This is a genomic window from Pseudomonas sp. B21-035 (genome assembly GCF_024748945.1).
Lineage (GTDB): Bacteria > Pseudomonadota > Gammaproteobacteria > Pseudomonadales > Pseudomonadaceae > Aquipseudomonas.
Genome location: NZ_CP087179.1, coordinates 1,029,057 through 1,084,704 on the forward strand (window position 1 = coordinate 1,029,057; position 55,648 = coordinate 1,084,704).

At 62.6% G+C, this 55,648-nt stretch carries 57 protein-coding genes (2 of these 57 only partly in view); 30 read left to right on the forward strand and 27 right to left on the reverse strand.

Going from position 1 to position 55,648, the window contains the following annotated elements; translation table 11 throughout:
- From LOY22_RS04660 to LOY22_RS04695, 8 genes are all read right to left on the reverse strand, one after another.
- On the reverse strand, positions 1–834 hold the 5' portion of the coding sequence (locus LOY22_RS04660; RefSeq protein WP_045196592.1) for an ABC transporter ATP-binding protein. Its footprint begins 135 nt before the window's first position; the window shows 834 of its 969 coding nt (coding positions 1–834); its start codon is at positions 832–834; the stop codon falls past the left edge of the window.
- 10 nt (positions 835–844) lie between these two features.
- Positions 845–1,774: an ABC transporter permease subunit gene (locus tag LOY22_RS04665; RefSeq protein WP_045196274.1), complete on the reverse strand. Its 930-nt coding sequence runs from the start codon at positions 1,772–1,774 to the stop codon at positions 845–847.
- A gap of 10 nt (positions 1,775–1,784) precedes the next feature.
- Entirely contained in the window at positions 1,785–2,795 is a 1,011-nt protein-coding gene (locus tag LOY22_RS04670) for an ABC transporter permease subunit (protein WP_036993941.1), read from the reverse strand.
- A gap of 74 nt (positions 2,796–2,869) precedes the next feature.
- Positions 2,870–4,465, reverse strand: coding sequence for an ABC transporter substrate-binding protein (locus tag LOY22_RS04675; protein WP_045196276.1), 1,596 nt, complete (start codon positions 4,463–4,465; stop codon positions 2,870–2,872).
- Positions 4,466–4,537: 72 nt separating this feature from the next.
- Positions 4,538–5,863, reverse strand: coding sequence for an OprD family porin (locus tag LOY22_RS04680; protein WP_093388136.1), 1,326 nt, complete (start codon positions 5,861–5,863; stop codon positions 4,538–4,540).
- 225 nt (positions 5,864–6,088) lie between these two features.
- A complete protein-coding gene (locus LOY22_RS04685) occupies positions 6,089–7,681 on the reverse strand; it encodes an ABC transporter substrate-binding protein (protein WP_093388229.1) in 1,593 nt (530 codons plus the stop codon).
- Between the two features lie 254 nt (positions 7,682–7,935).
- A complete protein-coding gene (locus tag LOY22_RS04690) occupies positions 7,936–9,561 on the reverse strand; it encodes an ABC transporter substrate-binding protein (protein WP_045196280.1) in 1,626 nt (541 codons plus the stop codon).
- 314 nt (positions 9,562–9,875) lie between these two features.
- Entirely contained in the window at positions 9,876–10,595 is a 720-nt protein-coding gene (locus LOY22_RS04695; protein ID WP_093388139.1) for an SIMPL domain-containing protein, read from the reverse strand.
- Between the two features lie 202 nt (positions 10,596–10,797).
- Here LOY22_RS04695 and LOY22_RS04700 point away from each other — a divergent pair, with 202 nt between their 5' ends.
- Positions 10,798–12,054 carry an ATP-binding protein gene (locus tag LOY22_RS04700; protein ID WP_045196284.1) on the forward strand — a complete coding sequence of 419 codons (1,257 nt, stop codon included), beginning with the start codon at positions 10,798–10,800 and terminating at the stop codon, positions 12,052–12,054.
- On the forward strand, positions 12,054–12,614 hold the full coding sequence (locus LOY22_RS04705) for a response regulator transcription factor (RefSeq protein WP_010223415.1): 561 nt from the start codon (positions 12,054–12,056) through the stop codon (positions 12,612–12,614). The genes LOY22_RS04700 and LOY22_RS04705 overlap by 1 nt, the downstream gene beginning before the upstream one ends.
- A 59-nt stretch (positions 12,615–12,673) precedes the next feature.
- Here the strand turns inward: LOY22_RS04705 and LOY22_RS04710 are convergent, their stop codons facing one another.
- Both LOY22_RS04710 and LOY22_RS04715 read right to left on the reverse strand, forming a co-directional pair.
- On the reverse strand, positions 12,674–12,865 hold the full coding sequence (locus tag LOY22_RS04710; protein WP_213602342.1) for a hypothetical protein: 192 nt from the start codon (positions 12,863–12,865) through the stop codon (positions 12,674–12,676).
- A gap of 14 nt (positions 12,866–12,879) precedes the next feature.
- Positions 12,880–14,520: a phospholipase gene (locus tag LOY22_RS04715; RefSeq protein ID WP_093388145.1), complete on the reverse strand. Its 1,641-nt coding sequence runs from the start codon at positions 14,518–14,520 to the stop codon at positions 12,880–12,882.
- Positions 14,521–14,702: 182 nt separating this feature from the next.
- On the opposite strand from LOY22_RS04715, the gene LOY22_RS04720 reads away from it, so the two are divergent.
- Positions 14,703–15,644 carry an AEC family transporter gene (locus tag LOY22_RS04720; RefSeq protein WP_093388147.1) on the forward strand — a complete coding sequence of 314 codons (942 nt, stop codon included), beginning with the start codon at positions 14,703–14,705 and terminating at the stop codon, positions 15,642–15,644.
- 52 nt (positions 15,645–15,696) lie between these two features.
- The gene (locus tag LOY22_RS04725; protein WP_045196293.1) at positions 15,697–17,070 is read left to right on the forward strand and encodes an amino acid permease; all 1,374 of its coding nucleotides are present in this window, start codon (positions 15,697–15,699) and stop codon (positions 17,068–17,070) included.
- Positions 17,071–17,092: 22 nt separating this feature from the next.
- Here LOY22_RS04725 and LOY22_RS04730 read toward each other — a convergent pair whose 3' ends face one another.
- The 6 genes from LOY22_RS04730 to gatC form a co-directional block, all read right to left on the reverse strand.
- Positions 17,093–17,470: a carboxymuconolactone decarboxylase family protein gene (locus tag LOY22_RS04730; RefSeq protein ID WP_045196295.1), complete on the reverse strand. Its 378-nt coding sequence runs from the start codon at positions 17,468–17,470 to the stop codon at positions 17,093–17,095.
- A 10-nt stretch (positions 17,471–17,480) separates the two neighbouring features.
- Positions 17,481–18,524 (reverse strand): calcium/sodium antiporter, encoded by a 1,044-nt coding sequence (locus LOY22_RS04735; RefSeq protein ID WP_045196297.1) that lies wholly within the window; start codon positions 18,522–18,524, stop codon positions 17,481–17,483.
- 62 nt (positions 18,525–18,586) lie between these two features.
- The gene (locus tag LOY22_RS04740; RefSeq protein WP_093388150.1) at positions 18,587–18,958 is read right to left on the reverse strand and encodes a septal ring lytic transglycosylase RlpA family protein; all 372 of its coding nucleotides are present in this window, start codon (positions 18,956–18,958) and stop codon (positions 18,587–18,589) included.
- A gap of 85 nt (positions 18,959–19,043) precedes the next feature.
- Positions 19,044–20,489, reverse strand: coding sequence for an Asp-tRNA(Asn)/Glu-tRNA(Gln) amidotransferase subunit GatB (gene gatB / locus LOY22_RS04745; RefSeq protein WP_045196301.1), 1,446 nt, complete (start codon positions 20,487–20,489; stop codon positions 19,044–19,046).
- A gap of 11 nt (positions 20,490–20,500) precedes the next feature.
- Positions 20,501–21,952 (reverse strand): Asp-tRNA(Asn)/Glu-tRNA(Gln) amidotransferase subunit GatA, encoded by a 1,452-nt coding sequence (gatA, locus tag LOY22_RS04750; RefSeq protein WP_093388153.1) that lies wholly within the window; start codon positions 21,950–21,952, stop codon positions 20,501–20,503.
- A gap of 16 nt (positions 21,953–21,968) precedes the next feature.
- On the reverse strand, positions 21,969–22,256 hold the full coding sequence (gene gatC, locus LOY22_RS04755) for an Asp-tRNA(Asn)/Glu-tRNA(Gln) amidotransferase subunit GatC (RefSeq protein WP_045196305.1): 288 nt from the start codon (positions 22,254–22,256) through the stop codon (positions 21,969–21,971).
- 202 nt (positions 22,257–22,458) lie between these two features.
- Between gatC and mreB the strand changes: the two genes are divergently transcribed.
- The 8 genes from mreB (at position 22,459) to tldD (ending at position 33,601) form a co-directional block, all read left to right on the forward strand.
- A complete protein-coding gene (gene mreB, locus LOY22_RS04760) occupies positions 22,459–23,496 on the forward strand; it encodes a rod shape-determining protein MreB (protein WP_008371426.1) in 1,038 nt (345 codons plus the stop codon).
- A 167-nt stretch (positions 23,497–23,663) separates the two neighbouring features.
- Positions 23,664–24,731 carry a rod shape-determining protein MreC gene (gene mreC, locus LOY22_RS04765; RefSeq protein WP_093388156.1) on the forward strand — a complete coding sequence of 356 codons (1,068 nt, stop codon included), beginning with the start codon at positions 23,664–23,666 and terminating at the stop codon, positions 24,729–24,731.
- Complete coding sequence (mreD, locus tag LOY22_RS04770; RefSeq protein WP_045196310.1) at positions 24,731–25,219, forward strand: rod shape-determining protein MreD; 489 nt, start codon at positions 24,731–24,733, stop codon at positions 25,217–25,219. The genes mreC and mreD overlap by 1 nt, the downstream gene beginning before the upstream one ends.
- A gap of 35 nt (positions 25,220–25,254) precedes the next feature.
- Complete coding sequence (locus tag LOY22_RS04775) at positions 25,255–25,857, forward strand: nucleoside triphosphate pyrophosphatase (protein ID WP_093388159.1); 603 nt, start codon at positions 25,255–25,257, stop codon at positions 25,855–25,857.
- 80 nt (positions 25,858–25,937) lie between these two features.
- A complete protein-coding gene (gene rng / locus LOY22_RS04780) occupies positions 25,938–27,395 on the forward strand; it encodes a ribonuclease G (RefSeq protein WP_045196314.1) in 1,458 nt (485 codons plus the stop codon).
- An 88-nt stretch (positions 27,396–27,483) separates the two neighbouring features.
- Positions 27,484–31,299 carry a YhdP family protein gene (locus LOY22_RS04785; RefSeq protein WP_258596572.1) on the forward strand — a complete coding sequence of 1,272 codons (3,816 nt, stop codon included), beginning with the start codon at positions 27,484–27,486 and terminating at the stop codon, positions 31,297–31,299.
- An 8-nt stretch (positions 31,300–31,307) separates the two neighbouring features.
- Positions 31,308–32,159 carry a carbon-nitrogen hydrolase family protein gene (locus LOY22_RS04790; RefSeq protein WP_258596574.1) on the forward strand — a complete coding sequence of 284 codons (852 nt, stop codon included), beginning with the start codon at positions 31,308–31,310 and terminating at the stop codon, positions 32,157–32,159.
- 2 nt (positions 32,160–32,161) lie between these two features.
- Positions 32,162–33,601, forward strand: coding sequence for a metalloprotease TldD (gene tldD, locus LOY22_RS04795; RefSeq protein WP_093388168.1), 1,440 nt, complete (start codon positions 32,162–32,164; stop codon positions 33,599–33,601).
- A gap of 42 nt (positions 33,602–33,643) precedes the next feature.
- Here the strand turns inward: tldD and yjgA are convergent, their stop codons facing one another.
- Complete coding sequence (yjgA, locus tag LOY22_RS04800) at positions 33,644–34,165, reverse strand: ribosome biogenesis factor YjgA (protein ID WP_045196322.1); 522 nt, start codon at positions 34,163–34,165, stop codon at positions 33,644–33,646.
- A gap of 108 nt (positions 34,166–34,273) precedes the next feature.
- Between yjgA and pmbA the strand changes: the two genes are divergently transcribed.
- The 6 genes from pmbA to LOY22_RS04830 all read left to right on the forward strand — a co-directional run bounded on the left by pmbA (position 34,274) and on the right by LOY22_RS04830 (position 39,516).
- The gene (gene pmbA, locus LOY22_RS04805) at positions 34,274–35,620 is read left to right on the forward strand and encodes a metalloprotease PmbA (RefSeq protein WP_258596578.1); all 1,347 of its coding nucleotides are present in this window, start codon (positions 34,274–34,276) and stop codon (positions 35,618–35,620) included.
- Positions 35,621–35,738: 118 nt separating this feature from the next.
- Entirely contained in the window at positions 35,739–36,140 is a 402-nt protein-coding gene (locus LOY22_RS04810; RefSeq protein ID WP_082075425.1) for a FagA protein, read from the forward strand.
- Positions 36,133–37,509 (forward strand): lyase family protein, encoded by a 1,377-nt coding sequence (locus LOY22_RS04815; RefSeq protein ID WP_258596585.1) that lies wholly within the window; start codon positions 36,133–36,135, stop codon positions 37,507–37,509. Before LOY22_RS04810 ends, LOY22_RS04815 begins: the two co-directional genes overlap by 8 nt.
- Before the next feature lie 27 nt (positions 37,510–37,536).
- Positions 37,537–37,998 (forward strand): hypothetical protein, encoded by a 462-nt coding sequence (locus tag LOY22_RS04820; RefSeq protein ID WP_093388174.1) that lies wholly within the window; start codon positions 37,537–37,539, stop codon positions 37,996–37,998.
- A gap of 1 nt (position 37,999) precedes the next feature.
- Entirely contained in the window at positions 38,000–38,611 is a 612-nt protein-coding gene (locus LOY22_RS04825) for a superoxide dismutase (protein WP_045196333.1), read from the forward strand.
- Positions 38,612–38,622: 11 nt separating this feature from the next.
- The gene (locus tag LOY22_RS04830; RefSeq protein WP_045196335.1) at positions 38,623–39,516 is read left to right on the forward strand and encodes a ZIP family metal transporter; all 894 of its coding nucleotides are present in this window, start codon (positions 38,623–38,625) and stop codon (positions 39,514–39,516) included.
- 14 nt (positions 39,517–39,530) lie between these two features.
- On the opposite strand, the gene LOY22_RS04835 is transcribed toward LOY22_RS04830, so the two are convergent.
- The 10 genes from LOY22_RS04835 to LOY22_RS04880 form a co-directional block, all read right to left on the reverse strand.
- The gene (locus LOY22_RS04835) at positions 39,531–39,803 is read right to left on the reverse strand and encodes an HPr family phosphocarrier protein (RefSeq protein ID WP_045196337.1); all 273 of its coding nucleotides are present in this window, start codon (positions 39,801–39,803) and stop codon (positions 39,531–39,533) included.
- Between the two features lie 20 nt (positions 39,804–39,823).
- Positions 39,824–40,678 carry an RNase adapter RapZ gene (gene rapZ / locus LOY22_RS04840; RefSeq protein WP_045196339.1) on the reverse strand — a complete coding sequence of 285 codons (855 nt, stop codon included), beginning with the start codon at positions 40,676–40,678 and terminating at the stop codon, positions 39,824–39,826.
- A 2-nt stretch (positions 40,679–40,680) separates the two neighbouring features.
- On the reverse strand, positions 40,681–41,145 hold the full coding sequence (ptsN, locus tag LOY22_RS04845; RefSeq protein ID WP_045196342.1) for a PTS IIA-like nitrogen regulatory protein PtsN: 465 nt from the start codon (positions 41,143–41,145) through the stop codon (positions 40,681–40,683).
- Between the two features lie 12 nt (positions 41,146–41,157).
- The gene (hpf, locus tag LOY22_RS04850; RefSeq protein ID WP_010223385.1) at positions 41,158–41,466 is read right to left on the reverse strand and encodes a ribosome hibernation-promoting factor, HPF/YfiA family; all 309 of its coding nucleotides are present in this window, start codon (positions 41,464–41,466) and stop codon (positions 41,158–41,160) included.
- Between the two features lie 81 nt (positions 41,467–41,547).
- Positions 41,548–43,041: an RNA polymerase factor sigma-54 gene (locus LOY22_RS04855; RefSeq protein WP_045196344.1), complete on the reverse strand. Its 1,494-nt coding sequence runs from the start codon at positions 43,039–43,041 to the stop codon at positions 41,548–41,550.
- A 179-nt stretch (positions 43,042–43,220) separates the two neighbouring features.
- Positions 43,221–43,946, reverse strand: a complete 726-nt coding sequence (gene lptB, locus LOY22_RS04860) for an LPS export ABC transporter ATP-binding protein (protein ID WP_038996944.1) — start codon at positions 43,944–43,946, stop codon at positions 43,221–43,223.
- Entirely contained in the window at positions 43,947–44,471 is a 525-nt protein-coding gene (lptA, locus tag LOY22_RS04865) for a lipopolysaccharide transport periplasmic protein LptA (RefSeq protein ID WP_045196347.1), read from the reverse strand.
- Positions 44,458–45,033, reverse strand: coding sequence for an LPS export ABC transporter periplasmic protein LptC (gene lptC / locus LOY22_RS04870; protein WP_045196349.1), 576 nt, complete (start codon positions 45,031–45,033; stop codon positions 44,458–44,460). The genes lptA and lptC overlap by 14 nt, the downstream gene beginning before the upstream one ends.
- A gap of 8 nt (positions 45,034–45,041) precedes the next feature.
- Complete coding sequence (locus LOY22_RS04875; RefSeq protein ID WP_045196351.1) at positions 45,042–45,566, reverse strand: HAD family hydrolase; 525 nt, start codon at positions 45,564–45,566, stop codon at positions 45,042–45,044.
- Positions 45,567–46,541, reverse strand: coding sequence for a KpsF/GutQ family sugar-phosphate isomerase (locus LOY22_RS04880; protein ID WP_045196353.1), 975 nt, complete (start codon positions 46,539–46,541; stop codon positions 45,567–45,569). It abuts the gene before it with no gap.
- A gap of 244 nt (positions 46,542–46,785) precedes the next feature.
- Here LOY22_RS04880 and LOY22_RS04885 point away from each other — a divergent pair, with 244 nt between their 5' ends.
- The 12 genes from LOY22_RS04885 to LOY22_RS04940 all read left to right on the forward strand — a co-directional run.
- Positions 46,786–47,595: an ATP-binding cassette domain-containing protein gene (locus LOY22_RS04885; protein ID WP_045196354.1), complete on the forward strand. Its 810-nt coding sequence runs from the start codon at positions 46,786–46,788 to the stop codon at positions 47,593–47,595.
- A complete protein-coding gene (gene mlaE / locus LOY22_RS04890; protein ID WP_045196357.1) occupies positions 47,595–48,392 on the forward strand; it encodes a lipid asymmetry maintenance ABC transporter permease subunit MlaE in 798 nt (265 codons plus the stop codon). Before LOY22_RS04885 ends, mlaE begins: the two co-directional genes overlap by 1 nt.
- Positions 48,392–48,859: an outer membrane lipid asymmetry maintenance protein MlaD gene (gene mlaD, locus LOY22_RS04895; RefSeq protein ID WP_010223376.1), complete on the forward strand. Its 468-nt coding sequence runs from the start codon at positions 48,392–48,394 to the stop codon at positions 48,857–48,859. The genes mlaE and mlaD overlap by 1 nt, the downstream gene beginning before the upstream one ends.
- 9 nt (positions 48,860–48,868) lie before the next feature.
- Complete coding sequence (locus LOY22_RS04900; protein ID WP_045196359.1) at positions 48,869–49,519, forward strand: phospholipid-binding protein MlaC; 651 nt, start codon at positions 48,869–48,871, stop codon at positions 49,517–49,519.
- Positions 49,516–49,821 (forward strand): lipid asymmetry maintenance protein MlaB, encoded by a 306-nt coding sequence (locus tag LOY22_RS04905; RefSeq protein WP_045196361.1) that lies wholly within the window; start codon positions 49,516–49,518, stop codon positions 49,819–49,821. Before LOY22_RS04900 ends, LOY22_RS04905 begins: the two co-directional genes overlap by 4 nt.
- 115 nt (positions 49,822–49,936) lie before the next feature.
- On the forward strand, positions 49,937–50,176 hold the full coding sequence (locus LOY22_RS04910) for a BolA family protein (RefSeq protein WP_010223373.1): 240 nt from the start codon (positions 49,937–49,939) through the stop codon (positions 50,174–50,176).
- 23 nt (positions 50,177–50,199) lie between these two features.
- Positions 50,200–51,465 (forward strand): UDP-N-acetylglucosamine 1-carboxyvinyltransferase, encoded by a 1,266-nt coding sequence (gene murA, locus LOY22_RS04915; protein ID WP_010223372.1) that lies wholly within the window; start codon positions 50,200–50,202, stop codon positions 51,463–51,465.
- 107 nt (positions 51,466–51,572) lie between these two features.
- On the forward strand, positions 51,573–52,208 hold the full coding sequence (gene hisG / locus LOY22_RS04920) for an ATP phosphoribosyltransferase (RefSeq protein WP_038996931.1): 636 nt from the start codon (positions 51,573–51,575) through the stop codon (positions 52,206–52,208).
- A gap of 135 nt (positions 52,209–52,343) precedes the next feature.
- Positions 52,344–53,669 (forward strand): histidinol dehydrogenase, encoded by a 1,326-nt coding sequence (gene hisD / locus LOY22_RS04925; protein ID WP_093388183.1) that lies wholly within the window; start codon positions 52,344–52,346, stop codon positions 53,667–53,669.
- Positions 53,670–53,671: 2 nt separating this feature from the next.
- Positions 53,672–54,718 (forward strand): histidinol-phosphate transaminase, encoded by a 1,047-nt coding sequence (gene hisC / locus LOY22_RS04930; RefSeq protein ID WP_093388186.1) that lies wholly within the window; start codon positions 53,672–53,674, stop codon positions 54,716–54,718.
- A gap of 106 nt (positions 54,719–54,824) precedes the next feature.
- On the forward strand, positions 54,825–55,475 hold the full coding sequence (locus tag LOY22_RS04935) for a FadR/GntR family transcriptional regulator (RefSeq protein ID WP_258596619.1): 651 nt from the start codon (positions 54,825–54,827) through the stop codon (positions 55,473–55,475).
- Positions 55,476–55,490: 15 nt separating this feature from the next.
- Positions 55,491–55,648, forward strand: partial view of an MFS transporter gene (locus LOY22_RS04940; protein ID WP_258596621.1) — the start only. 1,126 nt of this gene lie beyond the right edge of the window; the window shows 158 of its 1,284 coding nt (coding positions 1–158); the start codon lies at positions 55,491–55,493; its stop codon lies beyond the right edge, outside the window.

A 55,648-nucleotide genomic window follows, 5' to 3' on the forward strand; every position in this document is an offset into this window, starting at 1 on the left:
GTCATAGCGGCCGGGGACGATGCCCGGCAGGGTCGCCAGGCGCTCGGCGCCTTCGCTGTGCTCGGGAATCGCCGCCAGCAGTGCTTCGCTGTAGGGGTGGGCGGGGACGTCGAACAGTTCCGGCACCTGGCCGACTTCCACCGCTTGGCCGGCGTACATCACGCACACCCGCTTGGCGGTTTCGGCGACCACGGCGAGGTCGTGGGTGATCAGGATCAGCGCCATGTTCTGCTCTTTTTGCAGGTTCAGCAGCAGCTCCATGATCTGCGCCTGGATGGTCACGTCGAGGGCGGTGGTCGGCTCGTCGGCGATCAGCAGCTTGGGTTCGCCGGCAATCGCCATGGCGATCGCCACCCGTTGGCTCATGCCACCGGAAAGCTGGTGCGGGTAGGCGTCCAGGCGGCTTTCGGCGCCGGGGATTTCAACCTTCTTGAGCAGTTCCAGGGCACGCTGGCGGGCCGCCTTGCCGCGCAGGCCAAGGTGCTGGCGCAGCACTTCCTCGATCTGGAAGCCTACGGTGTAGCTGGGGTTGAGGGCGGTCATCGGGTCCTGGAAGACCATGGCCATATCCTTGCCAACCACCTTGCGCCGTTGCCGGCCGCTGAGCTTGAGCATGTTGGTGCCATCGAAGGTCAGGGCATCGGCGGTGATGCGCCCGGGGGCGTCGATCAGGCCCATCAGCGCCATCATGGTCACCGATTTACCGGAGCCCGACTCGCCGACGATGGCCAGGACCTCACCTTCATCGACCGTCAGGTCCAGTCCATCGACCACCGGTACCGCATTGGCGTCGCCAAAGCGCACGTTCAGATTGTTGATTTGCAGAAGTGACATGGCGATCTCCTCAGGCGGCATTCTTGAGTTTCGGGTCCAGCGCGTCGCGCAGTCCGTCACCCATCAGGTTGATTGCCAGCACGCTGAGCAAAATGGTCAGGCCAGGCAGGCTCACTACCCACCAGGCGCGTTCGATGTAGTCGCGGGCCGAGGCCAGCATGGTGCCCCACTCGGGGGTTGGCGGCTGCACGCCAAGGCCGAGAAAGCCCAGGGCGGCGGCGTCGAGGATTGCCGAGGAGAAACTCAGGGTGGCCTGCACGATCAGCGGCGCCATGCAGTTGGGCAGCACGGTGACGAACATCAGCCGGGGCAGGCTGGCACCGGCCAGGCGCGCGGCGGTGACGTAGTCGCGGTTCAGTTCGCCCATCACCGCGGCGCGGGTCAGGCGCACATAGGACGGCAGCGAGACGATGGCGATGGCGATCACGGTGTTGATCAGGCCAGGGCCGAGGATGGCGACAATCGCCACGGCCAGCAGCAGCGAGGGCAGGGCCAGCATCACGTCCATCAGGCGCATGATCGACGGGCCGAGGATGCGCGGAAAGAACCCGGCCAACAGGCCGAGGAAGATCCCCGGAATCAGCGAGATCACCACCGATGACAGGCCGATCAGCAGCGACAGCCGCGAGCCCTGGATCAGCCGCGAAAGCAGGTCGCGGCCGAGCTCGTCGGTGCCGAGGATGAACTGCCAGTTGCCGCCTTCCAGCCACACCGGCGGGGTCAGCAGAAAATCACGGTACTGCTCGCTGGGGCTGTGCGGCGCCACCCAGGGGGCGAACAGTGCGCAGAACACGATCAGGCTCATGAACATCAGCCCGGCGACCGCGCCCTTGTTGCGTGAAAAGGCCTGCCAGAACTCCTTGTACGGCGAGGGGTAAAGCAGGCTCTGGTCGACAGCGGTGGCCGGGGTGGTGACAGATTTTGCAAGTGGGGTAGTCATGACGAGGCCCTCAGCGCTGATGACGGATGCGTGGGTTGGCCAGGCCGTAGAGGATGTCCACGACGAAGTTGACCAGGATCACCAGGCAGGCAATCAACAGGATGCCGTTCTGTACCACGGGGTAATCACGGGCGCCGATGGCTTCGATCAGCCACTTGCCGATGCCCGGCCAGGAAAAAATGGTTTCGGTCAGTACCGCACCGGCGAGCAGGGTGCCGACCTGCAGGCCGAACACCGTCAGTACCGGGATCAGCGCGTTGCGCAGGCCGTGCACGAACACCACCCGGGCCGGCGACAGGCCCTTGGCGCGGGCGGTGCGGATGTAGTCTTCGCGCAGCACTTCGAGCATCGAGGAGCGGGTCATGCGCGCGATCACCGCCAGCGGAATGGTGCCCAGGACAATGGCCGGCAGGATCAGGTGCATCAATGCATCCTTGAAGGCGCCTTCTTCGTCGCTGAGCAGGGTGTCGATGAGCATGAAGCCGGTTTTCGGCTCGATGTCGTAGAGCAGGTCGATGCGCCCGGACACCGGGGTCCAGCCCAGGCTCACGGAGAAGAACATGATCAGGATCAGGCCCCACCAGAAGATCGGCATCGAGTAGCCGGCAAGGGAGATACCCATGACCCCATGATCGAACAATGAGCCACGCTTGAGCGCGGCGATGACCCCGGCCAGCAGGCCGATCACCCCGGCAAAAAACAGCGCCGCCATGGCCAGTTCCAGGGTTGCCGGGAACAGTGCGAGGAACTCGGTCCAGACGCTTTCGCGGGTGCGCAGCGATTCGCCGAGGTCACCCTGGGCGAGCTTGCTGACGTAGTCCAGGTACTGTTCGGGCAGCGGTTTGTTCAGGCCCAGTCGCTCCATGGCCTGGGCGTGCATTTCCGGGTCGACCCGCCGTTCGCCCATCATGACTTCAACCGGATCGCCGGGTATCAGCCGTATGAGCGCAAACGTCAGCAAGGTGATGCCGAAGAAGGTCGGGATCAGCAATCCCAGTCGCCGGGCAATAAAACTAAACATCTTCAGGAGTACCTCATCAGCCGGTCAGGCATGCCCGCCGGCACCCGGGTGGGGCGCCGGCGGTCGTTCTTGTTCTACTTCACCTGGGTAGTGGCGAAGTTGTTATTGGTGAGGGGGTTGATGTGGTACCCCTCAACGTTGTTGCGCATGGCGGTAAACATTTGCGGATGGGCCATGCTGATCCACGGTTGATCTTCATCGTACACCGCCAGGGCCTTTACATAGAGCGCTGCACGCTCATTGTTGTCGGTAACCTCGCGGGCCTTGGTGATCAACTGCTGGAAGGTTTGATTGCACCAGCGCGCATAGTTCTCGCCGCTTTTCACCGCGTCGCAACTAAGCAGCGGGCTGAGGAAGTTGTCCGGGTCGCCGTTGTCGCTGGCCCAGCCGGTCGAGACCATGTCGGCTTCGCCCTTCTTGGCCCGGCGCAGCATCTCGGCCCATTCCATCACGCGGATATCGACGGTCAGGCCGATCCTGGCCAGGTCCGCCTGAAGCATTTCAGCGCTCAGGCGCGGGTTGGGGTTGGTCGGGCCGCCGCCGTTACGGGTGAACAGGGTCAGCACCGTGCCTTCGGGCACGCCGGCTTCCTTGAGCAGGGCGCGGGCCTTGTCGAGGTCACGGGGCGGGTTCTGGTTGTCGGTGTTGTAGCCGATCATGCTCGGCGGGTAAGGGTTGACCGCGACCAGTGCGTTGCCCTTGCCGAACAGCTGGTCGACGTGGGTCTGGCGGTCGAAGGCGATGTTGATGGCTTTGCGCACGCGCACATCGCTCAGGTACTTGTGTTCGGTGTTGAGCGAGATGTAGCCGGTGGTCAGCGCTTCCATCTCGGCCACTTTCAATTTGGGGTCGGCCTTGATGCTGGGGATGTCATCGGGCTTGGGGTACAGCGCCACCTGGCACTCGTTGGCCTTGAGCTTTTGCAGGCGCACGTTGTTGTCGTTGGCAATGGCGAAGATCAGCGCGTCGGCCGGTGGCTTGCCACGGAAGTAGTCCGGGTTGGCCTTGTAGCGCACCTGGGCGTCCTTGTTGTAGCGCTGGAAGATGAACGGGCCGGTGCCGATCGGCTTGTTGTTGAGGTCGCCGGTCTTGTTGGCCTTGAGCAACTGGTCGCCGTATTCGGCGGAGTAGATCGAGGTGAAGGCCATGGCCAGGTCACGCAAAAAAGGCGCTTCGGGCCGGGTCAGGGTGAAGACCACAGTGTGCTCGTCGGTCTTCTCGACGCTTTTGAGCAGGTCCTTGAAACCCATGCTCTCGAAGTAGGGGAAACCGATGCTGGTCTTGTTGTGCCACGGGTGATTAGGGTCCAGCTGTCGTCGGAAACTCCACAGCACGTCGTCGGCATTCATCTCGCGGGTAGGGGTGAAATAGTCGGTGGTGTGGAACTTGACCCCTTCGCGCAAGTGGAAGGTGTAGGTCAGGCCGTCATCGCTGATGTCCCAGCGCTCGGCCAGGGCCGGCTGGATATCGGTGGTGCCCGGGCGGAAGTCGACCAGGCGGTTGAAGATGGCCTCGGCCGAGGCGTCGGCGGTTACGGCGGTGGTGTACTGGACGATATCGAAGCCTTCCGGGCTGGCCTCGGTACACACCACCAGCGGCTTGGCTGAGAGGCCCGCCGCAGTACTCAACAGGACGGCTGCCAGGGCAGCCTGTAGCGGTAGCAGTTTCATGAAACCTCCTGCAATCGATTAACCAGAGTAGCCGTCCCGGCCGATTCGGCGAACCGACCGGGAAACCGCGTTCTAGAGGAAGTTGAAGGGAATGGTGGTGACAATCCGCAGCTCGTCCAGGCTACCGTCGATCTGGGCCTTGCTGGCCCGGTGCGCGGTGTAGGTGGCACGAATGGTGGTGTCCTTGAGCGAGCCGCTCTGCACCGCATAGGTGGTGCCGATGCCCCACTCGTAGTGGTTCTCGCCGTCCAGGCCACGCACGTCGTAGCCGCTGCCGGTGTAGTGGGTGCCGTCGATGCCCCAGCCGCGCGCGTTATAGAGGTTGAACTTGAGGCCCGGCACGCCGTACTGGGCCATGTTCAGCACGTAGGCGATCTGCATCGATTTTTCGTTCGGGCCGTTGAAGTCCGAAAGCAGGGAGTTGGCCAGGAAGATCGCGTTGGTGTCGTGCAGGTAGTCGAAGTACTCGTTACCGTTGACCTGCTGGTAGGAGAAGGTCAGGTTGTGGGCCTGGTGGGTCAGGCCGAACGACAGGCTGTAGGTGTCGTTGTCGATATTGCCAAGCTTGCTTTGGCCTTCATCCTTGGTCTTGTAGTAGTTCAGGCCGGTGGTCAGGCTCAGCACCGCGCTGTCGCCCAGCTCATGGCTGGCGCCGAAGTAGTACTGGTTCCACAGGTCTTCGACGTTGGACACGTAGAAGCTGGTTTTCAGGCTTTTCAGCGGCTGGTAGTTCACACCGGCAATGTTGACGTGATCGGCTGAAAAGGCGCGATCACCGTACTCGGCAACGAATTTGCTGGTGCCCTGTTCGGTCCGGTTCGAGAGCCGGTCGAAGGTGCCGACATCAAACGACAGGTTGTCGAATTCTTCGCTGTGCAGGCTCACACCTTCGAAGCTCGACGGCAAGGCGCGGTTGCCGATGTAGGCCAGTACCGGGGTGTCCATCGATTGGCGGCCGGCGGTCAGGGTGGTGTTGGACACCCGCGCCTTGACGTTGGCCAGGCCCATCTTGCTCCACTGGCCGATGACATCGCCGTCGCTGTGGGTCAGGGTGCGGTTGTTCGGCCCGGCCACCGCCGCGCGGCCACGCTCCAGGGCGATGGCGTTGTAGACGGCGACCTCGGTGCTGAAGCCGAAGGTACCTTCGGTAAAGCCCGAGGTGTAGTTGAGGATGGTGCCCTGCACCCAGTTGTCACGGCTGTGGGTGTCGTGCTGGCTGCCGTCGCTCTTGTAGTACTTGAACAGCGGTGCGCGGGTGGCGCGTTCGCGGCCATACCAGTTGCGGGTCGAGCCGGACAGGCTCTGGCCTTCGATGAAGCCCTTGGCTTCACTCTGGGCGCTGGTGGCTTTGACGCTGACCGGAACATAGTCCTGGCTGGCGGGTTCGGCCTGGGCCATGGCTGACAGACCACTGAGGGACAGTGCCAGTACTGCGGTTTGGGTTCGTCTCAAGGTAAAGCTCCCTTTTCTTTTCTTCTTTTTAGTTACCGCCTGGCCTTGTGAGCTGGGCGTCTTGCCGGTTGGAACAAGGGTTTGCAATCGTTTGCTGCAAGGCAATCGGGCATATTCAGGCTGAGTTCGCCCGCGAAGGCGCTGCGCGCCCCCGAGGGAGAAAGCGGTTTTTTATTCGGTACTGACGCCTGAGAAGTTGTTGCGCCCGAAAGGGCTTACCTTGAAATCCACGACCTTGGCACTGAGCGGCTGGTTGACCGTCGAGTGGGCGATCGGGGTGATGGGCAACTGTTGCCTGAGGCGCTGCTGCGCCTGCTGGTAGAGCAGGGTGCGTTGCTCGCGGTCGGTGATGGTCTTGGCTTTCTTGACCAGCGCGTCGTACTGCGGGTCGCACCACATGGAGTAGTTGTTGCTGCCTATCGCGTCACAGCTGTACAGGGTGCCCAGCCAGTTGTCCGGGTCGCCGTTGTCGCCGGTCCAGCCGATCAGCGAGATGTCGTGTTCACCGTCCTTGGTGCGCTTGAGATATTCGCCCCACTCGTAGCTGACGATTTTCACTTTGAGGCCGACCTTGCCCCAGTCGGCCTGGAGCATTTCGGCCATCAGCTTGGCGTTGGGGTTGTACGGGCGTTGCACGGGCATGGCCCAGAGGGTGATTTCAGTGCCTTCCTTGACCCCGGCGGCCTTGAGCAGTTCGCGGGCCTTTTGCGGGTTGTAGCCGGCATCCTTGATGCTGTCGTCGTAGGACCACTGGGTCGGCGGCATGCTGCCCACCGCCAGTTGCCCGGCCTCCTGGTACACCGCCTTGACGATGGCCGGCTTGTTCACCGCCATGTCCATGGCCTGGCGTACTTCGAGCTGGTCGAAGGGTTTGTGCTGAACGTTGTAGGCGATGTAGCCGAGGTTGAAGCCGGGTTTTTCGATGACCTGCAGCTTGGGGTCGCTCTTGAGTGCATCGAGATCGGCCGGGCGTGGATGCAGGGTGACCTGGCATTCGTTCTTGCGCAGCTTCTGGATGCGCACCGAGGGGTCGGTATTGATCGAGAAGATCAACTGCTCGATCTTCACCTGGCTCGGGTCCCAGTAGTCCTTGTTGCCGCGGTAGCGGATCTGCGAGTCCTTCTGGTAGCGCTGGAACACGAACGGGCCAGTGCCGATCGGCTTCTGGTTGATGTCGCTGGGGCGCCCGGAGGTCATCAGTTGCTCGGCGTATTCGGCCGAGAGTACGGCGGCAAAACTCATTGCCAGGTTCTGCACGAAGGCGGCATCGATGCTGTTGAGGGTAAAGACCACGGTCATCGGTGCGGTCTTTTCGATGCGGGCGATGTTCTTGTCCAGGCTCATGCCGACGAAGTAGGGGAATTCGGTGGGGTAGGCCTTGCGAAACGGGTGGTCGCGGTCGAGCATGCGATTGAAGGTGAACAGCACGTCGTCGGCGTTGAAATCGCGACTGGGGTTGAAATCCTTGTTGCTGTGGAACTTGACCCCTTCGCGTAGGTGGAAGGTGTAGGTCAGGCCGTCGTCGGACACCTCCCAGCTTTTTGCCAGGGCCGGTTTGACGGCGGTCGCGCCACGTTCGAATTCCACCAGGCGGTTGTAGATCGGCTCGGCGGCGTCGTTGTCGGTGGCGCTGGTGTATTGGGCGGTATCAAAACCGCCGGGGCTGCCTTCGGAGCAGAACACCAGGTTCTTGGCCAGGCCCGCAGGGGCCTGGGCGAGCAGGCCGAAGCCCAGCAGCGCTGCATAGATTGGAGTGTGGCGCATGACGATCCCTTCTCTCTTGTTGTTTTTTTCGCGGTCCATGGCGCACAGCCATACGAATCGCGCCGACTCTGCTGCACCCTTGACGGTAGAGCCATCAAAGCGCTGCAGATAGGTGCGATTACGCAGAGGTGTGTAGGAGGTATCCGATAGGGCGTGCGACGGTTCCGTGTCGATGCGCTAGCGGCTGACCTGCCAGGCCATCAGGCTGCGGCCCCGGCTGCCGTGTGGCGTCGCGGGGCCGAGCCAGATGGCTGCTATTTGGTCACGCTGACCCCATAGAAGGAGTTCAAGCCAAACGGGCTGATCTTGAAGTCCTGTACGGTTGAACGCATAGGTTGATACACCGTCGAGTGAGCGATGGGTGTCATCGGAACCTGTTCTTTGAGGATGTGTTGCGCTTGCTTGTACAGCTCGGTGCGCTTGGCCTGGTCGGAGGTGGCCTTGGCTTGCTTGACCAGGTCGTCGTACGGCTTGTAGCACCACTTGGAGAAGTTGTTGCCTTCCAGGGCATCGCAGCCAAACAGGGTGCCCAGCCAGTTGTCCGGGTCACCGTTGTCACCGCTCCAGCCAATCAGCATGGCGCCGTTCTCGCCGCCCTTGGAGCGCTTGATGTACTCGCCCCACTCGTAGCTGACGATCTTGGCCTTGATGCCGATCTTGGCCCAGTCCGATTGCAGCATCTCGGCCATCAGCTTGGCATTGGGGTTGTACGGGCGTTGCACCGGCATGGCCCAGAGGTTGATCTCGGTGCCTTCCTTGATGCCGGCTTCCTTGAGCAGCTGCTTGGCCTTCTCGGGATCGTACTTGGCGTCCTTGATGGTGGTGTCGTAGGACCACTGGGTCGGCGGCATGGCGTTGACCGCCAGCTGGCCGGCGCCCTGGTACACCGAGTCGATGATCTGCTGCTTGTTTACCGCCATGTCCAGCGCTTCGCGAACCTTGAGCTGGGCCATCGGGTTGGGCTCGTTGCTGCCCTTGATCTTGTCCATCACGTTGTAGGCGATGTAGCCGAGGTTGAAGCCGGCCTGGTCAGGCATCTTCAGGTTCGGGTCGTTTTTCAGTGGCTCGATGTCGGCCGGGCGCGGGAACAGGGTGACCTGGCACTCGTTCTTTTTCAGCTTCTGCATGCGCACCGAGGCGTCGGTGGTGATGGCGAAGATCAGGTTGTCGATCTTCACATCCTCAGGCTTCCAGTAGTCCTTGTTGCCCTTGAAGCGGATCTGCGCGTCTTTCTGGTACTTGCTGAACACGAACGGGCCGGTGCCGATCGGCTTCTGGTTGATGTCGGCGGGCTTGCCCTGCTTGAGCAACTGGTCGGCGTATTCGGCGGACTGGATCGAGGCGAAGCTCATGGCCAGGTTCTGGATGAACGCTGCGTCGACGCCGTTGAGGGTGAACTTGACCGTGTGCTCGTCGAGCTTTTCGACCTTGGCGATGTTCTTGTCCATGCCCATGTCGGTGAAGTACGGGAACTCGGTAGGGTAGGCCTTGCGAAACGGCATGTCCTTGTCGAGCATCCGATTGAAGGTGAACAGCACGTCGTCGGCATTGAAGGCGCGCGTCGGCTTGAAGAATTCGGTGGTATGGAACTTGACCCCTTCGCGCAGGTGGAAGGTGTAGGTCAGGCCATCGTCGGAAATGTCCCAGCTGGTCGCCAGGCCCGGGATGACTGCGGTGCCGCCACGCTCGAACTGGCTCAGGCGGTTGAAGACGGTCTCGGCTGAGGCATCGAAGTCGGTTCCGGTGGTGTACTGGCCCGGGTCGAAGCCCGCGGGGCTGCCTTCGGAGCAAAACACCAGGTTAGTCGCCGCAAGGGCGGAGGGTGCGCCGGCTAGCAAGCCTGCGCCGACCAGAAACGGAATGACCGCGTGTTTGAGCATGGTGGCCTCATTGTTGTCATTTTTGATTTGAGGGGGCCTTGTGAGCCGACCTGCGGATACTTATGCAGGCCCCATACCCAATGCAACACTCAAAGGGATGGGTGACGGTAAACAGTGGGACGAACGTACAGGAATGTCGCATCCGTATAATTTTTTACGGAGTTGATCGTTTGCGAGGGGGTGTTTCAGGTTGTTTCGAAGACGTTGTCTCACTATCGAGTCAGTCTTTGCACTAATTTGGGGCGCGAGGTGCTACAGGTAACAGGGTTCGCGACAGCCGAAACTGCCGCGAACCAGCAGAAAAGTAACGCGGCTTACTGCATCTGGACTTCAATGGTGCCATCGGCACTCATGGTCACGTCGGTGGTGCCGGCTTCGATTTCCGGAGCGGGCGCTGCGTCTGCGGCCATGCCGGCGGCTTTCATCATCATCGGTGCGCTACGGGCATAAGGATGCGGGTAACCGCTGCTGTTGAGGTTCAGGTTGACCACTTTGTAGCCTTTGCCGCCCAGGGCTTCGGTGGCCAGTTGGGCACGGGCCTTGAAGGCGTTGACGGCATCCTTGAGCAGGTCGTCTTCGCTGGTTTTGCGCGTGGCCGGGGCGATGGAGAAGTCCATGCCGCCCATTTTCAGGTCCTGCAGCAGGGTGCCGGTGAGTTGCGACAGGGCCGGGAAGTTGGCGCTTTCCAGGCGCAGCTCGGCGCGTTCGCGCCAGCCGGTGATCTTCTGACCCTTGTTGTCGTAGATCGGGTAGCTGTTGCGGCTGCCCTGGCTGATCTTCACATCCTTGACTTCGCGCGCCTGTTTCACCGCCTTGTTCATGGTCTCGGTGATTTCAGTGGCCAGCTTGCCCGGGTCGGTATTCTGCGCTTCGCTGTACAGGGTCACGACCATCAGGTCGCGGGCCACTTCCTTGCTGACTTCGGCGCGCAGCGAAATCTGGTTGTAGCGCGGGGCCTCATCGGCCAGGGCCGGAAGGCTGGCTAGCAAGCTGGTGGCCATCGCCAGGGCGGCGCTGCTGCGGGTGATCGACATGTATGACTCCTTGAAAGTGTGGCGCGGGCACTGAACACAAGCAGTGCACGCTGGCCCATGAGACTGGCAACAGTGTAGTGAGGTTCAAAATGGCCATCATTGTTATGTAAAAAAGTGTGGCGCTTTGCCGCATCACTGCAGACCAGGCCGCAGCTTCGGTATACTCGCGACGATTCGCCTGGAGCACTCATCAGGAGAGCTCATGCTCGCCCCCGTACAAATGCTGTCTGCAACCCGTCAGAACCTCTGGCGCCTGACCTTCATCCGCATCCTGGTGCTTGCCGCCCAGGCCGGCTCGGTCGGTGTCGCCTACTGGACCGAACTGCTGCCGCTACCGTGGCTGTCGCTGGTCATTACCCTCGGCCTGTCGATGCTGCTGTGCGCGTTCACGGCCCTGCGCCTGCGCTTGACCCTGCCGGTCACCGAGCTGGAATATGCCTTCCAGCTGGCCTGTGACCTGCTGATCCACAGTGCCTTGCTGTATTACTCGGGCGGTTCGACCAACCCCTTCGTGTCCTATTACCTGGTGCCGCTGGCCATTGCCGCGGTGACCTTGCCCTGGGTCTATTCGCTGATCCTCTCCGGTATTGCCCTGGCCGCCTACAGCTTGCTGCTGGTGCAGTTCTATCCGCTCGAGACCTTCCCTATGGCCCGGGAGAAGATGCAGGTCTACGGCATGTGGCTGAGTATCGCCCTGGCAGCGGCGGTGATTACCTTCTTCGCCGCGAAGATGGCCGAAGAGCTGCGCCGCCAGGAGCAACTGCGCGCCGAACGCCGAGAGGAGGGCCTGCGCGACCAGCAACTGCTGGCCGTGGCCACCCAGGCCGCTGGCGCTGCCCATGAGCTGGGCACGCCCCTGGCGACCATGAGCGTATTGATCAAGGAAATGCGCCAGGACCACAGCGACCCGCTGCTGCAGGAAGACCTGGCAGTGCTGCAGGACCAGGTCAAGTTGTGTAAAGAGACCCTGCAGAACCTGGTGCGTGCTGCTGAAGCCAACCGGCGCCTGGCGGTCGAGAACCAGGAAGTGACCTTCTGGCTCGACGAAGCGCTCAACCGCTGGCACCTGATGCGCCCCGAGGCCAGTTACCGCTTCCAGCGCCTGGGCCAGGGCAATGTGCCGCGCCTGGCGCCGCCGCCGGACCTCACCCAGGCCTTGCTGAACCTGTTGAACAATGCCGCCGATGCTTGCCCTGACGACCTGGAAGTGCGTCTGGACTGGGACGCCCAGGACATGGTGATCAGCATCCGCGACCACGGCCCGGGCGTGCCGGCAGCGATTGCCGAATCGATCGGCAAACCCTTCTTTACCACCAAGGGCAAAGGCTTCGGCCTGGGCCTGTTCTTGAGCAAGGCCAGCGTGACCCGTGCTGGCGGCTCGGTAAAACTCTATAGTCATGAAGAAGGCGGTACGCTCACCGAGCTGCGCCTGCCGCGTGACGCGCGAGGAGATGTGTGATGAGTGATGAAATCCAGGTTGAAGGCGAAGAGCTGCCGCACCTGCTGCTGGTTGACGACGACGCCACTTTTACCCGGGTAATGGCCCGGGCCATGAGTCGCCGCGGCTTTCGCGTGAGCACTGCAGGTTCTGCCGAAGAGGGCCTGAAAATCGCCCAGGACGACGTGCCGGACTATGCCACGCTGGACCTGAAGATGGATGGCGATTCGGGCCTGGTACTGTTGCCCAAGCTGCTGGAACTGGACCCGGAAATGCGCGTGGTGATCCTCACCGGTTACTCGAGCATCGCCACCGCAGTCGAGGCGATCAAGCGCGGTGCCTGCAACTACCTGTGCAAGCCGGCCGACGCCGACGATGTGCTGGCCGCGCTACTTTCCGAGCACGCCGACCTCGACAGCCTGGTGCCGGAAAACCCGATGTCGGTGGACCGCCTGCAGTGGGAACACATCCAGCGCGTGCTGACTGAACATGAAGGCAATATCTCCGCCACGGCCCGGGCCCTGGGCATGCACCGGCGGACCTTGCAGCGCAAGCTGCAAAAGCGCCCGGTTCGGCGCTGATTGACTATCGCGGGGCAAGCCCGCTCCTACTGTAGGAGCGGGCTTGCCCCGCGATCAATTTATTTGCCGCCGAGGATCGTTCGATCCACCCGCACTGCCAGTTGCCCGGCCCCGGGCGCGGCATCGAATACCACCTTGCCGCTTTCAGCCAGCTTGGCCCGACCCACCACCACGCCATCGCGCAGCAGCTCCAGGGGTACATCCTTGAGGGACTGGCCCGACGCCAGCTCAATGTTCAGGGTAATGCTCATGAGTGATTTCCTTATCACGGCTGTTGATCGATATAGGTCGTGGTGCTCGCATCCAGCGAGGCGATCAGTTCCGGCGAACCGCCGCGGAACTGGCGGAACAGATTGCGCGACACCGACTTGCCGGAGGTGTCCAGCGGCACCGTCAGGGTCGGTTGGAAGCGCTCGGTCAGTTCGGCGTAGTCGCTCCACGGGCCAATGTAGGACTCGTTGAAACCGTTGACCACGCTCACCGCATAACGCACGGCATGGCCGGGCAGCCAGTTGGGCTGGCTCGGTACCTGGGTCTGCCAGCCGTCGGCGCGAATGCTCGGGGCGCTGGCAGGGGCATCGAGGTAGCCGGTGGGTTTGTTCGGGCTGTAGTCCTTGAGCAGCAGGTAGGTACTCCAGCCCCACCAGTTGTCGATCTGCGCCGGGTCATTGAGGTTGTTGACGTCGGCGCGGCGCATCAGCTTGCCGTTGCGCAGGGCAAACAGTGGGGCGAAGTTGCCTGGCACCTGTCCTTCCACGGCAGCTTGCAAGTCAGCGGCGATGCGCAGCGCACCATAGGCTGTCGGCGCCGGCAGGTTGCCGGTGTCGAATGCCTGGAAGATCTCATCGGCAGATTTCTGCACCGCCAGGCCCACCTGTTTGCGGTTGGCGACGTCGATGCTGTCGAAGTAGCGCTTGTCGCCATAGCCGCGCCAGGTATCGCCCTGGGCATTGCGCAGCACCAGGCCGTACTTGCTGTCTTCATCGTGCATGAAGCGCGAGATCAGCGAGCCGAGATCGGCCGGGGTGACGTTGTCCTTGATCGCCTTGCGCGGTACCCGCACGTGGCCGGCGGAGAACAGGTCAGTGAGGAAGTGGTCGGCGAAGGCGTTCATCGCGTAGGCCAGTTCCAGCTGCCCGTCATCGCCGCTGGCGCGAGCTTTCACGGCCTGGCGCAAGGCGGCGGTATGGCCGGCGACATACGCCAGCAGCGCCCATTCACCGAAGTGGTCCCAGTTGCTGGCGGCCAGCTTGAGATAGCGACCCAGGGGGAACATCGGCGAGACGAAACTGCCGCCGCCGGTGATCTTGTTCCACTCTTCCGAGAGGGTGTCGCCCAACTGGTCGTAGGCTTCATGAGGCTGGCGACCGTCTTTGATCGCCTGGTTGGCGGCGGCGATTTCCCGCTGCATGACCGCGAGGATCTTGCCGGCTTCTTCCCGGGAGGCGGGAAGCACGGCCAGTGAATCAAAGGCGGCGGCAAAACGTTCAACGCGTTCTTCGGCTGTGGCGCCATCGGCAATCGGCCGCTCGGGAATGCCATAGAAATCGCCGCCCAGGGCGACGATCTGGCCGTAGCTTAGGCTCAGGCCATTGGCCAGGTGCAGGGCGACTTTCCAGGCCGGGATCGGCGCGCTGTCGTGGCTGAAGCGCAGCAGGGTGTTGTCGCCGATGGCGGTGTGTTCGCCGCCTTCGAAGCGCAGTACCGGCTTGCCACTGGCAGGCGGTTTGGCCGCCAGGCCAAGGCGGTGGTATTTGATCGTGTGATGGCCGTCGAGCACCAGCACCAGGCGGGCGTCAGGGCCGGGAATGTTGATGCCGCTGACGCTGAACAGGGCGTCGAGGTCGGCGACCACGGTGGTGGCGAGCGCCTTTTGGGCGTGCAGTCCAGTTTGCATACCTGACATATTCAACTCCTTTGAGATGTCATGGATTTACCTAAATAACTGTATGTATGTACAGTTGTTTCGATCATATCCAAACCATTTCCTACGTCAACAACTCTTTTTTCTTACACAGGAATACGATTCATCAATCGGTGGCTGACGTATCATTAGCCCCCTAACGACAGCCATCGGGACCACCCTGCATGCTCGCCCTCTTTATCCAGACGCTGAACATCACGGCGCCGGTGTTCGCCATGCTGTTCATGGGCGTGCTGCTCAAACGCATCAAGGCCATCAACGACGGCTTCATCCACACCGCCTCGTCGCTGGTGTTCAACGTGTGCATGCCGGCTCTGCTGTTTTTGGGGATTTATCACGCCGACCTGACGGCGGCGGTCAAGCCCGGGCTGCTGGTGTTCTTCGTGGTCGCCACCCTGGGCAGTTTTGCCCTGGCCTGGGGCTTCGCCCTGTGGCGCTGCCCGCGTGAAGACCGCGGCATCTACACCCAGGGCGGCTTTCGCGGCAACAACGGGGTTATCGGCCTGGCACTGGCGGCAAGCATGTATGGCGATTACGGCATTTCGCTGGGGGCGATCCTCGCCGGCCTGGTGATACTGCTGTACAACTCGCTGTCGTCGGTGGTGCTGGCGGTGTACAGCCCGAGCATGAAGTCCGACCCCTGGAGCATCTGCAAGAGTATCCTGCGCAACCCGCTGATCATCAGCGTGCTGCTCGCCACGCCCATGGCCTACGGGCAAGTGCCGCTGCCCAACTGGTTGCTGACCTCCGGTGATTACCTGGCGCAGATGACCCTGCCGCTGGCATTGATCTGCATTGGCGGTACCCTGTCGCTGGCGTCACTGCGCGAAAGCGGTGGCCTGGCGGTCAGCGCCAGCCTGGTGAAGATGATCTGGTTGCCGGTGATCGGCACCCTGGCGGCCTGGCTTTGCGGCTTTCGCGGCGCGGAGCTGGGTATCCTGTTCCTGTACATCGGCAGCCCGACCGCCGCGGCCAGTTATGTGATGGCCCGCGCGGCCAACGGTAACCATGAACTGGCCGCCTCGATCATCGTAATTACTACGCTGATGGCCGCCATAACCACGAATATCGGCATTTTCCTCTTGCAGTGGGGCGGCTGGATCTAGATTCTGTGCCGACAATAAAGCCAACACTGCCTTCCACCTTCAAGGACATTTCATGCAAGAACAGAACCCCCCAGAGCGATTACAGCGCGGGTTGAAGAATCGCCATATCCAGTTGATTGCCCTGGGTGGCGCCATCGGTACCGGCCTGTTCCTGGGTATTGCCCAGACCATCCAGATGGCCGGTCCGGCCGTGCTGCTGGGGTATGCGATTGCCGGCCTGATGGCGTTCTTTATCATGCGCCAGCTGGGCGAGATGGTGGTCGACGAGCCGGTAGCCGGCAGCTTCAGCCACTTTGCCCACCGCTACTGGAACGAGTTCGCCGGTTTTGTTTCCGGCTGGAACTACTGGGTGGTCTATGTGCTGGTCGGCATGGCCGAGCTGACGGCCGTGGGTATCTACGTGCAGTACTGGTGGCCGGACTTCCCGACCTGGGCGACGGCGGCGATCTTCTTCGTGGTGATCAACCTGATCAACCTCACCCAGGTGAAGGTCTACGGCGAAATGGAGTTCTGGTTCGCCCTGGTCAAGGTCATCGCCATCGTCAGCATGATCGGCTTTGGCGCCTGGCTGCTGGCCAGCGGCAATGGCGGGCCGGACGCCAGCGTCGCCAACCTCTGGCAGTACGGCGGCTTCTTCCCCAACGGCTTCAGCGGTTTGCTGATGGCCATGGCGGTGATCATGTTCTCCTTCGGCGGCCTGGAACTGGTCGGTATCACCGCTGCCGAAGCCGACAACCCGCGCCACAGCATCCCGCGTGCCACCAACCAGGTGGTCTATCGCATCCTGATTTTCTACATCGGCGCCCTGGCGGTGCTGCTGTCGCTGTACCCGTGGCAGAAGGTGGTGCAGGGCGGCAGCCCGTTCGTGATGATCTTCCACAACCTGGACAGCAACCTGGTAGCGACCATCCTCAACGTGGTGGTACTGACCGCCGCGCTGTCGGTGTACAACAGCTGCGTGTACTGCAACAGCCGCATGCTGTTCGGTCTGGCCAGCCAGGGTGACGCGCCGCGTGCGCTGCTCAAGGTCAACCGCCGTGGCGTGCCGCTGACGGCCCTCGGTGTTTCTGCCCTGGCCACCGGCTTGTGCGTGCTGATCAACTACCTGATGCCGGGCGAAGCCTTCGGCCTGCTGATGGCCCTGGCGGTTTCGGCGCTGGTGATCAACTGGGCCAGCATCAGCATTACCCACCTTAAATTCCGCCGCGCCAAGCAGGCGTCGGGCGAGTCGACCTTCTACAAGAGCTGGGGCCACCCGGTGACCAACTACCTGTGCCTGGCGTTCATCGGGCTGATTCTGGTGGTGATGTACCTGACCCCGCCGATCCGCATTTCGGTGATGCTGATCCCGGCCTGGATCGCCACCCTGGGTGTGGCGTTCTGGCTGAAGAAGAAAAGTCAGAAGGCCGTCGTCGTCAGCAACTGACGGCCTTGGCGCAAGTGATCGATCAGCTCTGCGGGTAGCTGTCGATCACTTCCTGGGCGGCGCGAAAGGCATCGACCGCTGCCGGCACGCCGGCGTACACCGCGCAGTGCAGCAGCGCCTCGCGAATTTCCTCGACCGTACAACCGTTGTTCAGGGCGCCACGCACGTGGCCCTTGAGCTCCTGCGGGCATTTGAGTGCGGTGAGGGCGGCGAGGGTGATCAGGCTGCGGGTTTTCAGCGGCAGGCCTTCGCGGCTCCAGACGCTGCCCCACGCATGTTCGTTGACGAAATCCTGCAGCGGCTGGCTGAAGTCGGTGGCATTGCTCAAAGCGCGATCGACGAAGGCATCGCCCATGACCTGGCGGCGAACCTGTTCGCCGGATTTGTTGTTGTCGCCCATGTTGTTTTCCTTAGTGTTGGCGGCGCCAGGCACGCAGGGTGGTGTACAGCAGCAACGCCCCCAGTGCTGGCAATGCGTAGAACAGCATCAGTTTTTCAAGCCGGCTGGCCAGCGGCATGCCGGTGGTGAAGGCCACCACATGCAGACCATAAGCCAGGTACAGGCAGAGGAACACCAGCCCTTCGGCGCGGGTCACCCGGTAACCGGAGTAGAACACCGGCAGCGCCAGCACCGCGACCCCGAGCATCACCGGCAGGTCGAAGGCCAGGGCATTGGGCGAGATCGACAGCGGCTCGGGGGCGACCAACGCGGTCAGGCCGAGCACCGCCAGCAGGTTGAACAGGTTGCTGCCGATCACGTTGCCCACGGCGATCTCCCGCTCGCCACGCAGGGCGGCGATCAGCGAGGTGGCCAGTTCCGGTAGCGAGGTGCAGACCGCGACCACAGTCAGGCCGATGACCCGTTCCGACAGGCCCAGGTCCTGCGCCACCTCTACCGCTGCCTCCAGCAGCAGATGACCGGCCAGGCTGAGCAGGCCAAGCCCGGCCAGCATCAGCAGCACACTACCAAGCCAGAACCGGCCGCCACGCTGCGGGCGCGGTCCGGGGGACGGGTAGGTGCGCGCGTGGTGGCGGGACTGGTGCCAGAGGATCGCCAGGTAGCCGAACAGGCCACACAGCAGCAGGGCTCCTTCCAGGCGCCCGAGCAGTTCGTTGAAGGCCAGCAGGTACACCGCCAGGCTCGCGGCGATCATCAGCGGGATATCCAGGCGAACCAGCTGGCGCGAGACCCGCAGCGGGATGATCAGCGCGGCCAGGCCCAGGGTCACGAGAATGTTGAAGATGTTACTGCCGATCACGCTGCCGACCGCGACATCCGGCGCGCCGGTGTAGGCCGCCTGCAGGCTGACGGTCAGTTGCGGCGCGCTGCTGCCGAATGCCACCAGGCTCAGGCCGATGATCAATGGCCGCACTTGCAGGCTGGCGGCCAGGCGCAGGGCGGCGCGCACCAGCAGTTCGGCGCCGGCGATCAGCAACAGCAGGCCGATGCTCAACTGCAGCAGGCTGAAAGTGGGTAAAGCGGCCAGGTCGAAAATGGTCGGGCTCCGGGGTCAGGTCAATCGCTGAGACTTTGTACCCGTACGCGCGCGGTTCCGCTACGGATCATCCCGAGTTTATCCGCGGCGGCGCGCGACAGGTCGATCAGCCGGCCACGGGTATGCGGGCCGCGGTCGTTGATGCGCACCACGACGCTGCGTTCGTTGTTGAGGTTGGTGACCTTGACCCGCGTGCCGAAGGGCAGGCTGCGGTGGGCGGCGGTCATGCCGTGCTGGTTGAAAGGCTCGCCACTGGCGGTGCGTTTACCGTGGTGACGGGAGCCGTAATAGGAGGCGGTGCCGGTCTTGTCGTAACCGCGGGGGTCGATATCGTGGCTGGCGCAGCCGGCCAGCAGGGTGAAAAGCGCGAGTGCGCTGAGGGGACGCCACATGTATGCAGATGCTCCGTAGGGTGGCCATCGCGGGTCAAGTCGGTGCGGCGCCCCGACTTGACCCGCGATTTAGCAGGCGACGCAATTACCCTTCGAGCTTGCTCTTGAGCAATTGGTTCACTTGCTGCGGGTTGGCCTTGCCTTTGGAGGCTTTCATGGCCTGGCCGACGAAGAAGCCGAACATCTTGCCGCGCTTGGCTTCATCCGCAGCGCGGTATTGCTCGACCTGCTCGGCGTTGGCGGCCAGCACTTCGTCCAGGACCTTCTCGATCGCACCGCTGTCGGTGACCTGCTTGAGGCCCTCGGCTTCGATGATCTGGTCGGCATCGCCGTCGCCGGCGGCCATCTTCTCGAACACCACCTTGGCAATCTTGCCGCTGATGGTGTTGTCGAGGATGCGCTTGAGCATGCCGCCCAGGTGCTCGGCAGTGACCGGCGACTGGTCGATCTCCAGGCCCAGCTTGTTCAGCAGGCTGCCCAGCTCGACCATGACCCAGTTGGCGGCAAGCTTGGCGTCGCCGCACACACCGACCACCTGTTCGAAGTAGTCGGCCTGTTCGCGGCTGGTCGCCAGGACGTTGGCGTCATAGGCCGAAAGGCCGAACTGGCTCTGGAAGCGCTCACGCTTTTGCGGTGGCAGTTCCGGCAGGGTGGCGCGCACCTCTTCAAGGAAGGCGCTTTCGATGACCACCGGCAGCAGGTCCGGGTCGGGGAAGTAACGGTAGTCGTTGGCTTCCTCCTTGCTGCGCATGGAGCGGGTCTCGTCCTTGTTCGGATCGTACAGGCGGGTTTCCTGGATGACCCGGCCGCCGTCTTCGATCAGCTCGATCTGGCGCTGCACTTCGGTGTTGATCGCGCGCTCGATGAAGCGGAACGAGTTGACGTTCTTGATCTCGCAGCGGGTACCGAACTCGGCCTGGCCCTTGGGGCGTACCGAGACGTTGCAGTCGCAACGCAGCGAGCCTTCGGCCATGTTGCCGTCGCAGATGCCCAGGTAGCGCACCAGGGCGTGGATGGCCTTGACGTAGGCCACGGCCTCCTTGGCGTTGCGCATGTCCGGCTCGGAGACGATCTCCAGCAGCGGGGTGCCGGCGCGGTTGAGGTCGATGCCGGTGGAGCCGCTGAAGTCTTCGTGCAGGCTCTTGCCGGCGTCTTCTTCAAGGTGCGCACGGGTGATGCCGACGCGCTTGACCGTGCCGTCTTCGAGGGCGATGTCCAGGTGGCCCTTGCCGACGATCGGCAGTTCCATCTGGCTGATCTGGTAGCCCTTGGGCAGGTCGGGGTAGAAGTAGTTCTTGCGCGCGAACACGTTGTGCTGGCCGATCTCGGCATCGATGGCCAGGCCGAACATGCAGGCCATGCGCACCGCTTCCTGGTTGAGCACCGGCAGTACGCCGGGCATGCCCAGATCGATCAGGCTGGCCTGGGTGTTCGGCTCGGAGCCGAAAGTGGTGGCGCTGCCGGAGAAAATCTTCGACTGGGTGGCGAGCTGGGTGTGAATCTCCAGCCCGATGACAACTTCCCATTGCATGTGGTGATCCCTCAGAAGCCGTTAGGTGCGCGAGTGTGCCAGTCAGTCACTTGCTGGTAGCGGTGCGCGACGTTGAGCAGGCGGCCTTCGTGGAAATACGGTGCCAGCAGCTGCACGCCAACCGGCAGACCATCGACGAAACCGGCCGGCATCGACAGGCCTGGCACGCCGGCGAGGTTGGCGGTGATGGTGTAGAAGTCTTCCAGGTACTCGGCGACCGGGTCGTTGTTCTTGGCGCCGATCTTCCAGGCCGGGTTTGGCGTGGTCGGGCCGAGGATCACGTCGACGTCGTTGAACGCCGCCATGAAGTCGTTCTTGATCAGGCGGCGGATTTTCTGTGCCTGCAGGTAGTAGGCATCGTAGTAACCGGCCGACAGGGCGTAGGCCCCGACCATGATCCGGCGCTGTACTTCAGGGCCGAAGCCTTCGCCGCGGGAGCGCTTGTACAGGTCGGTGAGGTCGACCGGGCTCTCGCAGCGGTAGCCGAAACGTACACCGTCGAAACGCGACAGGTTGGACGAGGCCTCCGCCGGGGCGATCACGTAGTAGGCCGGGATGGCGTGCTGCATGTTCGGCAGGCTGATTTCCTTGACCACCGCGCCGAGCTTTTCCAGCTCCTTGACGCTGGCCTGGACCAGGTCGGCGATGCGCGGGTCGAGGCCGGCACCGAAGTATTCCTTCGGCAGGCCGATGCGCAGGCCCTGGAGCGAGGCGTTGAGGCTGGCGCTGTAGTCCGGCACCGGTTCGTCGATGCTGGTGGAGTCCTTGGCGTCGAAACCGGCCATGCCTTGCAGCAGCAGCGCGCAGTCTTCGGCAGTGCGGGCCAGCGGGCCGGCCTGGTCGAGGCTCGAGGCGTAGGCGATCATGCCCCAGCGCGAAATCCGACCGTAGGTCGGTTTCAGCCCGGTCAGGCTGGTCAGCGCTGCCGGCTGTCGGATCGAACCACCGGTGTCGGTGGCGGTGGCGCCAGGCAGCAGGCGCGCAGCAACCGCGGCCGCCGAGCCACCGGACGAACCGCCCGGCACGTGCTCGAGGTTCCACGGGTTTTTCACCGCACCGTAGTAGCTGCTCTCGTTGGCCGAACCCATGGCGAATTCGTCCATGTTGGTCTTGCCCAGGGTCACGGCGCCAGCTTCGGCCAGCTTGCTGACCACGGTGGCGTCGTACGGCGCCTTGAAGTTGTCGAGCATCTTCGAGCCGCAACTGGTGCGGATGCCCTGGGTGCAGAACAGGTCCTTGTGGCCGATCGGTGCACCGAGCAGGGCGCCGCTCTCGCCGGCGGCGCGGCGGGCGTCGGCGGCCCGGGCCTGGCTGATGGCCAGGTCTTCGGTGACGCTGATGAAGCTGTTGATTTGCGGGTCGAGCTGGTTGATGCGCGCCAACAGGGCGCGGGTCAGCTCTTCGGAAGAAAACTTCTTGTCGGCGAGTCCGCGGGCGATCTCGGCCAGGGTCAGTTGATGCATGGCAGGCTCTATTCCCTTACTCGATGACTTTCGGAACCAGGTACAGGCCGTTTTCCGTCGCCGGGGCGATGGCCTGGTAGCTGTCGCGATGGTTACTTTCTGTTACCACGTCGGCGCGCAGGCGCTGGGTGGCTTCCAGAGGGTGGGCCAGTGGCTCGATGCCAGTGGTGTCGACCGCTTGCATCTGGTCGACCAGTCCCAGAATACTGTTCAGGGCATCGGTAGTGCGTGGCAGATCGGCTTCATTCAGGCCCAGTCGGGCCAAATGAGCGATCTTTTCCACGTCGCAGCGTTCAAGCGCCATGGGGATCTCCTGGGAAAACAGAAACGGATTTGCTCCGCGATGAGGAACATGCTGGCAGTATTACGGTCATAAGGCCGCGATCATGTGCAGGCTTGCTCGGAAAAACCGCCAATTTAACATATTGGTGCCTTGCCCAAAATCCCCGCCGTTGTTAGAGTTTGCCGCACTTTTTTACCCACGCGTTGCCTAGGGTCACTTTCCCATGTTCAAGAAACTGCGTGGCATGTTTTCCAGCGATCTTTCCATCGACCTGGGCACTGCCAACACCCTTATTTACGTGCGTGAGCGCGGTATCGTCCTGAATGAGCCATCGGTTGTGGCCATTCGTACTCACGGCAACCAGAAAAGTGTCGTCGCTGTCGGTACCGAGGCAAAGCGCATGCTGGGCCGTACGCCTGGCAACATTGCTGCCATTCGTCCGATGAAAGACGGCGTGATCGCCGATTTCAGCGTTTGCGAAAAAATGCTGCAGTACTTCATCAACAAGGTTCACGAAAACAGCTTCCTGCAGCCAAGCCCGCGGGTACTGATCTGCGTGCCGTGCAAATCGACCCAGGTCGAGCGCCGGGCCATTCGTGAGTCGGCGCTGGGCGCCGGTGCCCGTGAAGTGTTCCTGATCGAAGAGCCAATGGCCGCCGCCATCGGTGCCGGCCTGCCGGTCGAGGAAGCCCGCGGTTCGATGGTCGTCGATATCGGTGGTGGTACCACTGAAATCGCGCTGATCTCCTTGAACGGTGTGGTCTACGCCGAATCCGTACGAGTCGGTGGCGACCGTTTCGACGAAGCCATCGTCACCTACGTGCGCCGCAACTACGGCAGCCTGATCGGTGAGTCCACCGCCGAGCGCATCAAGCAGGAAATCGGTACCGCCTATCCGGGTGGCGAAGTTCGTGAAGTCGATGTCCGCGGCCGCAACCTGGCCGAGGGCGTGCCACGTGCCTTCACCCTGAACTCCAACGAAGTGCTGGAAGCGTTGCAGGAATCCCTGGCGACCATCGTCCAGGCGGTCAAGAGCGCCCTGGAGCAGTCGCCGCCGGAGCTGGCTTCGGACATCGCCGAGCGTGGCCTGGTGCTGACCGGTGGTGGCGCCCTGCTGCGCGACCTCGACAAGCTGCTGGCACAGGAAACCGGCCTGCCGGTAATCGTCGCCGAAGACCCGCTGACCTGCGTAGCTCGCGGTGGTGGCCGTGCCCTGGAAATGATGGACAAACACACCATGGACCTGCTCTCCAGCGAATAAGCCGGAGCCCGCAGTTCACGCCGCCCGGTTTACAGGTAGTGCCCACAGTGCTACCTGTATGTGCTGGGCTGACGTCCGTGTGGGCGTCGTTTTCCGTCAATCCGCAAGCAGGCCGGTGCGTTGCCGTATGAATGACCTCTTGAATCGTCGTCCACGAGGAGCGGCCCATTAAACCGCTTTTCGCCAAGGGCCCTTCGCTGGGCGTACGCCTGCTCGTGCTGGTTGTGCTGTCGATCACCCTGATGGTGGTCGACGCGCGCTTCACCCTGCTCAAGCCAATGCGTAGCCAGATGGGCCTGGTGCTGATGCCGTCCTACCTGGTTACCGATCTGCCCCAGCGCGTGTGGCAGGGGGTTGCCAGCCAGTTTGGCAGCCGTACCGAACTCGCCGCTGAAAACGAAAAACTCAAGACCGAAGCCTTGCTCCTGCAAGGTCGCCTGCAGAAGCTGGCGGCCCTGACCGAGCAGAACGTGCGCCTGCGCGAGTTGCTCAACTCCTCGGCGCTGGTCAACGAGAAGGTCGAAGTTGCTGAGCTGATCGGCGTCGATCCCAATCCTTTCACTCACCGGATCCTGATCAACAAGGGCGAGCGCGATGGCGTGGTCCTCGGTCAGCCGGTGCTCGACGCGCGTGGCCTGATGGGCCAGGTGGTCGAACTGATGCCCTACACCTCGCGGGTACTGCTGCTGACCGACACCACTCATAGCATTCCGGTGCAGGTCAACCGCAACGGCTTGCGGGCAATTGCCAGCGGTACCGGCAACCCCGAGCGCCTCGAACTGCGCCATGTAGCCGACACCGCCGACATCAAGGAAGGCGACCTGCTGGTCAGCTCCGGCCTCGGCCAGCGCTTCCCGGCCGGTTACCCGGTGGCCACGGTCAAGGAAGTGATCCACGACTCAGGCCAGCCGTTTGCCATTGTCCGGGCGATTCCGACCGCTGCGCTCAACCGCAGCCGTTACTTGCTGCTGGTGTTCACCGATAGCCGCTCGCCCGAGCAACGTGCCAGCGATGCCGCGATTGCCCAGGAAGAGGCTGATCGCCAGGGCCTGCCCGCTTCGGCGGCCGCGCCTGCGCCTGGCAGCGCCCCGGCTGCACCGGCTGCGGCCACCCCGGCGCCGGCTGCCACGACGCCAGCCGCACCGGCAACCAGTGCCCATCCGCCCGCCACGGCAGCCCCCGCAGCCCCTGCTGCGGTTCCCGGCGCGCCAGTCATTACCCGGGAGAGACACTGATGGTAAGCACCCGCAGCCGTAATGGCTGGGTCATCTGGCTGAGCTTTCTGATCGGCATGCTGCTCAGCGTGTCGCCCATGCCGCAGTTCGCCGAAGTGTTCCGGCCGATGTGGCTGGCCCTGTTGCTGGCCTTCTGGACCCTGGCCGTGCCGCACCGGGTCGGGATGACCACTGCATTCGTCCTCGGCCTGGCTGAGGATGTGCTGTATGGCACCTTGCTGGGGCAGAACGCCCTGGTGCTGACCCTGATCACTTTCCTGGTGCTGTCGTTGCAACAGCGCCTGCGGATGTTCCCGATGTGGCAGCAGAGCCTGGTGATCCTGGTGATTTTCGGCCTGGCCCAGTTGATCCAGCTGTGGCTCAGCGCCCTGACCGGCAACCGCTTGCCGACCCTGGCGCTGATCTGGTCGGCGGTCATCAGCGCCTTGCTCTGGCCGTGGATCAGCTATGGCCTGCGTGGTCTGCGCCGACGCCTGAGCATCAACTGAGCACTCACATTCAACGCTGACAGGGAGACGTCAAGATGACCCTGCTGTACCTGGCCTCTGGCTCGCCACGCCGCCGTGAGTTGCTGACCCAGATCGGTGTTCCCTTTACTTCGCTCAGTGCCGCGATCGACGAGACGCCGCTGCCCGCAGAGGCTGCAGCAGCTTACGTCGAGCGTCTGGCGCGGGAGAAAGCGTGCGCTGGCCTTGCGTCACTACCCGAAGGTAGCGAGGGCCCGGTAGCAGTGCTGGGCGCCGATACCGCCGTGGTGCTCGAAGGTCGAATTCTCGGTAAACCGCAAAACCGCGAAGATGCCCTGGCCATGCTGGCAGCCCTGTCCGGGCACGAGCACCAGGTAATGACGGCGGTGGCCGTGGCCGATCATCAGCGTTGCCTGAGCGTCAATGTCACAAGCCGTGTGCGGTTTCGCCCCATCAGTGCCGAGGAAGCCGAGGCCTACTGGGCCAGCGGCGAACCTGCCGACAAGGCCGGAAGCTACGCCATTCAGGGCCTGGGGGCGGTGTTCGTGCAGCGCCTTGAAGGCAGCTATTCGGCCGTGGTCGGCCTGCCCTTGAACGAAACCGCCGAACTGCTCGGTCAATTCGCCATCCCCTGCTGGCAGCGTCTGCCGGCCTGTTGAGCGAGGATTAGCCAGAACTGCCCTAGCCAGTCGCCCGCGAGCGATCCATGATTACTGAAGTCCTTTGACGAGAGCCTGCCATGAGTGAAGAGATTCTGATCAACATCACACCGATGGAATCACGCGTGGCGGTGGTGGAGAACGGTGTACTGCAGGAGGTGCATGTCGAGCGCACCCAGCGCCGTGGCATCGTCGGCAACATCTACAAAGGCAAGGTGGTGCGGGTACTGCCGGGCATGCAGGCGGCCTTCGTCGACATCGGCCTGGACCGTGCGGCGTTCATCCACGCCTCGGAAATCTCCCTGCGCGAAGGCTCGTCGGTCGAGAGCATCAGCGCGCTGGTGCACGAAGGCCAGAGCCTGGTGGTGCAGGTGACCAAGGACCCGATCGGCTCCAAGGGCGCGCGCCTGACCACCCAGCTGTCGATCCCGTCGCGCTACCTGGTGTACATGCCGCGCACCAGTCATGTCGGTATTTCGCTGAAGATCGAAGACGAAGCCGAACGCGAGCGCCTCAAGCAGGTGGTGACTGACTGCATCGCCCAGGAAAATATCCAGGATGCCGGTGGTTTCATCCTGCGTACCGCCGCCGAAGGCGCCGGGGCCGATGAAATCCTCATGGACATCCGCTACCTGCGCAGGCTCTGGGAGCAGATCGGCGCGCAGATCAAGACCGTCGGCGCGCCGACCGAAATCTACGAAGACCTCGGCCTGGCCCTGCGCACTCTGCGCGATCTGGTTAACCCGAAAATCGAGAAGATCCGCATCGATTCGCGGGAAACATTTCAGAAAACCACGCAGTTTGTCGCCGAATTGATGCCGGAAATCGCCGATCGTCTGGAACACTACCCGGGCGAGCGACCGATCTTCGACCTCTACGGCGTCGAAGACGAGATCCAGCGCGCCCTGGACCGCAAGGTGCCGCTCAAATCCGGCGGTTACCTGGTAGTCGACCCGGCCGAGGCGATGACCACCATCGACGTCAATACCGGGGCTTTTGTCGGCCACCGCAATCTTGAAGAGACCATCTTCAAAACCAACCTCGAGGCGGCCACCGCCATTGCCCGGCAACTGCGCCTGCGCAATATCGGCGGGATCATCATCATTGACTTCATCGACATGGAAGATGAAGAGCACCAGCGCCAGGTACTGCGGACCCTGGAAAAACAGCTGGAGCGCGACCACGCCAAGACCAACATCATCGGCATCACCGAGCTGGGCCTGGTGCAGATGACCCGCAAGCGCACCCGCGAAAGCCTCGAGCAGGTACTCTGTGAGCCCTGCTATTGCTGCCAGGGCCGGGGCAAGCTGAAAACCCCCGAGACCGTCTGTTACGAAATTTTCCGCGAGATCCTCCGCGAAGCCCGCGCCTACCAGGCTGAAGGCTACCGGGTGCTGGCCAACCAGAAGGTGGTCGACCGCCTGCTGGATGAAGAATCGGGTAACGTTGCCGAACTTGAAGCCTTCATTGGTCGAACCATTCGCTTCCAGGTCGAGTCCATGTATTCCCAGGAACAATATGATGTGGTGCTCCTCTGACTCGGTCTGAACAACATTGCGCAGTGCGCCGGCTGGCAAACCGCCGGGTTGCGGCCATAGTTAAGGCACGATCTGGAGGGCCACAGGCATGGAACGACTGATGCGCGTTCTCGGCGCCTTGACCCGCTGGGGGTTGGGCATCAGTGCCTTGCTGGCGGTGTTGGTGGCGCTTTATGTCAGTCTCGGCCGGCAGTTCATCCCGCTGGTGGCCGAGTACCGTGCCGAGGTCGAGGACAAGGCCGAGCAAGCCTTGGGCCTGCCGGTGCATATCGGTGCCCTGGAAGGGCACTGGAGCGGCCTGGCGCCGATCGTGCGGGTACGCGATATCCAGGTCGGCGAAGGGCCCAGTGCCCTGCGCCTGGACGGCGTCAGGCTGGTGCCGGACCTGTGGGCCAGCCTGGTCGAGCGCCAGGTGCGCCTGGCCAACCTCGAAGTTGGCGGCCTGCAACTGAGCCTGCGCGAGGACCAGAACGGCGCCTGGGCCCTGGAAGGCCTGCCGAAAAAAGACGACAAACCACTCGACCCCGAGCAACTGCTCAAGCAGATCCAGGTGGTGTCGAAAGTCACCGTGGTCGACAGCCAGGTGACCCTAGAGCCGTTCCAGCGCGAACCCATGACCCTCACCTACGTCAGCCTCGGCCTGCAGACCGGCAGTGTGCGCCAGCGCCTGGACGCGCGGCTGACCTTGCCCGATGGCCAGCCACTGGCGTTGAGCCTGCGCAGCCGGATTCGCCCCAGCCAGTGGCGCGACGGTGAAATCGATGCCTACCTGAGCCTGCCGCAAAGCGACTGGGCGCGCTGGCTGCCGCCACGCCTGCTGGGCCAGTGGCAGGCCACTGAGCTGCGCGCCGGTGGCGAGCTGTGGCTGAACTGGGGCAAGGGCCAGTTGCAAAGCGCTGTGGTGCGCCTGAATGCGCCAGAGCTGCGCGGCAATCATGCCGAACGCAAGCCCGTGCAGATTGACAACCTGGCCCTCAATGCCTGGTTCCAGCGCGGCGACAAGGGCCTGGAGGTGCTGGTCGACTCGCTGGCCATGAGTCTGGGCAAGACCCGCTGGGAATCCCATGTGCAGCTCAAGCAGACGGCCGCGACCGAGTCGAGCGAGGAAACCTGGGCGATCCAGGCCGACCGTCTCGACCTGACCCCGGTTACGCCGCTGATCGACGCGCTGGCGCCGCTGCCGGAAAAACTCATGGCCGTGGTCGATGGCCTCAAGGTCACCGGGGCCTTGCGTAACGTGCGCCTGGATGTGCGGCCTAAAGCCACCGGCGACCAGCGCCTGAGTTTTGCTGCCAACCTTGAGCGGGTTGGCTTTGACGCCTATCACGGTGCACCGGCTGCCGGTAATGTCAGCGGCAGTATCAGCGGTGACCTCGGCCAGGGCGAACTGCGCCTGGATACCGATGCCTTCATGCTGCACCTGTACCCGATCTTCGAGAAACCCTGGCATTACCAGAAAGCCAACGCACGCCTGACCTGGCGCCTGGACCAGGAAGGCTTCACCCTGATCGCGCCGTACCTGAAGGTGCTGGGCGAGGAGGGCAAGATTGCCGGCGACTTCCTCATTCGCCTGCTGTTCGATGAAACCCGTGAAGACTACATGGACCTGCGCGTCGGCCTGGTCGACGGCGATGGCCGCTACACCGCCAAGTACCTGCCCGAAGTACTAAGCCCGGCGCTGGATGAATGGCTGCGCACGGCGATCCTCAAGGGCGCGGTCGATGAGGGTTACTTCCAGTACCAGGGCTCGCTCAACCACGGCGCCTCGGAGCAGGCCCGCAGTATCAGCCTGTTCTTCAAAGTCCATGACGCCGCCCTGGATTTTCAGCCCGGCTGGCCTCAGGTGCAGAAAGTCGCCGGTGACGTGTTTATCGACGACGATGGTGTGCGCATCAAGGCGCAAAGCGGACAGTTACTCAATACTCAGGTACGCAACGTCGAGGTCAACATTCCCCATGTTGCCGCCGGTGAACACAATCACCTGTACCTGGACGGCGAATTTGACGGCGGGCTTGGCGACGGCCTGAAGATCCTCCAGGACGCGCCTATCGGCACCGGGCCGATGTTTGCCGGCTGGGAGGGCGAGGGCGATCTCAAGGGCAAGCTCAAGCTGGATATTCCCCTGGCCAAAGGCCAGCAACCCAAGGTGGTCGTTGACTTCAATGTTCGCGATGCACGGCTGAAGATCGCTTCACCTGCCCTGGAACTCCATCAGCTCAAGGGTGACTTGCGCTTTGACTTCGACAAAGGCTTGAGCGGCGAGAACATCAGTGCGCGGGCTTTCGACAAGCCGATCACCGCGCAGATCTTTGCCGAAGGCAAGCCCGGGCAGATGCAGACCCGCATCAACGCCAAAGGGCAGATGCCGCTCAAGTCACTGACCGACTGGCTGCAGGTCAAACAGGCCCTGCCGCTTTCCGGGGAGCTGCCTTACCAGTTGCAGGTCAGCCTGGGCAGCCGCGACAACACCTTGACTGTCGATTCCAGCCTCAAGGGCCTGGCGGTGGATTTGCCCGCGCCGTTCGGCAAGGCCGCCAACGAGACCCGCAACAGCCAGTTCAGCATGGGGCTGCAGGGGCCGGAGCGGCGCTTTAATGTCACTTATGCCGACGTTGCCAAGGCCATCTACGCCGCGCCCATGGACAAGCTCGACCAGGGCCGCGGTGAACTGCTGTTCGGCGCCGGTACCGCACAGTTGCCGCCTGGCCAGGGCCTGCGTGTGCGCGGTCGCCTGGCCGAGCTGGACCTGGAGCCCTGGCAGAAGCAGTTCGAGCGCTTTGCCGGCAACGACCCGGGTGGCAGTGCCAAGCAGACGCTGCGTGGCGTCGACCTGAGTATTGGCCAGCTCAAGGGCTTTGGCCTGAACCTGGCGCAGGCGGTGGTGCGTGTCGATCGCGGTGGCAACCTCTGGGTCGTGCGCCTGGACAGCAAGGAAGTCATCGGTAACGCGCGGATCCCGGATGCCAAGGGCGCGCCGATGGTAATCAACCTGCAGACCATTCACCTGCCGGCCGCCGACCCCGCCGAAGCGTCTTCCGATGACGGCCCGGACCCGATGGCGAGTATTGATCCGCGCAAGATTCCGGCCGTTGATCTTTCCATCGACAAGCTGTTCCGTGGCGATGACCTGCTCGGCAGCTGGGCGGTCAAAGTTCGTCCGACTGCCAAGGGCATCGCCCTCAATGACCTCGATGTCAGTGTCAAAGGCCTGCAGATCGACGGTAATGGCGGTTGGGAAGGGGCGCCAGGGGCGAGCAGCAGTTGGTACAAGGGCCGTCTGGAAGGCAAGAACCTGGCGGACATCCTCAAGGCTTTCAACTTTGCGCCGACCGTCACCAGCCGGGACTTTCGCCTGGATGTCGACGGCCGCTGGCCCGGCTCGCCAGCCTGGGTCGGCCTCAAGCGCTTCTCCGGCAGCCTCGACGCCGCCCTGCGCAAAGGCCAGTTCGTCGAAGTCGAAGGTGGCGCCCAGGCCCTGCGCGTGTTCGGCCTGCTCAACTTCAACTCGATTGGCCGGCGCCTGCGTCTGGACTTCTCCGACCTGCTCGACAAGGGCCTGAGCTACGACCGGGTCAAAGGCCTGCTGGTGGCCAGTGAAGGGGTGTATGTGACCCGCGAACCGATCACCGTCACCGGCCCCTCCAGCAACCTTGAGCTGGACGGCACCCTGGACATGGTCCGTGACCGGGTCGACGCCAACCTGCTGGTGACCCTGCCGGTGACCAACAACCTGCCGATTGCCGCGCTGATCGTCGGTGCGCCGGCCATCGGCGGGGCGCTGTTCCTGGTTGATCGCCTGCTCGGTGACCGGGTGGCGCGCTACGCCAGCGTGCATTATCGCGTCGAAGGTCCGTGGAAAGAGCCTAAGATAAGCTTTATCAAACCTTTCGAAAAATCACGCTAGGAGCCGGGATGAAGTCAGCGGTTATCCAGATGGTCAGCCAGAGCGACGTTCTGGCCAACCTGGTGCGCGCCCGGCAACTGCTTGAGCAGGCAGCCGCAGGCGGTGCACGGCTTGCCGTGCTGCCGGAGAACTTCGCTGCCATGGGCCGGCGCGACAGCGCCGCAATCGGCCGCGCCGAAGCGCTGGGCGAAGGCCCGATCCTGCCCTGGTTGAAACAGACCGCCCGTGACCTCAAGTTATGGATAGTGGCCGGGACCTTGCCGCTGCCGCCGGTCGGCCAGGCCGAAGCCAAGGCCCATGCCTGCTCGTTGCTGATCGATGAGCACGGTGAGCAGGTGGCGCGCTACGACAAGCTGCACCTGTTCGATGTCGATGTCGCCGATAACCGTGGCCGCTATCGCGAATCCGATGACTACGCCCATGGCGGCCAGGTAGTGGTCGCCGATACCCCGGTCGGGCGCCTGGGCCTGAGCGTCTGCTATGACCTGCGCTTCCCCGAGCTGTACAGCGCGCTGCGCGAGGCCGGGGCTGAGCTGATCAGTGCGCCGTCGGCCTTCACCGCCGTGACCGGTGCCGCGCACTGGGAAGTGTTGATTCGCGCGCGGGCGATTGAAACCCAGTGTTATGTCCTGGCCTCGGCCCAGGGCGGAACTCACCCGGGGCCCCGGGAAACCTATGGCCATGCGGCGATCGTCGACCCCTGGGGGCGCATCGTCGCCGAACAGGCCAGCGGCGAAGCCGTGCTGCTGGGCGAACGTGACAGCAGCGAACAGGCGTCCATCCGGGCGCGGATGCCGGTGACCTTGCACCGGCGCTTTTTCTCGCAGGACGCCTTGCGGCCTGCGCACACCTCGGAGTGACTATGAGCGAGATGTTATCCACTGTCAGCGAACACCTGCTGGCGCCGGGCGGCCTGACCCTCGACAGCCTGCAGTCAGTGCTGGGCGAGCTGGCCGGGCCAGGCATCGATGCCGCCGACCTGTACTTCCAGGGGCAGATTTCCGAATCCTGGGCGCTGGAAGACGGCATCGTCAAAGAAGGCAGTTTCAACCTCGACCAGGGCGTGGGCGTACGTGCCCAGTCCGGCGAGAAGACCGGTTTTGCCTACAGCAACGCCATCAACCTCGAAGCCCTGACCTCGGCGGCCCGCGCCGCGCGCTCGATTTCCCGTGCCGGGCAGAACGGCAGCGTGCAGGCGTTCAACAGCCAGGACGTTACCCAGCTGTATGGCACCGACAATCCGCTTGAGGTCATCAGCCGCGCCGACAAGGTCGAGCTGCTCAAGCGTGTCGACGCCGCCACGCGCAAGCTCGATCCGCGTATCCAGCAAGTCACCGTGAGCATGGCCGGGGTCTGGGAGCGCATCCTGGTCGCCGCCGCCGATGGCAGCCTGGCCGCCGACATTCGCCCGCTGGTGCGTTTCAACGTCAGTGTCATCGTCGAGCAGAACGGCCGTCGCGAGCGCGGCGGTCACGGTGGCGGCGGGCGTACCGACTACCGCTATTTCACCGACGAACGGGTCATGGGCTATGCCCGTGAGGCCCTGCGCCAGGCGCTGGTCAACCTCGAAGCCATCCCGGCGCCGGCCGGTACCCTGCCGGTGGTGCTCGGCTCCGGCTGGTCGGGCGTATTGCTGCACGAAGCGGTCGGCCATGGCCTGGAGGGTGATTTCAACCGCAAGGGCAGTTCGGCCTACAGCGGCCACATGGGCGAGAAGGTGGCTTCGAGCCTGTGCACCATTGTCGATGACGGCACCCTGGAAGGTCGTCGCGGATCACTGAGCGTCGATGACGAAGGTACCCCGACCGAGTGCACCACGCTGATCGAGAACGGCATCCTCAAGGGCTACATGCAGGACAAGCTCAACGCCCGCCTGATGGGCATGGCCCGCACCGGCAACGGCCGACGCGAATCCTACGCGCACCTGCCGATGCCGCGCATGACCAACACCTACATGCGTGCCGGCGAAAGCGACCCGGCAGAAATCATTGCCTCGGTGAAAAGGGGTATTTACTGCGCCAACCTCGGCGGTGGCCAGGTGGACATCACCAGCGGCAAGTTCGTGTTCTCCACCAGTGAGGCGTACCTGATCGAAGACGGCAAGATTACCGCGCCGGTCAAAGGCGCAACCCTGATCGGCAACGGGCCGGAAGCCATGAGCCGGGTATCGATGGTCGGCAACGACCTGTCGCTGGACAGCGGTGTCGGTACATGCGGCAAGGATGGTCAGTCGGTGCCGGTAGGCGTTGGCCAGCCGACCCTGAAGATCGATGCGATCACCGTCGGTGGCACCGGCGCTTGAAGATGAAACCGGGCAGGCAGGGCGCCTGCCCGTGTGCGGGGTTCAACGCAGGCCGCGTTGGACCTCGTCGAGTTCGCGGATGTACTTGAAGATCTTGCGGCTCGCGCTTGGCGGCTTGTTGCGCGCCAGCTCGTGCTGGGCCTGGCGGATCAGCGAGCGCAGTTGCTGGCGATCGGCATCGGGGTATTCCTGGACGAACTTCTCCAGGACCTCGTCGGTACCATCGATCAGCCGGTCACGCCAGCGTTCAAGGTTGTGGAAGCGCTCGTTGTATTGGCGCGAGGAGGCGTCGAGCTGGTCAAGCAGGGCATTGATCGCGTCGATGTCCTGGTCGCGCATCAGCTTGCCGATGAACGACTTGTGACGCCGTTTGGCCTCGTTCGCGGTGTGCCGCTTGTGCTCTTCCAGGGCCGCGCGCAACTCGTCGGTCAACGGCAGTTTGGCCAGGGTATCGGGCTTGAGCAAGGTAAGGCGCTCGCCCATCTCGACCAGCGCCTGCATTTCGCGCTTGACCTGGGTTTTGCTTTTTTCGCCGTCAAAGGCGGTGTCGTAAGAATCAACCATGGGGGCAGTCCGCTGAGAATCGCCGCCATGATAACCAGTCGGGGGCCGCTTGTCCGGTCCGGTCGTAGATTGACCCGCGCCGAACGCAGAATTTGAGTGGAGAAAACCATGAGTGCAGTCCAGAGCGTAGGTCCGCAGGCCCTGCCGGCGTTGCAGGAACAGGTCGAACAGATCATTGCCGAAGCCCGGCGCCAGGGTGCCAGCGCCTGCGAAGTGGCGGTATCGCTGGAGCAGGGGTTGTCGACTTCGGTGCGCCAGCGTGAAGTCGAGACCGTCGAATTCAACCGTGACCAGGGTTTTGGCATCACCTTGTACGTGGGCCAGCGCAAAGGCTCGGCGAGCACCTCGGCCAGCGGCAGCGAGGCGATCCGGGAAACCGTCGCCGCCGCCCTGGCAATTGCCAAGCACACTTCCGAAGACGAGTGCGCCGGGCTTGCCGATCCGGCGCTGATGGCCCGCGAGCAGGCGGATTTCGACCTCTATCATGCCTGGGACATCACCCCTGAGCAGGCCATCGAAAAGGCCCTGGAGTGCGAAGCCGCAGCTTTCGATGCCGATGCGCGGATCAAGAACGCCGACGGCACCACCCTCAACACCCACCAGGGCTGTCGCGTGTATGGCAACAGCCATGGCTTTATCGGCGGCTACGCTTCGACCCGGCACAGCCTGAGCTGCGTGATGATTGCCGAAGCCGACGGGCAGATGCAGCGCGACTACTGGTATGACGTCAATCGCCAGGGCGAATTGCTCGCCGACCCGCGCAGCATCGGTATCCGCGCTGCGCAACGGGCAGCCAGCCGCCTGGGCGCGCGTCCGGTACCCACCTGTGAAGTGCCGGTACTGTTCTCGGCCGAGCTGGCAGGGGGGCTGTTCGGCAGCTTCCTTTCGGCGATTTCCGGCGGCAACCTGTACCGCAAGTCTTCGTTCCTCGATGGTGCCATGGGCCAACGGCTGTTCCCGACCTGGCTGACCCTGGACGAGCGCCCGCACCTGCAGCGTGCCCTGGGCAGCGCCGCGTTCGATGGTGACGGCCTGGCCACCTATGCCAAGCCATTCGTTGAAAACGGCCAACTGGTGTCCTACGTGCTGGGTACCTATTCCGGGCGCAAGCTGGGCTTGCCGAGCACCGCCAACGCCGGCGGCGTGCACAACCTGTTCGTCACCCATGGGGTCGAAGACCAGGCTGCCCTGCTGCGGCGCATGGGTCGTGGACTGCTGGTTACCGAGCTGATGGGCCATGGTCTGAACATGGTCACCGGCGACTACTCGCGCGGTGCTGCAGGCTACTGGGTAGAAAACGGCGAGATTCAGTTCGCCGTTCAGGAAGTGACGATCGCCGGTAATATGAAGGATATGTTCCATCAAATTGTCGCGATTGGTAATGATCTGGAAACCCGCAGCAATATTCACACAGGCTCGGTGCTGATCGAGCGGATGACCGTCGCGGGCAGTTAACGCCCGGTGTTGCTCCCCCTTCGAAGCCCGGCCATGTGTCGGGCTTTTTGTTTTTCTTTTTTCATTTTGTTGAACTGATTCTGATTATCACTTAATAATGAATATCATTATCTAGGCGATGATGTTCATGAAACCAGTCCTCCACGAATTGCCCTATCTGGAAAACTGGCGCTGGCTGAGCCGGCGCATTCGCTGTGCACTCGATCCGGACGAGCCGCGCCTGATCGAGCACTACCTCACCGAAGGCCGTTACCTGGTGTGTTGCACCGATACCAGCGCCTGGACTATCGCCTTGACTTCATTCCGCCTGCTGCTGGACACCGCCTGCGATCGCGCGCTGCCCTGGCATTGGCGCTGCCTGTGCCTGGACCAGGCCTGGCGGCCGCTGCTGGAGCTGCGCAACCTCGATCGGCGCGAAAACAACCAGCGCTGGCAGCCCTTCGCCCTGCAACTGGCGAACTGCGTACTGCTGCCTTCGATTTCCTACGATGAACTGATGCAAGGACTTGATGATGAGTAATACCCGTATCGAGCGCGACAGCATGGGTGAACTGCTGGTGCCAGCCGAGGCCCTGTATGGCGCCCAGACCCAGCGCGCGGTAAACAACTTCCCGATCAGCCAGCAACGCATGCCGACCCAGTTCATTCGCGCACTGCTGCTGGCCAAGGCTGCTGCGGCCAAGGCCAACATCGAGCTCAAGCAACTGGAGCAGGTCCGCGGCGAGGCGATCGTCAAAGCCGTGGAGCAGTTGCTGGCCGCTGACTTCATGCAGCATTTCCCGGTGGATATCTTCCAGACCGGCTCCGGTACCAGTTCGAACATGAACGCCAACGAGGTGATCGCGACCCTGGCCAGCCGCGTGCTGGGCGATACGGTCAACCCCAACGATCACGTCAACTGCGGGCAAAGCAGCAACGACATCATCCCCACCACCATTCATGTCAGTGCCGCGCTGGCCCTGCACGAGCAGTTGCTGCCGGCGCTGCAGCATCTGGTCAAGGTGATCGACGCCAAGGCCGAGCAGGTGCATCCGTTCATCAAGACCGGCCGCACCCACCTGATGGATGCCATGCCGGTGCGCATGAGCCAGGTGCTGGGTGGATGGTCGGCGCAAGTCAAGGCGGCCATTGCTCATCTGCAAGCCACCTTGCCAAGCCTGCAAGCCCTGGCCCAGGGCGGCACCGCCGTGGGCACTGGCATCAATGCCCATCCTGAGTTCGCTGCGCGCTTCAGCCAGCAACTGACAGTGCTTACCGGCGTCGAATTTGTTCCGGGGCACAACCTGTTCGCCTTGATTGGTTCGCAAGACACCGCAGTGGCGGTATCCGGCCAGCTCAAGACCACCGCTGTGGCACTGATGAAAATCGCCAACGACCTGCGCTGGATGAACTCCGGGCCGCTGGCCGGCCTGGGCGAAATCGAGCTCGAAGGCTTGCAGCCGGGCTCTTCGATCATGCCAGGCAAGGTCAACCCGGTAATCCCGGAAGCGACTGCCATGGTCGCCGCGCAGGTGATCGGCAACGACGCGACCATCGCCGTGGCCGGGCAGTCGGGCAACTTCGAACTCAACGTGATGCTGCCGATTATTGCCCAGAACCTGCTCAGCAGCATCGAGCTGATGGCCAATGCCAGCCGCTTGCTGGCCGACAAGGCGATTGCCAGCTTCACGGTCAATGAACCCAAGCTCAAGGAAGCCCTGGCGCGCAATCCGATTCTGGTCACTGCCCTGAACCCGATCATCGGCTACCAGAAGGCTGCCGAAATCGCCAAGACCGCTTACAAGCAAGGCCGCCCGATTATCGACGTAGCCCTCGAAAACACCGACCTGCCGCGCAGCCAGCTTGAAGCGCTGCTAGATCCGGAAAAGCTCACCGCCGGCGGGATCTGAGCCGGCCCACCGCTCTGGAGGTTTGTCATGCAGCACTGGAAACGCACCACCGAAATTGCCAACCGCCTGTTCGAACAGGGCGAGTTGGTCGATGCCCGCGAGTTGTATCTGCAAGCCCTGGCGCTTGCCCAGGTGTTGTTCGAACGCTGGCATGACGCCGACGAAGCGGTGGCCGTGTGCGTCATCGCCCACCACAATCTGGCTGACCTGCACCTGCGGCTGAATCAGCCGCAGGAAAGCGCCGAGTACCTGTGCGCCATTCACCAGCGGTTGTTGCAGACCGCCCAGGACCCGCGCATGGCGCCGATACTGCGCGAAGCTGCGTTGCGCCACAGCAGCAAGACCTACACCGAGTTGCTGAGCTTCATCAGCGAGTACGGCCAGTACCCGCGTACCGAACGTCTGCTCTACCGGCACGAGCCGCAGCCGGCCCTGCATGCCGGCCAGGAAAGCGCCGCGCCTTCAGTCCTACAATATGGAATCCAGTGATATGCCTTATACCTTGCCTGCATTGCCTTACGCCTACGATGCGCTGGAACCGCACATCGATACCCAGACCATGCAGATTCACCACAGCAAGCACCACCAGACTTACATCAACAACCTCAACGCGGCGGTCGAAGGCAGCGAGTATGCCGAGTGGCCGGTGGAAAAACTGGTGGCCAGCGTCAAGCAACTTCCGGAAAAATTGCACAACGCGGTAATCAACCAGGGCGGCGGTCACGCCAACCATTCGCTGTTCTGGACCGTGATGTCGCCCCAGGGCGGCGGCCTGCCACAAGGCGCTGTGGCCAAGGCCATTGATGAGCAATTGGGTGGCTTCGAGGCGTTCAAGGACGCCTTCACCAAGGCTGCGCTGACTCGCTTTGGCAGCGGCTGGGCCTGGCTGAGCGTGACCCCGGCCAAGACCCTGGTGGTTGAAAGCAGTGGTAATCAGGACAGCCCGCTGATGAACGGCAATACGCCAATCCTCGGCCTGGACGTCTGGGAGCATGCTTACTATCTGCTGTACCAGAACCGTCGTCCGGAATACATCAACGCCTTCTACAACGTGATCGACTGGTCCGAGGTAGAGCGTCGTTACGCAGCTGCGCTTGTGTGAGTCGCAGCGCAATGCGTTCGGATGTAATGTCGATTGCCGGCGTGCGGCTGTTTCGCCTGGCGCTCGGTACCCTGTTGCTGCTGGTCGGCTTCGCCCTGCTGGTGGCCCAGGGTATCGCCTGGCTGGACCTGGAGCCGCGCATGTTACGGGCGCTCGAAGGCGGTGCGCTGTGCGCCCTGGGTACGGCCTTGGGCGCGGTGCCGGTGCTGGTGATCCGCAACATGCCAGTGGCGTTGGCCGATACCTTGCTGGGCTTTGGTGCCGGGGTGATGCTGGCGGCCACGGCCTTTTCGCTGATCATTCCCGGGCTGGATGCCGCCCAGGCCATTGGCCTGGGTAAATGGGGCGCCGGTGGTTTGGTCAGCTTCGGCTTGCTGTTCGGGGCCTTCTGCCTGTACCTGGTCGACCTCAAGGTGTCCGGTGCATCGCCCGAGGCCCTGGTCGGCACGCCGCAGCAACCGGTGATCGCCGCGCGGATCTGGGTGTTCGTCATTGCCATCATTGCCCATAACATCCCCGAAGGCATGGCCATTGGCGTGTCTGCCGGTGGTGGCATGCCCGATGCCGACAGCCTTGCCATGGGCATTGCCCTGCAGGATGTGCCGGAAGGCCTGGTGATCGCCCTGGTGTTGGCAGGGGCGGGGATGGCCCGCTTCAAGGCGTTTCTGATTGGTGCGGCTTCTGGTCTGGTCGAGCCGCTGGCAGCGGTGGTGTGTGCCTGGCTGGTGACCGTGGCAGAGTTGTTGCTGCCACTGGGCTTGGCGTGTGCTGCCGGGGCGATGTTGCTGGTCGTGACCCAGGAAATCATTCCCGAGTCGCGCAGCAATGGCCATCACCGGCTAGCCAGCCTGGGCCTGTGCATCGGCTTCTGCCTGATGATGGTGATGGATACGGCGCTTTCGTGAGAAAACGGGGGCGGTTACTCGCCCTCGTCGAAGTAATTGTTGATCAGTTCGATCAGGGCGTTGAGTGCATCATCGTCCTGCTCGCCCTCGGTGTGCAGATGAATGGCGGTGCCCTTGCCGGCCGCCAGCATCATGACCGCCATGATGCTCTTGCCATCAACCAGGGATTGCGGATTACGCCCAACGCGAACCTGGCAGGGAAACTTGCCCGCAACGCCAACGAACTTTGCCGCTGCCCGGGCGTGCAGCCCCAGCTTGTTGATGATGGTGATTTCTTTTGCGGGCATCGAGGCGCTGGTCCTGTGGGCTAGAGGTCGCGGTGGCGAACCTGGACATTCTTTAACGATTGTTGCAGTAACTGGCCCAGACGCTCGGTCAGGTACACCGAACGGTGGTGGCCACCCGTGCAGCCAATGGCAATGGTGACATAGGCACGGTTGCTGGCGGCAAAGCGCGGTAACCACTTGAGCAGGTAGCTGGAGATGTCCTGGAACATGTCCTCGACATCCGGCTGCGCAGCCAGGTAATCGATCACCGGTTGCTCCAGGCCCGAATGGTCGCGCAGTTCCGGCTTCCAGTAAGGGTTGGGCAGGCAGCGCACATCGAACACCAGGTCGGCATCGACCGGCATGCCGCGTTTGAAACCGAAGGATTCGACCAGGAAGGCCGTACCGGGCTCCGGCTGGTTGAGCAGGCGCAATTTGATCGAGTCACGCAACTGATACAGGTTCAGGTTGGTGGTATCGATCTTCAGGTCGGCGAGGTCGGCAATCGGCCCGAGCAGCTCGCTTTCGACTTCGATCGCTTCGGCCAGCGAGCGTTCGTTGTTGGTCAGCGGGTGGCGGCGGCGGGTTTCCGAGAAGCGCTTGAGCAATGTTTCTTCATCGGCATCCAGGTACAGCACATCACACTGGATGTGCCGGCTACGGGCGTCCTCAAGCAGCTCGGGAAAGCGCGACAAGTGGCTGGGCAAGTTGCGCGCGTCAATCGAAACGGCCACCTTGGGCTGCATCAATTCCGTGTTGATCAGGGCGCTTTCGGCCAGTTGCGGCAGCAAGCCAGCAGGCAGGTTGTCGATGCAGTAGTAGCCGTTGTCCTCAAGTACATCGAGGGCGGTACTCTTGCCGGAGCCAGACCGGCCGCTAACGATGATCAAGCGCATGTTCAATGCCCGTTCTGTACGTCCAGTACGACCTGGTACAAGGCTTCGTTACTGGTGGCCGCACGCAGCTTTTCGCGTACGTCCTTGCTATCGAGCATGCTGGCGATCTGGCGCAGCAGCTCCAGGTGCGCATCGGTAGCCGCTTCCGGGACCAGCAGTACGAACAGCAGGTCGACCGGGGCGCCATCGATGGCGTCGAAATCGATAGGGGCGTCAAGGTGCAGCAGCGCGCTGACCGGCGACTCACAGCCCTTGAGGCGGCAGTGGGGAATGGCAATGCCGTTGCCGAAGCCGGTGGAGCCCAGTTTCTCCCGGGCGATCAAGGCTTCGTACACGATCTGGGTGTCCAGCTCGGGCACTTCTCTGCCGATCAGATTGGCGATCTGTTCGAGCGCACGCTTTTTACTGCCGCCCGGCACGTTCACAAGGGAACGGCCGGGGGTCAGGATGGTTTCAAGTCGGATCATGGATGAGGGGGATCAGCGGGCCGCTGCACCTTGCAGCAGGCTTTGCTGTTTTTCCTTGTGTTTTTTCAGTTGGCGGTCGAGCTTGTCGGTCAAGGCGTCGATCGCTGCATACATGTCTTGGTGTTCGGCATTTGCAACCACTTCGCCGCCGGGAATGAACAGCGTCGCTTCAATCTTCTGCTGCAGCTTCTCGACCTTCATGATTACCGTCACATTGGTAATCTTGTCGAAATGCCCCTCCAGTCGTTTCAATTTCTGCTCGACGTACTCACGCAGGGGCTGAGTAACTTCTACATGCTGTCCACTGATATTGACTTGCATACAGCTTCTCCTTTGTTGCCGGTGCATAAGAGGCAGGTATTGCGCCTGCCACTGAACTGCGGTGGCACACCTCAGGAGCCGTTACATCAATCGCTTGCGCTCGCTCGACGGTGCGATGCCGAGGGACTCGCGGTACTTGGCGACGGTGCGACGTGCTACCTGGATGCCTTGTGCCTCCAGTAAACCAGCGATCTTGCTGTCACTCAATGGCTTTTTCTGATTTTCCGCTGCAACTAGTTTCTTGATGATTGCGCGGATCGCTGTGGACGAGCATTCGCCGCCTTCGGAGGTGCTGACGTGGCTGGAGAAAAAGTACTTCAGCTCGTAAATTCCGCGCGGCGTGTGCATGTATTTCTGCGTGGTCACCCGGGAAATGGTCGACTCGTGCATGCCCACCGCTTCGGCGATGTCGTGCAGCACCAGCGGCTTCATCGCCTCGTCACCGTGATCGAGGAAGCCGCGCTGGTGCTCGACGATCTGGGTGGCGACCTTCATCAGGGTTTCGTTGCGGCTTTGCAGGCTCTTGATGAACCAGCGCGCCTCCTGCAACTGGTTGCGCATGAAGGTGTTGTCGGCGCTGGTGTCGGCGCGACGGACGAAACCGGCGTACTGCGGGTTGACCCGCAGGCGCGGGACTGCTTCCTGGTTGAGTTCGACCAGCCAGCGCTCGTTGTCCTTGCGCACGATCACGTCGGGCACCACGTACTCGGCTTCGCTGGACTCGATTTGCGAGCCCGGGCGCGGGTTGAGGCTCTGTACCAGTTCGATGACCTGGCGCAGCTCGTCTTCCTTGAGCTTCATGCGGCGCATCAGCTGGCTGTAGTCGCGGCCGCCGAGCAGGTCGATGTAGTCGCTGACCAGACGCTGGGCTTCGGCCATCCACGGGGTACGCGGCGGCAGCTGGCGCAGTTGCAGCAACAGGCACTCGCTGAGGTTGCGCGCGCCGATGCCGGCGGGTTCGAATTGCTGGATGCGGTGCAGCACGGCTTCGACTTCATCCAGCTCGATGTCGAGCTCGGGGTCGAAGGATTCGCAGACTTCTTCCAGGGTTTCGTCGAGATAACCCTGGTTGTTGATGCAGTCGATCAGGGTCACGGCGATCAGCCGGTCGGTGTCGGACATCGGTGCCAGGTTGAGCTGCCAGAGCAGGTGGCTCTGCAAGCTTTCGCCAGCCGAAGTGCGGGTGGTGAAGTCCCACTCGTCATCGTCGTTGCTGGGCAGGCTGCTGGCGCTGGTCTGGTAGATGTCTTCCCAGGCGGTGTCGACCGGCAACTCGTTGGGGATGCGCTCGTTCCACTCGCCCTCTTCGAGGTTGTCCACCGTTGGGGCGGTCTCCTGGAAGCTGGTTTCCTGAACGTCGGCGACGGGTTTGCTCTCGGCGTTGTCGGCCATCGGGTCGCTGTTGTCGAAGTCGTCGCCTTCTTCCTGGCGCTCGAGCATCGGGTTTGATTCCAGCGCTTCCTGGATTTCCTGCTGGAGGTCCAGGGTAGAAAGCTGGAGCAGACGTATGGCCTGTTGCAACTGCGGGGTCATCGTCAGTTGCTGGCCCATTCTTAGGACGAGCGATGGTTTCATGGCAGGGGCTTAACACCTTATTTGCCGGCGCACATGCGCCATCCACTACAAGGGCACCGAAGCGCCAACTTTAAGCAAATTATATGCCTGAAATTGCAGCGTTTGCCTAGAGCGCCGTAACAATTAAGCCATTATCTGGCTTGTTTACGAGCGCTCCGGCAGCGCCTTACACCTTGAGCCTACAGGCGGAACTCATGGCCGAGGTAAACCTCTTTGACCAGGTCGTTGGCCAGGATGGTCTCTGCATCGCCTTCGGCGATCAGTTGGCCATCGTTGACGATGTAAGCGGTTTCGCAGATATCCAGGGTTTCACGGACGTTGTGGTCGGTGATCAGAACGCCAATACCCTTGGCCTTCAGGTGGTGGATGATCTGCTTGATGTCGCCGACCGAAATCGGGTCGACACCGGCAAAGGGTTCGTCGAGCAGGATGAACTTGGGCGCGGTGGCCAGGGCGCGGGCAATCTCGACGCGGCGGCGTTCACCACCGGAGAGGCTCATGCCGAGGTTGTCGCGGATGTGGCTGATGTGGAACTCCTGCAGCAGGCTTTCCAGCTCTTTGCGCCGGCCATCGCGGTCCAGGTCCTTGCGGGTTTCGAGGATCGCCATGATGTTGTCGGCCACCGACAGCTTGCGGAAGATCGAGGCTTCCTGCGGCAGGTAGCCGATACCGGCGCGGGCGCGGCCGTGCATGGGCTGGTGGCTGACATCGAGGTCGTCGATCAGGACGCGGCCCTGGTCGGCCTGGACCAGGCCGACGATCATGTAGAAGCAGGTGGTCTTGCCGGCGCCGTTAGGGCCGAGCAGGCCGACGATCTGGCCACTGTCGATCGACAGGCTGACGTCGCGGACCACTTGCCGGCTCTTGTAGCTCTTGGCCAGGTGCTGGGCTTTGAGGGTTGCCATTTACTCGGCCTTCTTCTTCGGCTGGATCACCATGTCGATACGCGGACGCGACTCGGTGACTTTGCCACCGCGACCGGCGGTAGCGATCTGTTTCACCGTGTCGTAGACGATTTTCTCGCCCTCGGTGGTGTTGCCTTCGTTGATGACCTTGGCGCGGTCGATCAGGACGATGCGGTTTTGCGGCGCATTGTACTGGATGGTCTTGCCGTAGCCCTGCATCTTGTCTGGCTTGGCGGCGCTCTGCTGCTGCTCGAAGTAGGCCAGGTTGCCCACCGAGGTCACCACGTCGATGTCGCCACCGGCGGTACGGGTGATGGTCACGGTGTTGCCTTTGATCATCATCGAACCCTGGGTGATGATCACGTCACCGGTGTAGGTGGCGATGCCTTTTTTGTCGTCCAGTTGAGCGTGGTCGGCCTGGATGCGGATCGGCTGGTCACGGTCGTTCGGCAGGGCCCAGGCGCTCGCGCTTCCCAGTGCTGCGCTCAGGCTGAGCAAAAAGGGGAGGGTTTTAACGAGCCTCATACTGTCCTCTTACGTTGGACAGCAGGTCCATCCTGCCGTCTTTCAAATACGCTTTCATTCCATTGCCCGTAGTGACGCCACCGGCGCCGTCGATTCTAACGGCTTGCTCGGTTTGCGCATATTGCTTCTGCGGGAATACCGTCATGCGGCTGCTGGTAATGATCATGGTGCGGTTCTTTTCGTCGGTGCGGGCGACCCTTACCGAATCGATCAGTTCGACTTCGCTGCCGTCGGGGTTGACCTCGCCGCGCTCGCTCTGCACGTGCCACGGATAAGTGGTGCCGCGGTACATCTGCAGGTCGGGCTTGGTCAGCAGGGTGACTTCGCTGGCCTTGAGGTGCTCGACCTTGTCGGCGGTCATCTCGTACTGCATCTTGCCATCAGGCAAAAACTGCACGCTGTGGGCGTTCACCGCGTAATAGTCGATGGCGCTCTGGTCCGGCCCGGCAACCGGCTTGTTGTCGAGGAAGCTCTCGGGGCTGATGTTCCAGTAGCCGACCGCCACCAGCAGGGCGGCGATCACACTGAACAGCGCAATGTTGCGGATTTTCTTACTGAACATGTGTCGCTCTACAGGTAATGGGCGTTGGCCGCGTCGAGGTTGCCCTGGGCTTGCAGGATCAGTTCGCAGAATTCGCGGGCTGCACCTTCGCCGCCACGTGCCAGGGTTACTCCGTGGGCGTGCTCGCGGACGAACGCGGCAGCATTGGCCACCGCCATGCCCAGGCCGACCCGGCGGATTACCGGCAGGTCAGGCAGGTCGTCGCCCAGATAGGCGACCTGTTCATAGCTTAGGTTGAGCTGGCCAAGAAGCTCGTCCAATACCACCAGTTTATCTTCCCGGCCCTGGTACAGGTGAGGAATGCCGAGGTTCTTTGCCCGGCGCTCGACCACCGGGGTCTTGCGACCGCTGATGATCGCCGTGGTCACGCCCGAGTTCATGAGCATCTTGATGCCCTGGCCGTCGAGGGTGTTGAAGGTCTTGAATTCGCTGCCATCTTCGAGGAAGTACAGGCGACCGTCGGTGAGCACGCCGTCTACGTCAAAAACCGCCAGTTTGATGGCCTTGCCGCGCTGGAGCAGGTCCTGGGTCATTTACATCACTCCCGCACGCAACAGGTCGTGCATGTTCAGGGCGCCGACCGGGCGCTCGTCCTTGTCGATCACCACCAGGGCGCTGATCTTGTGGTCTTCCATGATCTTCAGGGCTTCGGCGGCGAGCATCTCGGCGCGGGCGGTCTTGCCGTGGGCGGTCATGACTTCTTCGATGAGGGTCTTGTGCACGTCGATATTGCGATCGAGGCTGCGGCGCAGGTCGCCGTCGGTGAAGATCCCGGCCAACCGTCCGTCGGCTTCGAGCACCACGGTCATGCCCAGGCCCTTGCGAGACATTTCAAGCAGCGCGTCCTTGAGCAGGGTGCCGCGTTGCACCTGCGGCAGCTCGTCGCCGGCGTGCATGACGTTCTCGACTTTCAGCAGCAGGCGTCGGCCGAGGGCGCCGCCGGGGTGCGAGAAGGCGAAATCTTCAGCGGTAAAGCCGCGGGCCTCGAGCAGGGCGATGGACAGGGCGTCGCCCAGCACCAGCGCGGCGGTAGTCGAGGAGGTCGGTGCCAGGTTCAGCGGGCAGGCCTCCTGGGCAACGCGGGCGTCGAGGTTGACCTCGGCGGCCTTGGCCAGGGGCGAATCGGGGTTGCCGGTGAGGCTGATCAGCTGGATACCCAGACGCTTGATCAGCGGCAGCAGGGTGACGATCTCGGCGGTGGAGCCCGAGTTGGACAGGGCCAGGATCACGTCGTCGCGGGTGATCATGCCCATGTCACCATGGCTGGCTTCGGCCGGGTGAACGAAAAACGCCGGCGTACCGGTGCTGGCCAGGGTCGCGGCGATCTTGTTGCCGATGTGCCCCGACTTGCCCATGCCGACCACCACCACCCGGCCCTTGCTGGCCAGGATCAGCTCGCATGCCTTGACGAAATCGGCGTCGATGTGGGCCAGCAGGCCCTCAACCGCCTCGAGTTCGAAACGGATGGTGCGCTGCGCGGATTGGATCAGGTCGCTGGATTGGCTCATGTCGAAAATCGGATTGCCTGATGAAAAGGCGGCGATTATAGCGGTAATGGGCGAAAGCCTCACCTTGTGATTGTCATACATTCGCCCGGTTGGCTTAACCATAGCTGAACAAGCACTTCGGCGGCCTTGGGGCGGCCCTATCAGCGGTGCTATAGTTCGCCGCTGTTCGGCCCGCTTGGTGCGTGCGTGCCTCCACGAAGGGGGCGCGCGTCTGAGTGAGAAGGCTGCATCGCAAGGAGTCTAGATGAGCGTTGATAACGCCTACGCGGTCGAATTGAAGGGCGTTTCCTTCAAGCGCGGTTCGCGCAGCATCTTCAATAATGTCGACATACGCATTCCGCGTGGCAAGGTTACCGGCATCATGGGGCCTTCCGGGTGCGGCAAAACCACGCTGCTGCGGCTGATGGGTGCACAACTGCGCCCGGCCAGTGGCGAGGTCTGGGTGGCCGGGCAGAACCTGCCGACCCTGTCGCGCAGTGACCTGTTCGATGCCCGCAAGCAGATGGGCGTGCTGTTCCAGAGTGGCGCGCTGTTCACCGATCTCGATGTGTTCGAGAACGTCGCCTTCCCGTTGCGCGTGCATACCCAGCTGTCTGACGAGATGATTCGCGACATAGTCCTGATGAAACTCCAGGCTGTTGGCCTGCGTGGCGCCATCGAGCTGATGCCCGACGAGCTATCCGGTGGCATGAAACGTCGTGTGGCGCTGGCCCGGGCGATTGCTCTGGATCCGCAAATCCTCATGTACGATGAACCGTTCGTCGGCCAGGACCCGATTGCCATGGGCGTGCTGGTGCGGCTGATCCGCCTGCTCAACGATGCCCTGGGCATCACCAGCATCGTGGTTTCTCACGACCTGGCCGAAACCGCCAGCATCGCCGACTACATCTACGTGGTCGGTGACGGCCAGGTATTGGGGCAGGGCACGCCGCAAGAGCTGATGGGCTCCGACAACCCGCGCATTCGTCAATTCATGAAAGGCGATCCGGATGGGCCGGTGCCCTTTCACTTTCCTGCGCCGGATTACCGCGCCGATCTTCTGGGGAAGCGTTGATGCGCAGAAAATCCTTACTCGAACGTATTCGTCGCTTTGGCCGATCGGCCATCGACGTGCTGGCCATTCTCGGCCGCTCCTTCCTGTTCCTGCTGCATTCGCTGGTCGGGCGCAGCGGCACTGGCGGCGGCTTTCAGTTGCTGGTTCGCCAGCTCTATTCGGTTGGCGTGCTGTCGCTGGCGATCATCGTCGTGTCCGGTGTGTTCATCGGCATGGTCCTGGCCCTGCAGGGCTTCAGCATCCTCACCAAGTACGGTTCGGAGCAGGCGGTGGGGCAGATGGTCGCCCTGACCCTGCTGCGTGAACTGGGCCCGGTGGTTACCGCGCTGCTGTTCGCCGGCCGTGCAGGCTCGGCGCTGACCGCCGAAATCGGCAACATGAAGTCCACCGAGCAGCTGTCCAGCCTGGAAATGATCGGTGTCGATCCGCTCAAGTACATCGTCGCGCCGCGGCTGTGGGCCGGTTTCATCTCGCTGCCGTTGCTGGCTTTGATCTTCAGCGTGGTCGGTATCTGGGGTGGTTCGTGGGTTGCCGTCGACTGGCTGGGCGTTTACGAGGGCTCGTTCTGGGCCAACATGCAGAACAGTGTTTCCTTTACCGACGATGTGCTCAACGGGGTGATCAAAAGCCTGGTGTTTGCCTTCGTCGTGACCTGGATTGCCGTATTCCAGGGTTATGACTGCGAGCCCACTTCAGAAGGGATCAGTCGTGCCACCACCAAGACCGTGGTCTATGCCTCATTGGCAGTCCTGGGTCTGGACTTTATTCTGACCGCCTTGATGTTTGGAGATTTCTGATGCAAAACCGCACCCTGGAAATCGGTGTCGGCCTGTTCCTCCTGGCCGGGATCCTGGCGCTGATCCTGCTGGCCCTGCGCGTCAGCGGCCTGTCGGCGAGCCCGAGCAGCGACACGTATAAACTTTATGCCAACTTCGACAATATCGCCGGTTTGACGGTCAGAGCTAAAGTGACCATGGCCGGTGTGACCATCGGCAAGGTCACTGCCATCGATCTGGATCGTGACACCTTCACCGGTCGGGTGACGCTGCAGCTGGAAAAACGGGTCGATAACCTGCCTGTCGATTCCACTGCATCTATCCTCACCGCAGGGCTGCTCGGCGAGAAATACATCGGTATCAGCGTGGGCGGAGAAGATGCGGTGCTCAAGGATGGTGCAACCATCCACGACACCCAGTCGGCGCTGGTACTGGAAGACCTGATTGGCAAGTTCCTGCTCAATACCGTTGGCAAAGAAGCTAAATAAGGAGTTTCCATGATTTCTATCCTGCGACGCGGCTTGCTGGTGTTGCTGGCAGCACTGCCGCTGATGGCCAGTGCAGCTGCTCTGTCACCCAAGCAGGTGATCGAGAAGACCACCACCCAGTTGCTGGCTGACCTGAAAGCCAACAAGGAGCAATACAAGGCCAACCCGAGCGCCTTCTACGATGCGCTCAATGCCAACCTGGGGCCGGTCGTCGATGCCGATGGCATCTCGAAAAGCATCATGACCGTCAAGTATTCGCGCAAGGCTACCCCGGCGCAGATGCAGCGCTTCCAGGAAAACTTCAAGCGCAGCCTGATGCAGTTCTACGGCAACGCCCTGCTCGAGTACAACAACCAGGGCATTACCGTCGGCAACGAGAAGAAGGACGGCGACGACCGTGCCAGCGTCGACATGAGCGTCAAGGGCAACAACGGTGCTGTCTATCCGGTGTCCTACACCCTGACCAGGCTCGACGGCGAGTGGAAGGTGCGTAACGTCATCGTCAACGGCATCAACATCGGCAAGCTGTTCCGTGACCAGTTCGCCGACGCCATGAACCGCAACGGCAACGATCTGGACAAGACCATCGACGGCTGGGCGGGCGAAGTGGCCAAGGCCAAGGAAAGCACCGAGCAAGCGGCCGAGAAGCAAGGGCAATGAGCGACAGTGTCGTGACCATGAGCGAGCCAGGCGTATTGAGCCTGGCCGGGGTGCTCGACTACCGCAGCGGGCCGGCCTTGCGCAAACAGGGCAAGGCCCTGATTGCGGCGTGCAAGGCCCCTGGGCTGGTGCTCGATTGCGCGCAGGTGGAGAAGTCCAGCAGCGTCGGCCTGTCCCTGCTGCTGGCCTTCATGCGCGACGGCAAGGCGGCCGGCAAGGCCGTCGAGGTTCGCGCCATGCCCCAGGATATGCGGGAAATCGCCGAGGTTTATGACCTCGACGAGGTGCTGGCCGGTCAATGACCGCCAGCCAGTGACTGGCCCCTCTGTCAGAGTCTCCGATTACGGGGTTCGCAGGCGAGGGGCTTTTTTGTATGATGGCCGACCCGCGCGCAAAGGGCGCCGATTGAGGTTGAGCATGCAGGCCGTAGAAGTTAAGAACTTCCTTGAAGAAAAGTTGCCGGGAACCCGGGTCGAAGTTGAAGGCGAAGGCTGCAACTTCCAGTTGAACGTGATCAGCGACGAATTGGCGGCCCTGAGCCCGGTCAAGCGTCAGCAGCAGATCTATGCTCACCTTAACCCGTGGATCACCGATGGCAGCATCCATGCGGTAACCATGAAATTTTTCAGCAGCGCAGCCTGGGCTGAGCGCACCTGAGCCAACTTGGCGGCGAGACTCTAATGGACAAACTGATTATTACTGGCGGCGTTCGCCTCGATGGCGAAATCCGCATTTCCGGGGCAAAGAACGCTGCCCTGCCGATCCTGGCGGCCACCTTGCTCTGCGATGGCCCGGTCACCGTTGGCAACCTGCCGCACCTGCACGACATCACCACGATGATCGAGCTGTTCGGCCGCATGGGCATTGAGCCGGTGATCGACGAGAAGCTCTCGGTCGAAATCGACCCGCGTACCATCAAGACCCTGGTCGCGCCGTACGAGCTGGTGAAAACCATGCGTGCCTCGATCCTGGTACTGGGCCCGATGGTCGCCCGTTTTGGCGAAGCCGAAGTGGCCCTGCCTGGCGGTTGCGCCATTGGTTCGCGTCCGGTCGACCTGCACATCCGCGGCCTTGAGGCCATGGGCGCGAAGATCGAGGTCGAAGGCGGCTACATCAAGGCCAAGGCCCCAGAAGGCGGCCTGCGTGGCGCGCACTTCTTCTTCGATACCGTCAGTGTCACCGGTACCGAGAACATCATGATGGCTGCAGCCCTGGCCAAAGGCCGCAGCGTGCTGCAAAACGCTGCGCGCGAACCGGAAGTGGTCGACCTTGCCAACTTCCTCAACGCCATGGGCGCGAAAGTCCAGGGCGCTGGTACCGACACCATCACCATCGATGGCGTCGAGCGCCTGGGTTCGGCGACCTACCGGGTCATGCCTGACCGTATCGAGACCGGTACCTACCTGGTTGCCGCTGCCGTGACTGGCGGTCGCGTCAAGGTCAAGGACACCGATCCGACTATCCTCGAAGCCGTCCTTGAAAAACTCAAGGAAGCCGGCGCCGAAGTTACCACCGGTGAAGACTGGATCGAGCTGGACATGCATGGCAAGCGGCCGAAAGCCGTCAACCTGCGTACCGCTCCGTACCCGGCGTTCCCGACCGACATGCAGGCGCAGTTCATCTCGCTCAACGCCATTGCCGAAGGCACTGGCGCGGTAATCGAGACGATCTTCGAAAACCGCTTCATGCACGTCTACGAGATGCACCGCATGGGTGCCCTGATCCAGGTCGAAGGCAACACTGCCATCGTTACCGGGACCAAGACCCTCAAAGGCGCTCCAGTGATGGCCACCGACCTGCGGGCTTCGGCCAGCCTGGTGCTGTCGGCGCTGGTTGCCGAAGGCGATACCCTGATCGACCGCATTTACCACATCGACCGTGGTTATGAGTGCATCGAAGAGAAACTGCAGATGCTCGGCGCCAAGATCCGCCGCGTGCCGGGCTAGTCTGTGAGTGGCGCAGGGACGCGCCAGCCAATTGCTGCACCGAATTGAATGCGGTCGGGCCTGTTAGCGCCCGGCCGGCTGTAGCCGCATAAGGACCGACGTTTCCCATGTTGACCATCGCGCTATCCAAAGGTCGGATTCTCGACGATACCCTGCCGCTGCTGGCGGAAGCCGGTATTGTGCCGACCGAAAACCCGGACAAGAGCCGCAAGCTGATCATCCCGACGACTCAGGAAGACGTGCGTCTGCTGATCGTGCGCGCCACCGACGTGCCGACCTATGTCGAGCATGGTGCCGCCGACCTGGGCGTGGCCGGCAAGGACGTGCTGATGGAGTACGGTGGCCAGGGCCTGTACGAGCCGCTGGACCTGCAGATTGCCCAGTGCAAGCTGATGACCGCCGGCAAAGTCGGCGCTGCCGAGCCCAAGGGCCGTCTGCGCATCGCCACCAAGTTCGTCAACGTCGCCAAGCGCTACTATGCCGAACAAGGCCGTCAGGTCGATATCATCAAGCTGTATGGTTCGATGGAGCTGGCGCCGCTGATTGGCCTGGCCGACAAGATCATCGACGTTGTCGACACCGGTAACACCCTGCGTGCCAATGGCCTGGAACCCCAGGAACTGATTGCCACCATCAGCTCCCGGCTGGTGGTCAACAAGGCTTCGATGAAGATGCAGCACGCCCGCATCCAGAGCCTGATCGACACCTTGCGCCAGGCTGTCGAATCGCGACACCGCGGCTAAGACTTTCTACCTCCTGCGCGCGGCCTTCGCTGTCGCGCCCGTCTATCCGCGTCATAGCCAATTTTCTCGGGTGCCCGCGCGGATGGACTGGTAGCTTAGGGCGCCTGAGCATTCGCCATTTATGAGGCCCTCGCTATGACCACGTCCACTGCAATCGCCCGACTCAATGCCGCTGACCCGGATTTCGCCCGACATCTGGATCATCTGCTGAGCTGGGAAAGTGTCTCTGACGACGCGGTCAACCAGCGCGTACTCGACATCATCAAGGCCGTGCGCGAGCGTGGCGATGCGGCGCTGGTGGAGTTCACCCAGCGCTTTGATGGCGTGCAGGCGACTTCGATCGACGACCTGATCCTCGGTCGCGAGCGCCTGGAACTGGCCCTGACCCGCATCACCCCGGCCCAGCGCGAAGCCCTGGAAAAAGCCGCCGAGCGCGTGCGCAGCTACCACGAGCGACAGAAGCAAGACTCCTGGAGCTACACCGAAGCCGACGGCACTGTGCTTGGCCAGAAGGTCACGCCGCTGGATCGTGCCGGCCTGTATGTGCCGGGCGGCAAGGCGTCGTACCCGTCATCGGTACTGATGAACGCGATTCCGGCCAAGGTCGCCGGCGTTGGTGAAGTGGTCATGGTGGTGCCGACCCCGCGTGGCGAGGTCAATGAGCTGGTGCTGGCCGCCGCTTGCATCGCCGGTGTCGACCGGGTTTTCACCATCGGTGGCGCCCAGGCGGTTGCCGCCCTGGCCTATGGCACCGAAAGCGTGCCGCAGGTCGACAAGGTGGTCGGCCCGGGCAACATTTATGTCGCCACCGCCAAGCGCCATGTGTTCGGTCAGGTCGGTATCGACATGATTGCCGGCCCGTCGGAGATTCTCGTGGTCTGTGACGGCCAGACCGATCCGGACTGGATCGCCATGGACCTGTTCTCCCAGGCCGAGCACGACGAAGACGCCCAGGCGATTCTGGTCAGCCCCGACGCCGAATTCCTCGACAAGGTCGCAGCCAGCATCGACAAGTTGCTGCCGACCATGGAGCGCGCCGAGATCATCAAGACCTCGATCAACGGCCGTGGTGCGCTGATCCAGGTGCGCGACATGCAGCAGGCCATGGACGTTGCCAACCGCATTGCCCCTGAGCACCTGGAGCTGTCGGTCGCCGACCCGCAGGCCTGGCTGCCGCAGATTCGCCACGCCGGCGCGATCTTCATGGGCCGCCACACCAGCGAAGCCCTGGGCGATTACTGCGCAGGCCCCAACCACGTACTGCCGACTTCCGGCACCGCGCGCTTCTCGTCGCCGCTGGGGGTGTATGACTTCCAGAAGCGTTCGTCGATCATCTTCTGCTCCGAGCAGGGCGCTTCCGAGCTCGGCCACACTGCCTCGGTACTGGCCCGTGGCGAGTCGCTGATCGCCCACGCCCGCAGCGCCGAATACCGCATCCTTGCCGACAAGAAGGGGAACTGAACATGAGTAAATTCTGGAGCCCCTTCGTCAAGGACCTGGTGCCTTACGTGCCGGGCGAGCAGCCAAAGCTGGCCAGGCTGGTCAAGCTCAACACCAACGAGAACCCCTACGGCCCGTCGCCCAAGGCGCTGGAAGCCATGCGCGGCGAACTCAACGACAACCTGCGCCTGTACCCGGACCCCAACAGCGACCTGCTAAAGCAGGCGGTAGCGGACTACTACGGTGTGCAGGGCAACCAGGTGTTCCTCGGCAACGGTTCGGATGAAGTGCTGGCGCACATCTTCCATGGCCTGTTCCAGCACGATGCGCCGTTGCTGTTTCCGGACATCAGCTACAGCTTCTACCCGGTCTACTGCGGCCTGTACGGCATCCCGTTTGAAGCAGTGGCGCTGGACGAGCAGTTCCAGATCCGTGTCGCTGACTACCGCAAGGCCAACGGCGGGATCATCTTCCCCAACCCCAACGCGCCGACCGGTTGCCTGCTGGCCCTGGAGGCCATCGAGCAACTGCTCGAGGCCAACCCCGACTCGGTGGTGGTGGTCGATGAAGCCTACATCGACTTTGGCGGCCAGACCGCCATCAGCCTGGTGGATCGCTACGACAACCTGCTGGTCACCCAGACCCTGTCCAAGTCGCGTTCGCTGGCCGGCCTGCGGGTAGGCCTGGCGGTCGGCCATCCGGACCTGATCGAGGCGCTGGAGCGGATCAAGAATAGCTTCAACTCCTATCCACTGGACCGTATGGCGATTGTGGGTGCGGCGGCGGCGTTCGAGGACCGTGCCTACTTTGAAGAAACCTGCCGCAAGGTGATCGACAGTCGCGAGAAGGTGGTCGCTGAACTCACTGCCCGTGGCTTTGAAGTACTGCCCTCGGCAGCCAACTTCATCTTTGCCCGGCACCCGCAGCAGGATGCCGCCGAACTGGCAGCGCGCCTGCGCGAGCAGGGGGTGATCGTGCGTCACTTCAAGCAGGCGCGGATCGCCCAGTTCCTGCGCATCACCATTGGTACCCCGGAGCAGAATCAGGCGTTGCTCGATGCGTTGAACTGATAGAGCACAGTCCTTGTCGCGGGGCAAGTCGAGGCGTCGCGACTTGCCCCGCGATGGATTTTACCGGTAACCTCCCTCTCTCAAATTCATCCGATGATTGGATGTCATGACCTTACTGATCAAACGCTCCCTGGTCGAACAAGCGGTCGAGCAACTGCGACAACGGGTTGCCAGCGGCGCCTGGACAGTGGGCCAGCGCCTGCCCACCGAGCCGGAACTGGCTGCTGAGCTCGGCATCAGCCGCAACACGGTGCGCGAAGCCATGCGTGTGCTGGCTTTCAGTGGCCTGGTCGAAGTTCGCCAGGGCGATGGCAGTTACCTGAGTACCGCCGTCGACCCGTTGCAGGCCCTTCAGGCGCTGTCACGCTGCGACCTGGAGCAGGCGCGGGAAACCCGCCATATCCTTGAAGCCGAGGCCATTGGCCTGGCCGCGCTGCGCCGCAGCGAAGAAGACCTGCAAGGGCTACGAGAGGCCCTCAAGCACAGCAGTGCGCATTTTCACGATGACCTGGAGCAATACATCGGTTGCGACCTGGTGTTCCACCAGCGCCTGGTGGATGCCGCGCATAACCCGGCGCTGAGCGAGTTGTATCGCTACTTTTCCGGGGTGGTGGCGGCCACCTTGCATCACAACCTGAGCCACGCTCCCCGCTGCCAGCTTGTGTTCGACCTGCACGGGCAGATTCTCGATGCCATCGAACAACGCGATCCGGACAAGGCCAAGGCCCTGAGCCGGACCCTGATCAACGAATCCTGACCTTGCGAGACTGCCATGGGCGATGAAACAACCCGAACTGCGGCGCCGGCCAACGGGCCGGAGCTGGAAGAACTGCTGATCGACGCCGAAGCCGACGACGAACAAGTGCAACAGCAACCGGTGCTGCTCAAGCGCCCCTGGCTGTTGCTGCTCGGCCTGGTGCTGGTGGCGCT

Coding starts and splice junctions, on each gene's coding strand:
- LOY22_RS04685 (WP_093388229.1), bottom strand. CDS start 7,681: ATGCGCCACACTCCAATCTATGCAGCGCTGCTGGGCTTCGGCCTGCTC.
- LOY22_RS04720 (WP_093388147.1), top strand. CDS start 14,703: ATGCTCGCCCTCTTTATCCAGACGCTGAACATCACGGCGCCGGTGTTC.
- lptC (WP_045196349.1), bottom strand. CDS start 45,033: ATGTTCAGTAAGAAAATCCGCAACATTGCGCTGTTCAGTGTGATCGCC.
- LOY22_RS04910 (WP_010223373.1), top strand. CDS start 49,937: ATGCAGGCCGTAGAAGTTAAGAACTTCCTTGAAGAAAAGTTGCCGGGA.
- LOY22_RS04695 (WP_093388139.1), bottom strand. CDS start 10,595: ATGTCGATCACCCGCAGCAGCGCCGCCCTGGCGATGGCCACCAGCTTG.
- LOY22_RS04730 (WP_045196295.1), bottom strand. CDS start 17,470: ATGGGCGACAACAACAAATCCGGCGAACAGGTTCGCCGCCAGGTCATG.
- LOY22_RS04715 (WP_093388145.1), bottom strand. CDS start 14,520: ATGTCAGGTATGCAAACTGGACTGCACGCCCAAAAGGCGCTCGCCACC.
- gatC (WP_045196305.1), bottom strand. CDS start 22,256: ATGGCGCTTGAACGCTGCGACGTGGAAAAGATCGCTCATTTGGCCCGA.
- LOY22_RS04785 (WP_258596572.1), top strand. CDS start 27,484: ATGGAACGACTGATGCGCGTTCTCGGCGCCTTGACCCGCTGGGGGTTG.
- LOY22_RS04810 (WP_082075425.1), top strand. CDS start 35,739: ATGATGTTCATGAAACCAGTCCTCCACGAATTGCCCTATCTGGAAAAC.
- LOY22_RS04740 (WP_093388150.1), bottom strand. CDS start 18,958: ATGTGGCGTCCCCTCAGCGCACTCGCGCTTTTCACCCTGCTGGCCGGC.
- mlaD (WP_010223376.1), top strand. CDS start 48,392: ATGCAAAACCGCACCCTGGAAATCGGTGTCGGCCTGTTCCTCCTGGCC.
- gatB (WP_045196301.1), bottom strand. CDS start 20,489: ATGCAATGGGAAGTTGTCATCGGGCTGGAGATTCACACCCAGCTCGCC.
- LOY22_RS04875 (WP_045196351.1), bottom strand. CDS start 45,566: ATGACCCAGGACCTGCTCCAGCGCGGCAAGGCCATCAAACTGGCGGTT.
- LOY22_RS04690 (WP_045196280.1), bottom strand. CDS start 9,561: ATGCTCAAACACGCGGTCATTCCGTTTCTGGTCGGCGCAGGCTTGCTA.
- LOY22_RS04880 (WP_045196353.1), bottom strand. CDS start 46,541: ATGAGCCAATCCAGCGACCTGATCCAATCCGCGCAGCGCACCATCCGT.
- yjgA (WP_045196322.1), bottom strand. CDS start 34,165: ATGGTTGATTCTTACGACACCGCCTTTGACGGCGAAAAAAGCAAAACC.
- ptsN (WP_045196342.1), bottom strand. CDS start 41,145: ATGATCCGACTTGAAACCATCCTGACCCCCGGCCGTTCCCTTGTGAAC.
- LOY22_RS04935 (WP_258596619.1), top strand. CDS start 54,825: ATGACCTTACTGATCAAACGCTCCCTGGTCGAACAAGCGGTCGAGCAA.
- hisD (WP_093388183.1), top strand. CDS start 52,344: ATGACCACGTCCACTGCAATCGCCCGACTCAATGCCGCTGACCCGGAT.
- rng (WP_045196314.1), top strand. CDS start 25,938: ATGAGTGAAGAGATTCTGATCAACATCACACCGATGGAATCACGCGTG.
- lptA (WP_045196347.1), bottom strand. CDS start 44,471: ATGAGGCTCGTTAAAACCCTCCCCTTTTTGCTCAGCCTGAGCGCAGCA.
- LOY22_RS04820 (WP_093388174.1), top strand. CDS start 37,537: ATGCAGCACTGGAAACGCACCACCGAAATTGCCAACCGCCTGTTCGAA.
- LOY22_RS04705 (WP_010223415.1), top strand. CDS start 12,054: ATGAGTGATGAAATCCAGGTTGAAGGCGAAGAGCTGCCGCACCTGCTG.
- LOY22_RS04675 (WP_045196276.1), bottom strand. CDS start 4,465: ATGAAACTGCTACCGCTACAGGCTGCCCTGGCAGCCGTCCTGTTGAGT.
- gatA (WP_093388153.1), bottom strand. CDS start 21,952: ATGCATCAACTGACCCTGGCCGAGATCGCCCGCGGACTCGCCGACAAG.
- LOY22_RS04825 (WP_045196333.1), top strand. CDS start 38,000: ATGCCTTATACCTTGCCTGCATTGCCTTACGCCTACGATGCGCTGGAA.
- LOY22_RS04815 (WP_258596585.1), top strand. CDS start 36,133: ATGAGTAATACCCGTATCGAGCGCGACAGCATGGGTGAACTGCTGGTG.
- LOY22_RS04700 (WP_045196284.1), top strand. CDS start 10,798: ATGCTCGCCCCCGTACAAATGCTGTCTGCAACCCGTCAGAACCTCTGG.
- murA (WP_010223372.1), top strand. CDS start 50,200: ATGGACAAACTGATTATTACTGGCGGCGTTCGCCTCGATGGCGAAATC.
- hpf (WP_010223385.1), bottom strand. CDS start 41,466: ATGCAAGTCAATATCAGTGGACAGCATGTAGAAGTTACTCAGCCCCTG.
- lptB (WP_038996944.1), bottom strand. CDS start 43,946: ATGGCAACCCTCAAAGCCCAGCACCTGGCCAAGAGCTACAAGAGCCGG.
- LOY22_RS04665 (WP_045196274.1), bottom strand. CDS start 1,774: ATGACTACCCCACTTGCAAAATCTGTCACCACCCCGGCCACCGCTGTC.
- LOY22_RS04885 (WP_045196354.1), top strand. CDS start 46,786: ATGAGCGTTGATAACGCCTACGCGGTCGAATTGAAGGGCGTTTCCTTC.
- mlaE (WP_045196357.1), top strand. CDS start 47,595: ATGCGCAGAAAATCCTTACTCGAACGTATTCGTCGCTTTGGCCGATCG.
- LOY22_RS04725 (WP_045196293.1), top strand. CDS start 15,697: ATGCAAGAACAGAACCCCCCAGAGCGATTACAGCGCGGGTTGAAGAAT.
- hisG (WP_038996931.1), top strand. CDS start 51,573: ATGTTGACCATCGCGCTATCCAAAGGTCGGATTCTCGACGATACCCTG.
- LOY22_RS04775 (WP_093388159.1), top strand. CDS start 25,255: ATGACCCTGCTGTACCTGGCCTCTGGCTCGCCACGCCGCCGTGAGTTG.
- LOY22_RS04670 (WP_036993941.1), bottom strand. CDS start 2,795: ATGTTTAGTTTTATTGCCCGGCGACTGGGATTGCTGATCCCGACCTTC.
- hisC (WP_093388186.1), top strand. CDS start 53,672: ATGAGTAAATTCTGGAGCCCCTTCGTCAAGGACCTGGTGCCTTACGTG.
- mreB (WP_008371426.1), top strand. CDS start 22,459: ATGTTCAAGAAACTGCGTGGCATGTTTTCCAGCGATCTTTCCATCGAC.
- LOY22_RS04710 (WP_213602342.1), bottom strand. CDS start 12,865: ATGAGCATTACCCTGAACATTGAGCTGGCGTCGGGCCAGTCCCTCAAG.
- mreD (WP_045196310.1), top strand. CDS start 24,731: ATGGTAAGCACCCGCAGCCGTAATGGCTGGGTCATCTGGCTGAGCTTT.
- LOY22_RS04900 (WP_045196359.1), top strand. CDS start 48,869: ATGATTTCTATCCTGCGACGCGGCTTGCTGGTGTTGCTGGCAGCACTG.
- LOY22_RS04790 (WP_258596574.1), top strand. CDS start 31,308: ATGAAGTCAGCGGTTATCCAGATGGTCAGCCAGAGCGACGTTCTGGCC.
- LOY22_RS04830 (WP_045196335.1), top strand. CDS start 38,623: ATGCGTTCGGATGTAATGTCGATTGCCGGCGTGCGGCTGTTTCGCCTG.
- tldD (WP_093388168.1), top strand. CDS start 32,162: ATGAGCGAGATGTTATCCACTGTCAGCGAACACCTGCTGGCGCCGGGC.
- LOY22_RS04680 (WP_093388136.1), bottom strand. CDS start 5,863: ATGGCCCAGGCCGAACCCGCCAGCCAGGACTATGTTCCGGTCAGCGTC.
- LOY22_RS04905 (WP_045196361.1), top strand. CDS start 49,516: ATGAGCGACAGTGTCGTGACCATGAGCGAGCCAGGCGTATTGAGCCTG.
- pmbA (WP_258596578.1), top strand. CDS start 34,274: ATGAGTGCAGTCCAGAGCGTAGGTCCGCAGGCCCTGCCGGCGTTGCAG.
- LOY22_RS04855 (WP_045196344.1), bottom strand. CDS start 43,041: ATGAAACCATCGCTCGTCCTAAGAATGGGCCAGCAACTGACGATGACC.
- LOY22_RS04835 (WP_045196337.1), bottom strand. CDS start 39,803: ATGCCCGCAAAAGAAATCACCATCATCAACAAGCTGGGGCTGCACGCC.
- rapZ (WP_045196339.1), bottom strand. CDS start 40,678: ATGCGCTTGATCATCGTTAGCGGCCGGTCTGGCTCCGGCAAGAGTACC.